General features: G+C 57.6%; 39 protein-coding genes and 1 pseudogene (1 of these 40 cut by a window edge). 14 read left to right on the forward strand and 26 right to left on the reverse strand.

All coding sequences use genetic code 11. The features are described 5' to 3' along the window. Together K2Q04_RS17560 and K2Q04_RS17565 are read right to left on the reverse strand one after the other, a co-directional pair. A protein-coding gene (locus K2Q04_RS17560; RefSeq protein ID WP_291166035.1) for a type I secretion system permease/ATPase crosses the window boundary here: on the reverse strand, window positions 1-224 show its beginning. 1915 nt of this gene lie to the left of the window's left edge; only the first 224 of its 2139 coding nucleotides appear in the window; its start codon is at window positions 222-224; its stop codon lies off the left edge, out of view. Between the two features lie 623 nt (window positions 225-847). Beyond that, window positions 848-1306, reverse strand: a complete 459-nt coding sequence (locus K2Q04_RS17565; protein WP_291165998.1) for a hypothetical protein — start codon at window positions 1304-1306, stop codon at window positions 848-850. A gap of 33 nt (window positions 1307-1339) precedes the next feature. Here K2Q04_RS17565 and K2Q04_RS17570 point away from each other — a divergent pair, with 33 nt between their 5' ends. After that, the gene (locus K2Q04_RS17570; protein ID WP_291165999.1) at window positions 1340-1765 is read left to right on the forward strand and encodes a hypothetical protein; all 426 of its coding nucleotides are present in this window, start codon (window positions 1340-1342) and stop codon (window positions 1763-1765) included. Between the two features lie 16 nt (window positions 1766-1781). Here the strand turns inward: K2Q04_RS17570 and K2Q04_RS17575 are convergent, their stop codons facing one another. The 11 genes from K2Q04_RS17575 to K2Q04_RS17625 all read right to left on the reverse strand — a co-directional run bounded on the left by K2Q04_RS17575 (window position 1782) and on the right by K2Q04_RS17625 (window position 14977). Next, complete coding sequence (locus K2Q04_RS17575; protein WP_291166000.1) at window positions 1782-2546, reverse strand: class I SAM-dependent methyltransferase; 765 nt, start codon at window positions 2544-2546, stop codon at window positions 1782-1784. A gap of 70 nt (window positions 2547-2616) precedes the next feature. Further along, the gene (locus K2Q04_RS17580; protein ID WP_291166001.1) at window positions 2617-3831 is read right to left on the reverse strand and encodes a cellulase family glycosylhydrolase; all 1215 of its coding nucleotides are present in this window, start codon (window positions 3829-3831) and stop codon (window positions 2617-2619) included. A 10-nt stretch (window positions 3832-3841) separates the two neighbouring features. Further along, window positions 3842-5146, reverse strand: coding sequence for a hypothetical protein (locus K2Q04_RS17585; protein ID WP_291166002.1), 1305 nt, complete (start codon window positions 5144-5146; stop codon window positions 3842-3844). Beyond that, entirely contained in the window at window positions 5143-6117 is a 975-nt protein-coding gene (locus K2Q04_RS17590; protein ID WP_291166003.1) for a glycosyltransferase family 2 protein, read from the reverse strand. Before K2Q04_RS17590 ends, K2Q04_RS17585 begins: the two co-directional genes overlap by 4 nt. Then, window positions 6104-7690: a hypothetical protein gene (locus K2Q04_RS17595; protein WP_291166004.1), complete on the reverse strand. Its 1587-nt coding sequence runs from the start codon at window positions 7688-7690 to the stop codon at window positions 6104-6106. Before K2Q04_RS17595 ends, K2Q04_RS17590 begins: the two co-directional genes overlap by 14 nt. After that, a complete protein-coding gene (locus K2Q04_RS17600) occupies window positions 7687-8925 on the reverse strand; it encodes a glycosyltransferase family 4 protein (protein ID WP_291166005.1) in 1239 nt (412 codons plus the stop codon). Before K2Q04_RS17600 ends, K2Q04_RS17595 begins: the two co-directional genes overlap by 4 nt. Beyond that, window positions 8925-9728, reverse strand: a complete 804-nt coding sequence (locus K2Q04_RS17605; protein ID WP_291166006.1) for a DUF1616 domain-containing protein — start codon at window positions 9726-9728, stop codon at window positions 8925-8927. The genes K2Q04_RS17600 and K2Q04_RS17605 overlap by 1 nt, the downstream gene beginning before the upstream one ends. Beyond that, complete coding sequence (locus K2Q04_RS17610) at window positions 9718-11655, reverse strand: hypothetical protein (RefSeq protein WP_291166007.1); 1938 nt, start codon at window positions 11653-11655, stop codon at window positions 9718-9720. Before K2Q04_RS17610 ends, K2Q04_RS17605 begins: the two co-directional genes overlap by 11 nt. Next, window positions 11652-12785 carry a glycosyltransferase family 4 protein gene (locus K2Q04_RS17615; RefSeq protein WP_291166008.1) on the reverse strand — a complete coding sequence of 378 codons (1134 nt, stop codon included), beginning with the start codon at window positions 12783-12785 and terminating at the stop codon, window positions 11652-11654. The genes K2Q04_RS17610 and K2Q04_RS17615 overlap by 4 nt, the downstream gene beginning before the upstream one ends. Window positions 12786-12812: 27 nt before the next feature. Then, complete coding sequence (locus K2Q04_RS17620) at window positions 12813-13613, reverse strand: glycosyltransferase family 2 protein (RefSeq protein ID WP_291166009.1); 801 nt, start codon at window positions 13611-13613, stop codon at window positions 12813-12815. A 50-nt stretch (window positions 13614-13663) separates the two neighbouring features. Next, window positions 13664-14977 (reverse strand): SLBB domain-containing protein, encoded by a 1314-nt coding sequence (locus K2Q04_RS17625; protein WP_291166010.1) that lies wholly within the window; start codon window positions 14975-14977, stop codon window positions 13664-13666. Window positions 14978-15863: 886 nt separating this feature from the next. Here K2Q04_RS17625 and cydD point away from each other — a divergent pair. From cydD to K2Q04_RS17655, 6 genes are all read left to right on the forward strand, one after another. After that, a complete protein-coding gene (cydD, locus tag K2Q04_RS17630) occupies window positions 15864-17528 on the forward strand; it encodes a thiol reductant ABC exporter subunit CydD (RefSeq protein WP_291166011.1) in 1665 nt (554 codons plus the stop codon). Then, the gene (gene cydC, locus K2Q04_RS17635; RefSeq protein ID WP_291166012.1) at window positions 17525-19213 is read left to right on the forward strand and encodes a thiol reductant ABC exporter subunit CydC; all 1689 of its coding nucleotides are present in this window, start codon (window positions 17525-17527) and stop codon (window positions 19211-19213) included. Before cydD ends, cydC begins: the two co-directional genes overlap by 4 nt. Window positions 19214-19290: 77 nt before the next feature. Further along, window positions 19291-20868, forward strand: coding sequence for a cytochrome ubiquinol oxidase subunit I (locus K2Q04_RS17640; protein WP_291166013.1), 1578 nt, complete (start codon window positions 19291-19293; stop codon window positions 20866-20868). Window positions 20869-20872: 4 nt separating this feature from the next. Beyond that, window positions 20873-22030 carry a cytochrome d ubiquinol oxidase subunit II gene (cydB, locus tag K2Q04_RS17645; RefSeq protein WP_291166014.1) on the forward strand — a complete coding sequence of 386 codons (1158 nt, stop codon included), beginning with the start codon at window positions 20873-20875 and terminating at the stop codon, window positions 22028-22030. A 24-nt stretch (window positions 22031-22054) separates the two neighbouring features. Continuing rightward, a complete protein-coding gene (gene cydX / locus K2Q04_RS17650) occupies window positions 22055-22198 on the forward strand; it encodes a cytochrome bd-I oxidase subunit CydX (RefSeq protein WP_291166015.1) in 144 nt (47 codons plus the stop codon). A gap of 253 nt (window positions 22199-22451) precedes the next feature. Further along, a complete protein-coding gene (locus K2Q04_RS17655; RefSeq protein ID WP_291166016.1) occupies window positions 22452-24950 on the forward strand; it encodes an EAL domain-containing protein in 2499 nt (832 codons plus the stop codon). Window positions 24951-25441: 491 nt separating this feature from the next. Here the strand turns inward: K2Q04_RS17655 and K2Q04_RS17660 are convergent, their stop codons facing one another. Then, window positions 25442-25918, reverse strand: a complete 477-nt coding sequence (locus tag K2Q04_RS17660) for a VOC family protein (RefSeq protein WP_291166017.1) — start codon at window positions 25916-25918, stop codon at window positions 25442-25444. A gap of 9 nt (window positions 25919-25927) precedes the next feature. Continuing rightward, a pseudogene (locus tag K2Q04_RS17665) lies at window positions 25928-26391 on the reverse strand (SRPBCC family protein). Between the two features lie 135 nt (window positions 26392-26526). On the opposite strand from K2Q04_RS17665, the gene K2Q04_RS17670 reads away from it, so the two are divergent. The 4 genes from K2Q04_RS17670 (at window position 26527) to K2Q04_RS17685 (ending at window position 29085) form a co-directional block, all read left to right on the forward strand. Next, window positions 26527-26916, forward strand: coding sequence for a YciI family protein (locus tag K2Q04_RS17670; protein WP_291166018.1), 390 nt, complete (start codon window positions 26527-26529; stop codon window positions 26914-26916). Window position 26917: 1 nt separating this feature from the next. Beyond that, the gene (locus K2Q04_RS17675) at window positions 26918-28171 is read left to right on the forward strand and encodes an RNA polymerase sigma factor (RefSeq protein ID WP_291166019.1); all 1254 of its coding nucleotides are present in this window, start codon (window positions 26918-26920) and stop codon (window positions 28169-28171) included. A gap of 70 nt (window positions 28172-28241) precedes the next feature. Next, window positions 28242-28652 carry a VOC family protein gene (locus K2Q04_RS17680; RefSeq protein ID WP_291166020.1) on the forward strand — a complete coding sequence of 137 codons (411 nt, stop codon included), beginning with the start codon at window positions 28242-28244 and terminating at the stop codon, window positions 28650-28652. Window positions 28653-28731: 79 nt separating this feature from the next. Continuing rightward, window positions 28732-29085, forward strand: a complete 354-nt coding sequence (locus K2Q04_RS17685; RefSeq protein ID WP_291166021.1) for a hypothetical protein — start codon at window positions 28732-28734, stop codon at window positions 29083-29085. Between the two features lie 41 nt (window positions 29086-29126). Here K2Q04_RS17685 and K2Q04_RS17690 read toward each other — a convergent pair whose 3' ends face one another. The 4 genes from K2Q04_RS17690 to K2Q04_RS17705 form a co-directional block, all read right to left on the reverse strand. Then, a complete protein-coding gene (locus K2Q04_RS17690) occupies window positions 29127-29453 on the reverse strand; it encodes a plastocyanin/azurin family copper-binding protein (RefSeq protein ID WP_291166022.1) in 327 nt (108 codons plus the stop codon). A gap of 12 nt (window positions 29454-29465) precedes the next feature. Beyond that, window positions 29466-29993, reverse strand: coding sequence for a DUF4142 domain-containing protein (locus tag K2Q04_RS17695; RefSeq protein WP_291166023.1), 528 nt, complete (start codon window positions 29991-29993; stop codon window positions 29466-29468). 85 nt (window positions 29994-30078) lie between these two features. Continuing rightward, window positions 30079-30771, reverse strand: coding sequence for an RNA polymerase sigma factor (locus K2Q04_RS17700; RefSeq protein WP_291166024.1), 693 nt, complete (start codon window positions 30769-30771; stop codon window positions 30079-30081). 119 nt (window positions 30772-30890) lie between these two features. Further along, a complete protein-coding gene (locus tag K2Q04_RS17705; protein ID WP_291166036.1) occupies window positions 30891-31283 on the reverse strand; it encodes a group III truncated hemoglobin in 393 nt (130 codons plus the stop codon). Between the two features lie 155 nt (window positions 31284-31438). On the opposite strand from K2Q04_RS17705, the gene K2Q04_RS17710 reads away from it, so the two are divergent. Genes K2Q04_RS17710 through K2Q04_RS17720 form a run of 3 tightly spaced genes read left to right on the forward strand, consistent with a single transcriptional unit; the run spans window position 31439 to window position 33351 of the window. Further along, window positions 31439-31885, forward strand: coding sequence for an Rrf2 family transcriptional regulator (locus K2Q04_RS17710; protein ID WP_291166025.1), 447 nt, complete (start codon window positions 31439-31441; stop codon window positions 31883-31885). Window positions 31886-31896: 11 nt separating this feature from the next. Further along, window positions 31897-32877, forward strand: coding sequence for a nitronate monooxygenase (locus K2Q04_RS17715; protein WP_291166026.1), 981 nt, complete (start codon window positions 31897-31899; stop codon window positions 32875-32877). 57 nt (window positions 32878-32934) lie between these two features. Beyond that, the gene (locus K2Q04_RS17720; protein ID WP_291166027.1) at window positions 32935-33351 is read left to right on the forward strand and encodes a group II truncated hemoglobin; all 417 of its coding nucleotides are present in this window, start codon (window positions 32935-32937) and stop codon (window positions 33349-33351) included. Between the two features lie 98 nt (window positions 33352-33449). On the opposite strand, the gene K2Q04_RS17725 is transcribed toward K2Q04_RS17720, so the two are convergent. The 7 genes from K2Q04_RS17725 to folD all read right to left on the reverse strand — a co-directional run bounded on the left by K2Q04_RS17725 (window position 33450) and on the right by folD (window position 40584). Further along, on the reverse strand, window positions 33450-34076 hold the full coding sequence (locus K2Q04_RS17725; protein ID WP_291166028.1) for a HupE/UreJ family protein: 627 nt from the start codon (window positions 34074-34076) through the stop codon (window positions 33450-33452). Window positions 34077-34084: 8 nt separating this feature from the next. Beyond that, window positions 34085-35314 carry an agmatinase family protein gene (locus tag K2Q04_RS17730; protein WP_366935766.1) on the reverse strand — a complete coding sequence of 410 codons (1230 nt, stop codon included), beginning with the start codon at window positions 35312-35314 and terminating at the stop codon, window positions 34085-34087. 62 nt (window positions 35315-35376) lie between these two features. After that, window positions 35377-36522, reverse strand: coding sequence for an ABC transporter substrate-binding protein (locus K2Q04_RS17735; protein ID WP_291166029.1), 1146 nt, complete (start codon window positions 36520-36522; stop codon window positions 35377-35379). Between the two features lie 59 nt (window positions 36523-36581). After that, complete coding sequence (locus K2Q04_RS17740) at window positions 36582-37388, reverse strand: ABC transporter ATP-binding protein (RefSeq protein WP_291166030.1); 807 nt, start codon at window positions 37386-37388, stop codon at window positions 36582-36584. Window position 37389: 1 nt separating this feature from the next. Further along, window positions 37390-38133, reverse strand: a complete 744-nt coding sequence (locus K2Q04_RS17745; protein WP_291166031.1) for an ABC transporter permease — start codon at window positions 38131-38133, stop codon at window positions 37390-37392. Window positions 38134-38502: 369 nt separating this feature from the next. Continuing rightward, complete coding sequence (locus K2Q04_RS17750; RefSeq protein WP_291166032.1) at window positions 38503-39471, reverse strand: LysR family transcriptional regulator; 969 nt, start codon at window positions 39469-39471, stop codon at window positions 38503-38505. Window positions 39472-39672: 201 nt separating this feature from the next. Next, window positions 39673-40584, reverse strand: coding sequence for a bifunctional methylenetetrahydrofolate dehydrogenase/methenyltetrahydrofolate cyclohydrolase FolD (gene folD / locus K2Q04_RS17755; RefSeq protein WP_291166033.1), 912 nt, complete (start codon window positions 40582-40584; stop codon window positions 39673-39675). Between the last annotated feature and the right edge of the window lie 171 nt (window positions 40585-40755).

A 40755-nucleotide genomic window follows, 5' to 3' on the forward strand; every position in this document is an offset into this window, starting at 1 on the left:
ACCGCCGGCAGCGGCACAGCATTCAGGCGGTCGATATTCTGATGCTTCAAAACTTTCGACTTCAAACCTATTTTTTGAGCGCCGCGAACAATATCCTCGCTACTGCAATGCTTCCCGTAAATGCCAAGCGAATGAGCTATTTGCTCGGGCTGAGCTGAAATTCTGTAATGCGCCGCTATCGCAGCCAGCGCCCAAAAGCCGCTCGCCGATGAGGTCGGCGTCATTGAATTTGCGGCATTGGCTCCTGCTTCATCGCGGTTGAGGTAGGCAACATTGTCGAGAGTCTTCGTATGGGCGCTCGTCTTCGGTGCAGCGTCCTTCCCCGTATCGACTTCCCCTGAGAGGCCAACAGCCCCCGCCGAAACACTCACCATGGAATGCCCCCTTGAATTGGAGAAAAAATCAGTTTTTTTCCAGCGTGGGCCTCAAAGGCGGATGCCCCGGACGCCTCTAGATTTTCTAATGAATGCAACAAAAATCATACGTTCGCGTCGAACATTGCCGCCGCGCAGAAGTAATGATGGACAGATCTACGAATTCGAGAACAGCAGCTTGGCGGGCTGCGAAATCAAGAAATCAACTGGCAATTATCTCTGCGAGAATATGAGAACTAAAATCTGCGCTGCTGTGAATTCAAACAACCGCGAAAGGCGGCTTACACTCATCGATAATTTTTCGACACATTAAATTGCGACGATTGTTTTTATCCGGCGGGGGTGAAAGAAGGATTAATGTTGATTCAATATTCCAACATTCTTCGGGGAGCCGCATTCGGCCGCACGGACAAAAATCCAGTTAGCGTATTTGAGAATTCGGCGAATGCAGCGGCCACCGGCCGACGCCATTTTTATTCGGCGCGGAATCCGCTGACATAATCGCCGAAGAAGGCCAGTTCACTATAGGCCAAGTCGCCAAGTCGGGGGGCCCTCTGCCCTTTGAAGAATTTCGGCTTATTATCCATGAAATGCCCGACCAATCCCTTGATGGGGCCATTGCAATCAATCGCCAGAAGCGGGATTCCGCGCGTAAGAAGATGCCGGCCGATAGGCCCCGCGTATTTGATGATGTCGGATGGTTGTCGGCAGTAGATCAACTGCGCATAGGAAACATATTGCCTGCGCCTCAGGAATACGAACGGAAGTGCCTTATCGGGCGTCTCGCACACCAGACTGATGCAGCCGTAATTTCTGTGATCGGCCAACAACGCAGCATCTGAGGGCGAAAGCTTTGAACCCTCTGAGTTGTAAGCGGCATAATCCCAGATCCGCGCTGGCCCGCGAGTAGGACTGGCAGCTGCTACTGTCAAAAAATGTCCTCTGCAATAAGGCGCGAACCCAAGATGATCGAGGACCGGACGCGTGCCGGCGCCAGGTGTTGGATTGAAATAAATGACGTCGTTGAATTTGGCTGCTTGCCGCGCCAAGCGGAAGCCTTGGCCACGAAACTCCGACTCGACATACCAACTGGACGTACTGCAACGAATCTCAACCCGCCGCTCGACGGGAACCGCGGTGAAAATTGTGAAGATGCTGCCGACGACACGGCCTTTGCTTTCCAACATCCATCCAAATCTTGGAAAGCCGCCGGGCCAGGGCCGATCGGCCAAACGCCGACAGAAACCTTTCCAAACTGCACGATCGTAACTTGGGAAACCTCTCGCAAGAAGATCTGCAACCCCGTCGAGATCTGCTTCTTCGATTTCCCGGCAAATGGCTCTGGTCAATGGCGCATTGCCGTTCATGGAAGGTCCCCTGTTTCAAATTAAAAAACAAAATTGCAAGTTACAACGGCTTTCGAAATGCGAACTGCCAAGCCCACGGAAGTATCCCAAGGCGCGAATGAATGGCCGCGAGCCAGTGCACCGATTTTGGTATCGCGCGTACCGAGTAGTTGAAATTTCGGACAGCAATAACCTCAAAACCGCAAGCCTGCGCTCTACGTTTGAGATCGTTCATCGAGACGCTGAAAAAATGCGCCTTGTCGAAATCCCACCCGGTGGGCGTCAGCCGCCAATACACGCGCTGAAACGGTCGAGGCAACACACCTAGGAACGGCAGGCGACTGTGCGACTCGATAGGAAAGTACGGGTTGGGCAATTGTCCGACTAGAATGCCCCCTGGCGTCAAACAGCGGTAGATCTCCGCTAAAGTCGCGGCGCGCAGTGCAGGCGGCACATGTTCGTATACATTCGCGAAGGTGACGCAGTCGAAGTGGTCATTGGGAAAAGCCAGCTGGTGGCCAAATCCGGGATAGAGACGCGCGCCATTGCGTGAAATTTTGCTTTCAGGAATATCCGGATCGATGCCTGACCAGCTGAGATTCAAGCCTTCGCCATATCGATCTGTCAGCTCGCCCGACATACAGCCGACATCCAGGGCATTGTCGGTCCTGGCGAGGCGGTACCTCCGAATGAGCTGGTTCAACGAAGCTGACAGCTCGTCGTTGCGAGCTTCCCATTCATCTCTGGACTGTAGAAGACCTGTGCCTCTTAAGGCATCGATCTCTTGGCGCGTGCCACGTGGATTGGCGTTTGCAGTATGTTCCATCGTCATAAGATACTCGCAGTATTACTGTTCAGAATGATTCAAAAAATTCGCCGCGACAAACGTCGTTAGTCTATTTGGTTGATGGATATTGAATTGAAAAAGAAAGAGTGGGCTTTGAAATTTGCCGCACGGCTGCTGACTGCATAAGGCGCCACAGCGGACTATCATCGTTGTGAATATCGAAGCCGTCGACAGAATCATCCGGATACTTCCCGCTGTCCTGCCGCGAAACAAGACGCCAGACCATCCAGCCGGAGCAGTCTTGGTTCTGATAGATGGTATTCAGCCAGTTTTGGTAGACCTCGATCTGGTTTTCGTGAACCCTGGACCAACCGAACTCCTCAAGCAGCACAGGCTTGTTATACGTCGCGCCCACAGCGCAGAACGCGTTGATGCGCTCGTTCATTTCAGCCGGAGTAATAGCGTTGAAACGCGGGTAGCCATGCCAAGTACCAAAATCAATGCCATCGGTTTGGAGATCAAAGAAATCGCCGTTTGAATTGCCGTGACCGCTCGCGAGCAAGTGATTGCTATCCTGCGATTTCACGAATTGAGCCATCTCCGCGAGCCACGATCGCAGAAGTGGAACCGGATGGATGTCCGGTTCGTTCATCAGTTCCCACGCAAAGATGGTCGGATCGTCGGCATAGCGTTTGCCATTGATACTATTGACCCGCGTGATGACTGCCTGCACCCAGTTCTTGTAGTCGGCAGTTGTGCGCGGGTCCTTCGCAAAAAACGTGTAGGTGTCGTCACTGCCGTACCAAGCGCGCATCTGTTGGGCGCCGCCCGTGTATGACCAGAAATCGAGAAATGCCAAAATAACCTTTAGGTTGCGCTTGCGAGCTTCCTCGAGAAGAAAGTCGATGCGGCGCATGCCGTCCACGCCGTCGTTGATCGCCATCCGGGATTGTGTTGCGTCCCAATAGAGCATGTAGACGCCGTGCACGCCGAGATTGCTCGTCTCAGCCGTGCTTTTCCAATCCCAAATGGCAGGCACATTATTGTCGAGCGATCCTATGACCGGCTGAATGAATGTCCGTATGACATTGGCGTGCATCGCAACGGCGTCATCAAGAACGTCGGTTACCTCCTGCAGCGATCCGTAGGGAAGATAGTGATTGTTGACGCCGGCGACGTAGAAAGGAATCCCATCGACAGCAAAATGAGTTCCACTCCGAGTTACAAACGGCGATCGATCCACACCGTAAGAAAGGTGAGCCGGCATCAGCAAAAGCGATAAAATGACCAGCGACACCAGAACAAAAATTGAGCGCCTTTGCATGCCCCACTCCTCAACTCTGCGCCACTGGCGGGCCGAACCGTAGGGTCCAGCCTGCAGCGTTGATGATCGCGGGAAGTTGCATGAGTGACTGCAGCGTTACGGCCACCAACCAAAGAGCCGTGAGACCGAACAGGCCGCCGCTCAGGCCGCCAACAACGACGGCAACGATTTCGATGAGAGCCCCGGCGAACATCATGAGCGCGGCGGTTGTCATTCGACGCTGCAAACGCATGACCGCGATATAGTGATACTTGATCATGATCGGCAGCAAGCTGAAGCCCAGCCAATCCAAGCCAGCGCCAGCAATTTCAGGATACCGCGGATTGAAAAAACCTAGAATTGGCTTCAGGAACAAATAACAGGCCAGGCCGCCAAAGATGCCAAAAGCCGCCGACAATCCCAATGAAAACCGCAAACGCTGTGCTGCTGTATCGGGATCGGAGGAAGAGGTTGCGAAGAGCGCGGTGCCAACCGCCGCGGGCACGAGCATCGCAGCCTGCAGCAACATCCATGCCGCATAAAAGACCGCGTTGACTGTCGGCGATAAAACCACTGTCACAAGAAACGGCAATGCGATCGATGGTCCGAGTGCGCCAAGATTTAGAATGTGATGGCCGAGGATGTCTGCGGCATAGGTTCTAAGCCCGGCAAAGTCTGGCCAGGCGAGCAGTTCTCTATGATAGACGGCATAAACAAGGGTGCAGCCAAGCGAGGCGACCAGCGCCGCAATCCAGACAGATACAATTGCTGATGCTTGAGGTGCCAAGGAATATGAAAGCACGAAAAACAGCAGCAGCAAGCGCAACAACGAAAAGACGATTTCGCGCACCATACGGGCCCAGCTCGCAAGCAACCCGATGGCGCCTCCATCGGCCGTAATTGCGATCGCTGTTGCGACCACTCCCGTAAGAAACACGATGCTGTAGCTGCTAAGCACGGATTGAAGTTGCGGAGACAGCCAACTGCTACAACCAATAAAGATGCAACCTACCGCTAGGCTCGTCAGCGCGCCACACAGTATGGCTGCGGTTATTAATCCGTACACACCTCTCCCGGAGTCCGGCCGCCCCATTAAAAGTGTGCCAAGACTAAATTCGCCACAGAACGCAATAAGGTTCATCGCCGAAATCGTCGCGGCAGCAAGTCCCTGCCGTTCCGGAGAAAGGATACGCGCCGTCCAGACCCAAAACAGAAAACCCATCAGGGCGCTCGCCGCAGCCGCAGCCGTCAGAAAGCCGGCATTGGTCAAGAGCGTCTGGTTCACGATCAGATCGCTTTTCAGACGTGGCATCCAGAAGCGGAGCAGCCTTTTCATCGCGGCTCTCCCGACCCGTGCAGAACAAGCGGGTGCGCGAAACGACCAGCCTTGCAAAATCCTATGCCGCTCACATAGCCAACGAACGTCGCGATGAAGCCGCAGATGATTGCGCTGGCCCGGCCGAGACCTCCTATGTCACCGTGAAAGCATGCAGACATTCCACGTAGAACCCCGCGTGGAAGCACACTCGCAACATACCGTCGTTCGGTTGAAAGCGCCGCCGACGGCAGTGCGACGTCCGCAAGTGCAGCCTTTGATTTGCCTTCCGCAAAGCACCTGCGAATGAAATAGCCGAATGTCAGGCGTTCATCGCCGACGAGGTGGAAAGCACAAGGTTTTGCATCGAAGACAAACGCGCTTCCTGGAAATGCTGCCCCTGCGCGGATGCAGAGCTCCGTTTCTTCACAGCCCATCGGCAGCCGGCCGCTGCTCCTGCCAAGATGATTGTTAAAACCGCCTACGCTACCGAACACATCGCGCCGGACGCACATGGCGGCACCGATGAGATTCCTTACAGCTCCGGGCCGCATGCCTTCATAGGTGCAGCCCACGACCCAAAGAAACTCCTCGGGGAACCAAAATGGTCTGATGCCTTGCCATCGCGGTACGATGCGGCTCGTAACGCCCAAAGTCCTGCCGCTGTCGAAATGCTTCGCAGTTTCGCGAACCCAATCGGGTTCGAGAGCCGCATCATCGTCGAGGAAAAGCAGGAAGTCGCCCTTCGCAAGAGCGACTCCGGTGTTGCGGGCGCCGGATAACCCCCGATCCTGGCTATTGGGAACGACAGTGACACCCTGAAACGATTCTTCGAGGCGCCTTTCCAGTTCGGCGTTGTGATCGACGATGATCAGAATTTCCAGGACGGGACGGCTCTGAGACCGGACCGACTCGACCGCCCCGAAAATGGCATCCCAACGCTTGAAGGAGTGGACGCAAATGATCACGGAAACGCTATCATACGCTGGCATTCGCGGACTCCTGACTGGCTCGAAGCGCTGAGGCCTGGTCGCAGACAGAATTTGATTTCACCTTCGCAACCGGCAGAAATGTCAAATCGATCGCGTCGTCTGAAGGAGCGCCGTAGACGTCGATCGCCTCAAAGCTGCCGCTGCGGTTATAGGTGTGAGCGCCGCGGAATGAGCGCGCATCTCTAGGCGACAACGTCGCAATTTCGACTTGCTGGAACGGCCTCTCGAGCGGCAGGGAGAATTGGCACCAAACGATGCCGCCACCGTACAACCTCGAACAATCTTGCGTCGGTCGGTAGAGAGCGCCACCGACGCTGAGGATGTGGCCCGCCGGGCGAGAAGTGCGCGCATCGATGGCGAGTGGCTGCTGTCCACATGGCCGCCAAGGCCCATGCAGCGTTGGAGCGTGATAAACACAGAGACGATCGGATGGCGACCCCGCCCCTTCGCACGACGTAAAGATCAGCCAATAACCTGTCTGGTCACGGTAAAGCGTTGGGTCGGACGCAGCGACATCGATAAGCGTCGCTTCATATGTCCACTTCAAGGGGAACTCTTCGCAACGATAAAGCACGATCCGGTTGCTGGCACCTGACTCCGGAATCATCCACCATCGGCCGCCATCGGCGAACACCATCGGATACGAGAGATGATGCGACGCTTCGATGATGGGGCGCGCCACACCAGCAGGATCGTCGAGATCGATGACTGATATAATTCCGCGTCCAGTTGCGTAAGGATACTCCTCGCAAAATAGCCACGAGCGACCGCCGGCAAAGACTGGAAATGGATCCGCGAGAAATCGCTGCCCGTCATCACGAACCCGGCGATAACTCAGCGACGCTCTGCCCCCGTCAATCTCCAGCGGCCTATTGCCCGCGTGTCGCCAACCGATCATCCACCGGTCGCCGCCGCGGGCAAACATATCGAGCCGCCGTAAAAGACGCTTCGTCAGCGTCGCTGCCGCATGCGGAATGAGCAGTGGCGAGTTGCTCATTCGGCAAAGTTCGATGCTCTTCGAGCCGACTGGTAGGCTGCGGTTGGACGTGCAGTGCCAAGCTAATAGATCAATCATACGAGCACACGCGTTGTCGAGTGTCTTGCCTATGATCGTCGGAAGTTCAGTTTCGATGGAGTACCCATTCGCATGCGAACTTTCACCAGAGCTCTGCACGCCAATCATGACGTCGTGGCCGTCTAGGATGGCGTGAACGGCTCCAACTTCGCTTTGAATGCCGTTGAACACTGGATGAAAAGATCTTGCGCCACCGGGCGCCGAAGATACGTCTCCGTCGAGACGCAAGACGATATCGAAGCTTTCGTTGACATCGTCAGTACGCCGGATCCCCTCGAATGAGTTATCGACGAGGATCCCGGTCAGCAACGACTTTGCGGAGATGCCGTAGACCAGACGCTCGAAAGCCAATGTCGTCGCGAGAAGTGACGGAAGAGCTGGACCTCCTTCGTTAACAAAAATAGCGACCTCGTGCTGATCGTGAATCAACCGCCTCGCAAGCAGGCTGTGCCACTCGCGCGCGCAAGGCCGGCCGATGACGACACAGATTCTCATCATCGCGCCTCCGCTGACTGCGAGAATTCCGAGCTCTCGTAGATACGTTCGATGCGCGGAATGATGGCATCCGGCATGTAGCCCTCGGAGTGCGCCAGGCTCGCTGCACCCATCCGCTTGCGAAGATCGACGTTCTGCAGCATGGTGAGCAAGGCCCCATGCAGGGCATCGACGTCACCCGGCCGAATTAGAATGCCGGTCTTGCCATCGATCACAGTCTCCGACAGACCACCGGTGCGGCTAGCAACGACCGGCTTCCCGAAAGCGTTGGCCTCCATAACTACGGTTCCGCAAGTTTCGAGACCCTCCGACGGCACGATCCCAAATAGGCATCGGCTCCAGGCATGCATCACGGCAGCATGCGGCCAGCTCTCAAGAAGCGTGACGTTACCGGGCAGCTCTGTCGGCGTATCCTTGCAGCGTCTTCCGATCAGCACGAGCGGAGGTGCCCCTTGCATTCGTCCATACGCTGCAAGCAATGTGTGAATGCCCTTCAGCCGGGTCAGATCACCGACGAAGAGTAGAAAGTCTGATTTCGGCAGCTTGGCCAGATGCGCATCTTGCCCATCACGAAGCTTCGTTACGTCCCTCGAGATGAAGGTGGGAATGACTTGATATTGGTCACGCTTGCCATCCAGTCCACACCGCAAAGCGACGGCATGACTGACCGGAATGAAGGCGTCGACTTCGCGAAGGCCGAACTTGCCGAGCGAGGAATTCGTCAGCCACGTCACGGCGCCTTTGAGATTGCCATAGTGCTCGCCGGCGCAAGGCAGACATTTGAATGTCGAGGGCCCACCACAAGGGACGCCCGCGTGGATCATATTCTTCTTGGCGCAAACACTGCTGTAATCGTGAAGCGTCACGACCAACCGCTTCTTGTAAATTCTTTGCAGCGGCAGATAGGAATGGAGCAGCCAATTATGCGCGTGCACGACATCCGGATTTTCCGCCCGCACAACGCGATTGAGACGAAACGTCAATTCGGGATCGGGAAAGGGTGGAGCATGCCGCCGTTGACCTTCCGTGAAAAGGACGGCGTTTCGCTGGAGCATACCCTCCAAGCGGTAGATCTTGACGCCGGAGATGATATCGAAGTCAGGCTGGTCGCCATGCTTGATCGTGGCGACGCTCACGTCGTGTCCTCGTTGAACGAGAGCTTCGCTCAGGACTTTAACGTGCCGCTCCTCGCCTCCAATGATCGGCGGAAAAAACTGGCTGAGCATGAGAACCCGCATCAGTGCGTTCCCTCGATGTCGGGCCGTTCGTCAGCGGCATCTATGTCGCCCACTTGCACAAGCTTCGCCGCAGCGGTAGCGGGAATTGACGCCCACACATGCTGCATGGACGCCGACGGATCGCCATGTCTGTAAAGACGCGCCGTGAAACGCTGTTCGACGGCCTCATTCCGCTTAATCGGCAACTGAATATCACGCTGCCAAGTCGCTCCGGCGGCGAGCGGGATATCATTCCAAGACGCAATAACGGCGTTAGACGAGACGACTTCCAAGTCGTAACGCATCGCGCTCTGCTCTTGGTTTGTGATGCCGAGACGATAGGTCGGCGCGGTTTGCGTCGGCACCATCCACAATTCGGTAAAATGAAACTCTCTGAGCTGGCTATACCCAATGCCTGACAGCAGCACCGCCGACACGGCGAGCAAAGATCCAAAGGTCAAGGAGAGCTTTTGCCTGCCGCTCAACACCGGCAACGGCGCCGGCTCGGGTGCGCCCCATTTCGCAAACGGTAGCATGAAGAGTGTCAATCCGCCGAGCCCAACAGACCAACCGGCAACGTTCATCATGTGAACCACATTCAAGAACAGGCCGATGAGCACGGTGAAAGCGAGGCTCACACCAACGGCGAAACACAGCCGCTCCAAATCCAAAGGCTCTCTCGGAAACGCGACTTTCGTGGCCACATAGCCTGGGACCAGAAGCACCATCGGAACTGCGACGAGCACCCGGACGGCTTCGGGTAGAAACGACGACACGAGGAGCAGAACGGCGAGCATCACACATAGAGCCGCTTTAGTGGGCATCGGCGCTATCCCGGGCTTGAGCAACGTTGATGATCGACTGGTAGCCGTTGTCGAAAACGCGGCTAATTCCGGCGACATTATTAAACTTGAAGAGCGCCTGTGGGTCCGGCGGCTCCCGGTAAACCGGTCCGGGATCGAAATAGAATCCCATCAACGGCAGCTGTTCGGTCAACCTGAAGTCGAGAAGAAAATAATCGACAGAGGCTTCACGAATCGCCTCACGCTCGAGCGGCCCAAACTTTGGCGAAAATTCCACGTCGCCGAGATCTCGCTTGTCGTACAGCAACGTAATCACCTGCTGTCCGCCATAAGCCGCCAGCAGCAATCGGTTCGTGCGATCGGCAAAAAAGCGATTGCGGGTTCCGAGCCGCTGGCGCGTCCATGTTGCAGCGCTAATCGCCATCGGCTCGACCGATGCGGAATCGGCCGAAACGCGATAGCGGGGGCTACCGAGGATATAATTGCCGCTGCCGCTGAAGATGCCGCCGATCACGATGATCGTCATGGCGGTGCCGATGAGGCCGGACCGCAAGCGGCTTGTCGAAGCTTTCTGCCAGAACGTCACGATGCCGATGGCGACGACAATTCCAACGCCGAGGAATGCAAATGGGCCGATGCGATTGCCGATTTCCCAACCCGCACGCGTCATCCGCAGCAGGATGCTGATCGGATACGCAAACGTCACCAGCGTCAGGATGACGAGGCTGCTGCTGTCCCATTTGAGAAAGCCTCGCCAGCCCATCGGAAATTTGTCCCACAAGACCGGCACGCCGGCACGAGCCAAAGCGCGAAAGAAGCTCGACGCTAATCCAGCGCATAGCATAACCACCGAAAGAACCGTCGTTACCCGCAGCCAAAGAGGAGCCGTCGTTCCATCTTCGGCGACGAACGGAATTCGTCCGCCCTCGAAAGATAGAAAGCGCGAGGCTTCCGATATGGCTTGGCCGAAAACGGGCCCAAGATAGTCTTCGCTCGGATTTCCAGTCCAAACGCTCCAGCCGAACGAAAAAATAAGGGCCGCGGCCGGCACGGCAATCACGTAACCGAAAGACTGCGTCCGCTTGCGCCCTGCGACCTCGAAAGCCGCCATTCCAGTCAACAGGGATGCCGTAATGAACGCGGTGAGATGGTGCGTAACAGCGAGCGCACCAAGCACGGGGATGGCGACAATAAAGAAGCACCGCCAACTGGCCGCCCTTCCCATGCGATCATCAATCAGCAGCGCGATGACCATGAAAAACAGCGCGAGGCTACCGTAGGAAAACGTCGTGTCGAAAAAGGCGAAGCTTGATGCTCCCATGTAAACCAACACGCCCAGCGACCCGACCCGCGACGAACCGGAGAGCCGTTCGTAGAAAAGAAATAGGGAGATGACGAAAATCATCCGACAAACAAACATCAACAGCTGCCCGCAGACGAAAATCGAGAGGGTCGTCAACTCCGACAACGCCGTCGCGACGATCTCGAGGCCTGGATAGACCGGCGAAATGGGCAATAGCGGGTTCGGCGTGAAGAGCTTCCCCGTCCTCATAATGTCGTTAGCCGTGGCCCAATGAAGAAACGCATCGTGATCCACGAACGATATCGGTTCGTGGATGAGGCGAAGGCAGAACAGTCCGATAGCAGCGAGCAAATTGGTCGCTATTCGTTCGGTCCGCGAAACGCCAGGCCAGACCATCCGGCTTGCAATAGGAAAGATGAGGGCCGCGATTGACGCGTAAAATAACGCTGATGCGAACGAAAATTCCCGCCGATTGGCTTCAGCCGCTACGGCCGCTACCGCAATCGCCATGCCTGAACATAGGGCCAGAACGGGGAACCAACCCCAATCGCTCTGCGCCTCGCCGGCAAATTCATCCGGGTAATCCACTTCCGCGGAAAACAGCGGTCGCGCCAAGCGGAACATGGATTGCAGCCGACCCGTCATCTCGCCTCGCATGGCGTTGGAAGGCTGGACGCTTCAAATCGCTCCGCAAGAAGATCGTTATAGACGCTCTCGAGGGTTGTCGTGCATTCATCCCAAGTCGAAAGCGCGAACGATCTGGGCTTCGGCTTGACATCCATCGCATTCGACATTGCCGCAGCGATGATCTCGGCTCTCGCGTCAAGAGGAACGGCGTACGCGAGAGACCGGTCGGCAAGCTCGCGCAATCCCGAAGTCGCTGTCACGACAACAGTCTTGTTCAGAGAGAGCGCTTCGAGGACAGCAACCGGATGGGCTTCGTAATCGCTGAAAAGAACAGCCAAGCGCGCCTGGGCCAACAGGGTTGCCATGGCGCCACGGTCCGATGCTGGGATAGAACCGATAGTGACATGGTCATCGAGGCCAAGCCGATGGATGCGCTGTCGCAATGTGCGTTCATACGGCCCCGTGCCGACGATCTGCAGTCGCGCGTTAGGGCGCGCGCGCAGGAGAAACGGCATCGCGTCAATGGCGCGGTGGTGACCTTTGTAACGTTCCAGCCTGCCGGTCGAAAGGATCAGATTCTCGTCTTCCGGAACGTCGGGCTTAGGTAGCGACGCGTTGAGATTGGCCCCATTCGGCACCACCAGAAACTTGTCGGGTGGAAGCGACATCGCTTCGGCGAAATGTTCAACTTCGAACTCCGAAACGGCAATATATCGACGGGCCGGTCGTGCCAAAGGCTCAATCATCCGCGCTTGGATATGGCGCAAGCGGTTGCGGAACGGTGATGAATGCCCGCCGCTATGGAACGATAAGACAAACGGAATCGCATGACGCCCCGCGGCCCACATCGCTAAGGGTGCGAAGAATGTATGATAGCCTTGAACGTGCATGACATCGCATCCCGATTGTCCGATGACGCGAGCGAGACCCGGCGCAAATTGCCAATCGCGGGATTTCGGCCAGCTGCGGACTCGTACGATGTGAATACCAGAAACAATTTCGTGCTCGGGTAGCGCACCACCAGGGTTGGCGGTCACCACCGAGACCGCGTGCCCACGCCCGACGAGGCGCGTAGCGACTTCGTGGACGTGCATTTCTGTGCCGCCCGCAAATGGGAAGTAACGAGCTGCGACCATCAGAATACGCATCACCGGCCCCGCACTCTGCCTACGCGATCAGGATTTAAAAAAGCCATTTACGGTCGACGAGGCGTTCAGCTGAGTTGGCGAAGCTTGCCGGCGGAACATCTCTTTCATAATTGTCCAGAGCACCCGGAAGCCGTCGGTAAATGCATTGAGATTGCTTTGCCCGTGCACCCGGTTCTTTTCGAAAGAGGGAATTTCGACAATCTTCACGCCCGATCTGAGCGCACTGAGATTCAAAGCGGTCTCAATCTCGAAGCCGTCGCAGGCGATATTCAACAGCGGCAAATGCTTCTTCCAGAAGGCATTGTAACCGTAGCAAAGATCAGAAAAGCCGGAGCCATATAATACGCGAACAATATGCGTGAGCGCCCAATTGCCCAGCATGCGAAAGATCGACATGTCCTCAGTGCCGCCGCCCTGGATAAAACGTGACCCCTTCACGAAGTCGGCGCCCGACATCAAAGCGGCAACGAACAAAATCAATTCGTCGGCGCTCATCGAGCCATCGGCGTCGATGGACACGATTATATCGCCGGTAGCCGCGCCAAAGCCCGCTCTGAGCGCCGCACCCTTCCCTTTTTTCGGCTCTTCGAGAATGCGAACCGCATGATGCAATGAGAGCGCAACCTCGCGCGTGTTGTCGGTTGATCGGCCATCGACGATGATGATTTCGTGTATCCATGCAGGCATTTTGGCGAAGACAATCGGAAGATTGTTGGCCTCGTTCAGCGTCGGCATGACGACGCTGACCTTGGGAATGTCGAGCTTGCCTCCGGGAAACCTAAGCGGAGCGTCGGTGACAGCCTGAGAATGAATGGTGGCGATACTCAAGGACCTGACTCCAGGAACGCGGAAGGAATACGGAAAATTAGGTAGAGCCTTTACATCGGGGATTTGCTGACCGGCGGATTGACCAGCACGCGGACGAGATCCCCGGGATTGACGGACTCCATCCCTGTCGCATTGATGACTTGCCGGTTTGTCCTCGGACCCCGAACGATCTGGAACATCGTTGCACCGTCGGTGCCATCGTCATTGATTGCCAACGCCGTCCGCATCGCATCGAGCGCACCGCTACTCGCAGACGTCGTGCTGGAGGCCTCGGCGATCTGAGACTGCAGATCCACGATCTGCTGCTGCAGATCGATTTTTGTCTGGTTCTCGAATGTCAGCTTGTCTTTTTCCAGTTGCGAAACCTTCGCCTCTGCCGCGTGAAGAGCGACTGCCGTTTCCTGGGCACGCGCCTTTGTATCGCCGAGCTCCGCCGCAACTTGCGAACGCAATGGCCGGCCGATCTTGTCGCCCAGACTGTCTATATCGGCGAGCCTTTGTGTTCTGACGGAAATGCCGGATTCGACCTGATCCCGAAGTCTTTGATGACTTGCCAATTCGTCACGCGCTGACTGAAGAGACGCGGCAAGGTTAGCGGCCTGAGCTTGGCTATTGCGCAGCGCCAATTGACGGACAGAGTTCTCTGAAGCGATGAGACCGAAAGCCTCGCTGTCGCTGCACAATCGCAGAAGATTTCGAGACGGAGCAGCCGTTGTCCCATCGCGCTCGGCTTCGAGAACATTCAACTTAGCCCACAGCCTCTTCAGGCGGTCGCCTGTCTTCTGCTTCGTCTCGACTTCACGGATCGCCTGCAGCATGTGGTCGAGATCGACCGATGTCCGTTCAAAGCCGCCAGCCAACGCCACGACGTGAAATACCGTCAGACCTTCCGTGAATTTATAATAGCCCGGCTTTTTCACCGGCCCGACGACATAGACAGGCCGGCGATTGATCGTGACGCTCATGAATGCAAAACGGCCGACGAGTTGTTCGAAGGCTTTCTTCGCGTCTTCTTCGAATTGAGCGACCGTACGCTTGGCGACTGGGAAAGCGCCGAGAAGCGGAATAATGACAGTGCCATCTTCGTGGACTTCATACTCTCCCGACAACTCCGTCCGCTGCTGGAAGCTGATTGCAGGTCGTTTGGAAAAGCTTCTTGCCGACCATTTGTCTTCCTCATTGATCAGCCGCTCATAGAACGCGACCTGCAGCGTGTCGCCGATCGAAACCAAGGAATTGTCGCCGGGCCGAGTTACGGGTTGTGCCGGCGGTTCCCATCGATCGAGGAACTTTGGTGTTGTCACCGAAGCAATCTCCTCCTTGCCGCTGAGGCTCGGCGTCGTGCTGATGGCGGTCGACCGCATCAGGCTCGGCTCTAAAAATTTTGGATAGGCAATCCAGGCAAAAACCGTAAGGAAAACCAGAGGAAACATCAGATTGAATAATGAGGATGCACGACGCACAACGCTCAGCAGCATATTCAATACCTTTTCAGGCTTTGGACAGTGAACGAAAACGACGTCGCGACCGGCAGCACTGTGGGCGATCTCAAGAGACCGAAATGCTTCCACTAATTGCTTGACCTACTCGCCGTGTTAGCGCTGCTGTCGTTTCTGACAGGACCCGGCAGGCCAATTCCGGTGCGCTGAATAGAAAGTAAATTGCGGGCGCTAGAGATTGGGAGACACGGGCCGCGCAAACCCCAATTGCGAATTGACGACGATCGCGAATCGGCTGGTCTGATGCTGACGGTTATTTCGCCTCATGATTACGCCGTATATTTTTCAATACGGCGCTTTCAGCGACGTTCGAAGCAGCTTCAACAAACGCCGCCCATGTAGATGGATCTCTTCAGTAAATCGCCACTTACGGACTACTTATCAACGGCGCGAGAACTACAGCGATTGTGACAAGAGATTTTCAGGCCGAATATCTCCAGCACACCCCCCCAGAAAGGTAAGCAACACGCTTACCCGCGCGTCGGACTAATTTCTATCAGGACCGATAGAGATTGGCCGTTGGACTGGCCGCCGTATCGAGAGGCCCTCGCTTGAGATCGCTGAGGTGACCCCCGCGACGCGATCAGCCAAAGTATCGCAGTTATCCCTCATCAAACATGTTGCCGCGCGACGCGTGAACACCATTGATATTGGTCAATGCTCTGGACCGGGCTATGTAGAACTGATCCGGCTGGAAAGATTCGGGCAATGGCGCTGCTTGCCGCCGCGGCCCGTCGGGAGAAGACAAGAAGTGTCAGGTCCTTTGGACATCGCCACGAACAAAGCAAGCGCAGCACTTCAGATCGCAGCATCGTTACTGTGGTTGCCCCAGGCGGCGTTGATCGCCGTCGCGATCGGCGACATTGCAAATGCTGCTGATTCTGAGCGCATCGGCTGGCTTGCCCTTGGTGTTCTTGTAATCGGGATATTGAGGGCCTTTTTTGAAAGTACGGGCAGCCGTATGGCGTTCCGTACAGCGCGCGCGGCCGTGACCACATCCAGAAATGGAGTGGTCACCGCACTCGCGGCTCACTCCCCGCTCGACCAAGCGCGTCCGGCGTCTGGTCGCGCAGCGAGCGTGGTCGTCGAACAGGCCGAGATGATCGTGCCTTATCTCGCACGCTTCGAAATCGCGAGAATGCGGGCAGTTTTCGTACCGGTTGTTATCTTTGTATCTGTCCTGACGCTCTCTTGGGCAGCAGCTGTTGTGCTGCTCATCGCTGCGCCGCTCATTCCGATTTTCATGGCGCTGATTGGCTGGCGCGCTCAGCAAGCGAGCGAGGCACAGCTCATCGAAACGGGCGGCATGAACGCATTCCTTCTCGACCGGCTGCGCGGCATCGCGACCATCCGCTCCCTCGACGCTGTCGACGTGACGGCACGCAGGCTTCGCGCCGACGCTGAAAGTTTGCGCCAACGAACGATGGCCGTACTCAAAATCGCATTTCTGTCATCGGCCGTTCTCGAGCTTTTTTCGGCTCTCGGCGTTGCGATGGTCGCTGTCTACGTCGGATTTCATCTGCTCGGCCAATTGGGTTTTGGCACCTGGGGTGCCCCATTGAGTTTGAGCGAAGGACTTTTCATTCTCCTGCTTGCACCGGCCTTCTTCGAGCCTCTGCGTGAACTCTCGTCTGCCTGGCATGACCGCGCCGCCGGCCGCGCCGCCCGCGAGGAACTCACGCGCTTGGCGACGACGAATGGACCCAGAATGCTCGGCACCGGTTGTGACGTTCAACGGACCGCGCACGTTGAACGCCCCGCACCCGCCGTTTACATCAAGGACTTGAGCTTTCGATATCCGGCAAGCGAAACACCCGTATTCGATCACTTTGACCTATCCGTTGCACCCGGCGAACACGTGGCGCTGTTAGGTCCAAGCGGCTCAGGCAAGTCTACGCTTCTTGCGCTGTTGGCTGGCCTTACGACTTCGACATCCGGCGCTATCGCCATCGGCGGCTACCCGCTCACTGACGAATCCGCTGCAGCTTTACGGGAAAGCATCGCTTGGATCGGCCAGCGGCCGCACGTCTTTGCGGGAACACTTGCCAGCAATATTACCCTCGGACGGAGCAGCGATCCCGAGAACGTCGCGAGCGCGTTGCACTTTGCGAGACTCGATGAAATCGCCAAGGTGCGCGGCTTGACCACCGTCGGTGAAAACGGCATCGGACTTTCGGGCGGCGAAGCGCTACGTCTCGCGCTCGCGCGTATCGCGGCCAGCGCCAATGTCGCCCTTATCCTCGGCGATGAGCCGACCGCGCATCTCGATGCCGTTACGGCGCAAGAGATCACGGACAACCTGCTGACTCTCGCCCGCAACAAGACGCTCATCGTGGCGACCCACGACCTGAGGCTCGCGGCGCGCATGGATCGGATCGTCGACTTCCGCCACTTACGCCTGGAGAAGGCGGCATGAGCAGGACCTTTGATGACCTGAAACCCGTTCTCGAACTTTTTTGGCGCGGGCCGCGCCGGAAGCTTCTCCTTGGAATGCTGATCAGTGCCGCGACCATTCTGAGTGGCATCGCTTTGCTCGGACTCTCGGGTTGGTTCATCACAGCGACGGCAATCGCGGGTATGAGCGCAGCGACGGCGCTCGCATTCGATGTCTTTTCTCCCTCCGCTGGCATTCGGTTCTTTGCGCTTGCACGAACGGCGAGCCGATACGGCGAGCGCTTGATTACCCACGATGCCACGCTCGGCACTCTTGCCGAACTGCGCGAGCGCCTTTTCCGGGGGTCGTCCGAAAGGCGTGCCGCGGAAGAACTACGCATGCGTCCCGCGAAGCTTCTGTTTCGCATCACGCAGGATGTCGACGCGCTCGATTCTCTTTATTTGCGCGTACTGGTGCCGTTGGGCGCGGCGTTCGCCGCTGCTTTGGCCATCGGTATCGCCCTTGGACTTCTTCACCCCATCGTCGGCATCGCAGCCGGTGCTTTTCTCATCGCGACAGGCCTCGCGGTTCCCCTTTTAGCCGCACACGCTGCTGAACGCCCAGCCCGGCGCCGCGCTCATGCGCTCGAAGTGTTGCGCTCGCGCGTGATCGATCTTGTTTCCGGCCAAACGGAACTCGTCATGGCCGGACGGCTAACAGCTCAATGCCGAAAGATCGCCGACGCCGACAGAAAACTGGCTGACGCCGATGATCGGCTGAATCTCGTCGAAACAGGAGTTGCAGCCGCATTCGGAATAGCGAACGCCGTTCTGATCGCGGCGATGCTTCTCGTCGTTACAGCACTCGCAAAATCCGGCGACATCAGCGCTCCGGTTGCATCTTTTGCCGTGCTGATTGTCGTCGCCGCACTTGAGCCCTTCGCCGCTTTGCGTCGTGGTGCGATCGAACTCGGGCGGACGCGTCTCGCCGCGCGACGCATCGGCCCGCGTCTTTCGATAGAAACGTCCCCGCAGCGTTCCGATCCGCCGAACGGGATAGCCGTAAGCTTGGATCGTGTGTCTGTCCGGCATGAACACGCGCCTCAATCGCTGCTCCGCGGGCTTTCGCTGTCACTTCGGAGCGGCGAGCGGTTGGCTCTGATCGGAGAGAGCGGAGCCGGAAAGTCGACACTGTTGGGAGTAATTGCCGGCGAGATCCCGATTGAGAACGGCAGCATCAAGAGCGTTCCGGGAACTTTGCTGACGCAGCGGACCGAGCTCTTCGCGGATTCGCTGCGGGATAATCTACGCCTCGCTGATCCCAATGCCGATGACAGCGAGATTTCGCAAGCACTCACCGCGGCCGGATTGGGCGCCTATATCGCGGGACAGCCGAATGGCCTCGATACGCGGCTCGGCGAAGGTGGCCTCGGTCTTTCCGGTGGTGAAGCGCGCCGCCTCGCGCTTGCGCGCCTCTTTCTGCGCGACACACCTCTTTGGCTTTTGGATGAACCGACCGAAGGCCTTGATGGCGCAACCGCTCGCGACGTCATCGGGCGCCTCAAGGCCAACGCAAACGGTCGCACGCTCGTCATTGCGACTCACATACAGCGGGAAGCCGAAATCGCAGACCGGCTGCTGATCATGAAACGAGGGCACGTTGTTGCGAGCCCACGACGCGGCGAGGCGGCTTTCGAGACCGCGCTAGCGGCGTTGCGACAGGATTGAAAGAACAGAACCAACGGCGTCCGGTTTGACGCCGTCAATTCGAAAGGGGGCCGGCTGTAAGGCCGGACAAAAAGCAGATGGAACTCGACATCGTCGCGCTGTCGCGCCTGCAATTCGCGGTGACCGCACTTTATCATTTTCTATTCGTACCGTTGACGCTTGGTCTTTCCGTCCTCCTCGCCATCATGGAGACGGTCTACGTGATGACCGGCAGAACCATCTGGCGGCAGATGACGAAGTTCTGGGGCACGCTCTTCGGCATCAACTTCGTTCTCGGTGTCGCGACCGGCCTCGTCATGGAATTTCAGTTCGGCATGAACTGGAGCTACTATAGTCACTACGTCGGCGACATATTCGGCGCACCGCTCGCCATCGAGGGGCTGATGGCCTTCTTCCTCGAAGCGACGTTCGTCGGCCTTTTCTTTTTCGGCTGGGACAGGCTTTCGAAGGTCGGGCATCTGATGGCGACGTGGGCCGTTGCGATCGGCTCCAACTTGTCAGCGCTTTGGATTCTCATTGCGAACGGCTGGATGCAGAACCCGGTCGGCTCGGCATTCAACCCGCAAACGATGCGGATGGAAGTCACGGACTTTTTCGAGGTTTTGTTCAACCCGGTCGCCCAAGCGAAGTTCGTGCATACCGTTTCGGCGGGCTACGTCACCGCTTCCATATTCGTCCTCGGTGTTTCCGCCTGGTACTTATACAATCGGCGTTACGTCGATCTCGCCAAGCGCTCGATGACGGTCGCGGCATCGTTCGGGCTTGCGTCTGCCCTGTCCGTCGTCGTGCTCGGCGACGAAAGTGGCTACCTGTCGACGGAGCATCAGAAGATGAAGCTCGCCGCGATCGAGGCGATGTGGAAGACCGAACCCGCTCCGGCCGCGTTCACCCTCTTCGGATTCCCCGACCAGGAAACACGTGAAACTCACTTCGCCGTGCACATCCCTTGGGTTATGGGTTTGATCGGCACGCGCTCGTTGACGACCCAAATTCCCGGTATCGAAGATCTTGTCGAGCACGCAAAGGTTCGCATCCGGCAAGGCATTTCCGCCTACGACGCCGTCCAGCAGATCCGCGCGGCGAGCGATCAGTCGGCCGTTCCGCAAGCGGCACGCGACACGCTCGAGAAAAATGGCCGAGATCTCGGCTACGCTCTACTCTTGAAGCGCTATGTCGATGATCCGCGCAAAGCAACGGACGCCCAGATCGATAAAGCTGCGTGGGACACGGTGCCGAGCGTCCCTTCCCTCTTCTGGTCGTTCCGCATCATGGTGGGTCTCGGCTTCTTCTTCATCCTGCTGACGGGCACGTTCTTCTACCTGTCGGCGCGGCGCAGGCTCGACCATTACCCATGGCTTCTGCGACTAGCCGTATTTGCCATACCACTTCCGTGGATCGCAGCCGAACTCGGGTGGGTCGTAGCGGAATTCGGCCGGCAACCTTGGATCATCGAAGGGATTCTGCCGACCGCAGCAGCCGTTTCGAGCCTCGGCGCCATGACCGTTCTCCTGACGCTGCTCGGTTTCATCGTGATCTATACCGTTCTCTTCATCATCGAGATGGGCCTTATGTTGCGCGCCATTCAAAGCGGCCCCAAGCCTGATGATGAACCCGAAGCCGTTCTCGTTCCTCCTTCACTCATCGCTGCGGAGTAGACAAATGATCCTCCACCAACTCATCGATTACGAAACCCTCCGCATCATCTGGTGGCTTCTTCTCGGCGTGCTCCTGATCGCATTTGCGGTCACCGACGGCTTCGATCTCGGAACCGCAACCCTATTGCCGTTCGTTGGGAAAACCGACCTTGAACGCCGGGTCGTCATCAACAGCATCGGTCCGACGTGGGAGGGCAATCAGGTCTGGTTGATCCTCGCCGGCGGCGCGATCTTCGCGGCATGGCCGCCGCTCTACGCTGTTTCGTTCTCCGGCTTCTATCTTGCGATGTTCGCGATCCTCTTCGCCCTTATCCTGAGGCCGGTGGGGTTCAAGTACCGGTCAAAACGAGAAGACGCGACCTGGCGCACCGCCTGGGACTGGGCGCTGTTCGTGGGTGGCGCCGTACCGTCGCTGATTTTCGGCGTCGCGGTCGGCAACGTCCTCAAAGGCGTACCGTTTCACTTCAACGACGAATTGCGCATCTTCTACGAAGGGACGACCCTGTTCGAACTGCTCAATCCATTCGCCTTGCTCTGCGGAATTCTGTCAGTTGCAATGCTCGTTATGCACGGTTCGGCGTGGCTCACGTTGAAAACCAAAGGTGTCGTGGCGGATCGCGCCCGAGGTTATGGCAAAATCGCCGCCCTTGCGACCGCCGTCCTCTTCATCCTCGGCGGCGTTGCGCTTTGGGCTGGCATTGACGGCTATCACATCACGAGCACGGTGAACCCGCTCGGTCCCTCGAATCCGTTGGCAAAGACAGTCGCGAAGGTGCCCGGAGCATGGTTTGATAACTACGGTTCGCATCCCTGGATGATGCTTGCTCCATTGCTCGGCATAGCCGGCGCGGCTGCAGCGTTTGTCTTCATGGGTGCGCGCCGCGAGATCGCTGCGATCCTTGCAACCTCGCTTTCGATCTTCGGCATCATCGCGACGGTCGGGCTCTCGATGTTTCCGTTCATCCTGCCGTCGTCCATCGATCCGCGATCGAGCCTGACTGTCTGGGATTCCTCATCGAGCCACATGACGCTTTTCATCATGCTGGTGGTGGCGGTGATCTTCGTGCCGACCGTCATCGCATATACGACCTGGGTCTATCACGTGATGTGGGGCAAGGTTGACGAAAAGGCGATCCGCGACGATCGCGGCCACGCGTACTGAGACCAACGAAAGGAGAGATTGATCATGTGGTATTTCGCTTGGCTGCTCGGTCTGCCGCTCGCCGCCGCCTTCGCCGTGCTCAATGCAATGTGGTACGAGCTGATGGAGGACGCCGCAGCGGCCCGCACCCGCCCAGCGCCAACTGCTGGCAGCGGTAAAAGAAAGTAGAACGTCTCACGATTTCGGGGGCGCTGCCTTCACTGAGAAAACCTTCAGCGACTTTCACGGCTGAGCGAATGCATACGTCGCATTTGCTCAGCCCGCAGCTCGACTGAAACCAACCAGGCGCTTTTTCCTACGACGCAGCGGCCGTCATAAAACAGTCATACAAGAACAAAAATACCTCGCCCTTTCAATGCATTAGTAAATCCAAAACACTTTTTGCCTAATGGCGTACCGGGGCCACCGGTACATTCACGCCATGAAATTCACGACCACCTTTTCTTTCGGCATCGCTGCAAAAGCTGCATTGCTCATCGTCACCCTCGGCGCACTTTCTGCATTGGCCAATTGGTATGTCCTGCACAGCGCGCAAAGCCTCGATCACGTCAATCGGACGATGGTCGAACGTGTAGCGCCCGCCCGCCTCGCATTGGCCGAAGCCAAGGCCGCTTTGAACAATGTCGGCCTGGCAGCCTACAAAAGCATGGCCGCCTCAGAACCCGAGGCGGCACGCGCATCAAGCAATGAGATCGCAAATCAAATCGCCGCGGTGCGCCAGTGGCTGCACGCGGTTTCCGACTATTTCCCAGCGCGCACCCAAGATAGCGACGTTATTCGGGACAAGCTCCGGCACGTCGAAGCGACTGCACGTCAGATCCGTGACGCCATAGAGTCTGGCGACAAACAGCGTCGCATCGATGAGAAGCTTGATCTCCGCTTCGAGGCCGCACTCGACGACACGCTTGCACAGATGAACCGCCTCACGAACATTCTGGGCGGAGAATCCCGAGAAACGCTGGCTGAGGCACAGAACGAGCAGGCCCGCGAGTTGAGTATCATTATCGCGGCACTGGCAATGGGCACGATCCTCATCGTCATGCTGGCACTTGCGCTCGCACACTATTCCGTAGCTCGCCCGTTGCGGCGGCTTAGTGAAACGGCACTACGCATTCGCGAGGGCGGTGCACGTACTCTTCCACACGGAGATCGCACCCTCGTTCGCGCCGACGAGATCGGCACGCTCGCACGCTCCTTCCAATCGATGATCGCCAAACTCGCGGCTGCACAGGAAACCTTGGCCGTTCAATACGCGCGCGTCGACGCCGCGATCAACAACCTACCCCAGGGCCTCTGCATGTTCGATGCCGAGCAGAATCTGATCGTCTGCAACCGCCGTTATGCCGAGCTCTATGAATTAAAGCCCGAACACACCGTGACCGGCACGCCGCTTCGTACGATTCTTCAGGCTCGCCACGCAAACGGCCGCCTTCCCCAGGCCGAAGGCTTCTCCGCAGACGACCGCATAGCGGCGGTTCGGGAACGCAAGCCCATCTACACAGTCGATGAGCTTGCAGGCGGCCAGTTCATCGCGATCTCCCATCAACCCATGCTCGATGGCGGGTCGGTCGCTATTCACGAGGACATCACGGAACGCCGGGAGATCGACGCAAAGATCTCCCATATGGCCCATCATGATGCCCTGACCGATCTGCCCAACAGACTGCGCTTCCGCGAGGCGATGGAAGTCGCGCTGAAAGGCGTTGAGCACGGACGTAGCGTCTCAACTTTGTGTCTCGACCTTGATCACTTCAAAACCGTCAATGACACGCTAGGCCACCCCGTGGGCGATGCATTGCTCCAGGCGGTGGCAGACAGGTTGCGTGCATGCGTTAGGAAGCACGACCTCGTCGCGCGACTTGGAGGCGACGAATTCGCCATCGTGCAAGTCGACGCGGACCAACCTCACGGCGCCACGATCCTCGCTCAGCGCATCATTGCAGAATTGAGCGCGCCCTTTGAAGTGCTTGGCCACCAGGTTGTCGTCGGCGTGAGCATCGGCATCGCAATGGCGCCGGAAGATGGAGAAACCGCTGACCAGCTGATCAAAAATGCTGACATGGCCATGTACAAAGCGAAGGAGGCAGGCCGCGCCACCTATCACTTCTTCGAACCCGGGATGGATGCCAAGCTGCAAGAACGCCGTGCGCTCGAGGTCGATCTACGCAAGGCAATCGAAATGGACGAGCTCGAGCTTTATTATCAGCCTTTGATCCATCTCGAAACCAATGAAGTCAGCGGATTTGAAGCCCTCATCCGCTGGCAGCACCCGACTCGGGGAATGGTCTCTCCGGCCGATTTCATTCCGCTCGCTGAAGAGACCGGCCTGATCGGCGCCATCGGAAACTGGGTGTTGAACCGCGCCTGTGCCGATGCGACGGCATGGCCATCTCACATCAAGGTCGCCGTCAATCTCTCGCCTTTACAGTTCAAGAACAACGCGCTCGTGCTTCAGGTGGTCGCTGCATTGGGGAACTCCGGGCTCTCGGGCCAGCGCCTCGAACTCGAAATTACCGAAACGGTCATGCTGCATGATACCGATTCAACGATCGCAATGCTCAATGATCTGCGCGCACTGGGCGTTCGCATTTCGATGGATGACTTCGGCACCGGATATTCGAGCCTCGGCTACCTGCGCAAATTTCCATTCGACAAAATCAAGATAGACCGGTCGTTCATACAGGATCTCTCCGCCAACCCGGATTCGATCGCCATCGTGCGAGCGGTTGCAAACATCGGAAGCGCACTTGGCATGGCGACGACAGCCGAAGGCGTCGAAACCGAAGCGGAACTCGCGCAGCTTCGCCATGAAGGCTGCACCGAGGTTCAGGGCTATCTGTTCAGCAAGCCTCGGCCGGCGAGAGACATTCTTCCTCTCTTGGCGCGGCAGACATCCACGTTGGAGCAGGTGGCGGTTTGACTGAAATCAGCGCCGTAGACAATCTAGCGCCCGCGAGGCACCGTATGCCACCGAACGCATACGTCGCCATGCCACCGTCGGCATCTGCGTAGTTCACGTCGGACGTGGCGAAGGGTGGTCCGTGCGACGCAGACGCCATTAACGCGTACCCTGCCCGGGCCGCATCCTTCCCGTACTTGCAGGATCCCGCCGTCCGGCTGATGAAGCGGCGCGAGCGGAATCGCATGCGCAGATGTTGAGACGGCCAAAGCAAAAGCAACAGCGAACAACCTGATCATTTTCATTCTCCACGTCGCGCCGTTCTCGAACGCAATCGAGCCTTTGCTCGATTGGCTCAGCCACCTGTTGGCACAGCGCCAACAGGTGAGTGAAAACTCACGACACTCCTCAATCGTCAAAGCAATCAAGGGGAAGAACGGGCTATGGTGATTGCGTTGCTTGCGAAGCGGCTCAGCTTTGAGGCGATTGGACTTGTATTTTCTCACCGCCCGTTAAGTTTGCGACCCTGCGCCAGCGTCCTTGAGCGCTTGGATATCGACTTTGGTCATCCCCATTATCGCGGCCATCACCTTGCCGCCGTTCGCACCGCTGATGAGGTCGGGCAGACCCGCATAGTTGATCTGCCATGACAGGCCGAAGCGATCTTTGAGCCAGCCACAGACACTATAGCTGCCGCCTTCACCCAGCGCCGACCACAGACGGTCGATATCCTCCTGCTCGGTACAATCGACAAGCAAGGAAAAGGCTTCGTCGAGCCTGAAGTTCGGTCCACCGTTGAGCGCAACGAGGCGCTGGCCTGCAATTTCGAAACCCACGACCATGGCGCTGCCTTTTTGTGCCGGCCCTGCATCACCGTAACGCGAGACATTCATAATTTTCGCGTTGGGGAACAATGAGACATAGAAATTTGCGGCGTCTTCAGCCTCGGTGTTGAACCACAGGAACGGCGTGATGCTTCTGATCGTCATGGCGGCCTCCTAGAGCGTTCGCGCCAAAGCTTCGAGCTGATCGGTGCATTGGCCCAGCCCTTATGAAAACCCATTTCCTCATGCTTTTTCTTGTCGGCCTCGCTCCAATGGCGCACGGTCGCGACATAGCGAGTCTTGTCGCCTTCAGGCTCGAAGGTGATGACAGCCACCATGAAAGGCTGCCCGTCGCGCGGCTGCCAATTGCCGGTGAAGGCATCGGTGAAAACGAGCTTCCGGTTGGGGACGACTTCCAGATACTGGCCGGTATTGGGCATGTCCTGGCCTTCGGGGCTACGCATCGTGATGCTGCTGGCGCCGCCCGGCCGCACATCGAACCGGGCTTCCGGTGTCGTCCACGGTTTAGGCGCGAACCACTGCTGCAAGAGGTCGGCCTCCGTCCAGCAACGGAACAGTTTGTCCGGAGATGCGTCGAGCAACCGGGTAAGAACGAGGTCGTAGGTGCCTTGTGTCATGCTTTGTCTCCAGCTTTCCGCACTAGGACGCCGCCAAGTTGGGCTGCCCGACACCGCCATGAAGATTTATTTTTTCGCGCTCCTGTCGGGACAGGGCATAGTGAGCCGTCCTCGGGACGCTGCAAAGGAAACGCCATGCTCTACACCCTGCTTTGTTACAACAAGGAAGATGTCGTCTGGTCCTGGAGCAAGGAGGAAGACGATGCCGTCATGAACCGACTGAATGTGGTCCATGAAAGACTTGTGAAGGAGGGCAAGCTCGGCCCCGCCCTGCGCCTGTTGCCGACCACGGCCGCAACGACCCTCCGCGGGCCCGACATGGTCATCGATGGTCCCTTCGCCGAAACGAAAGAACAGCTGCTCGGCTTCTATGTGATCGACGTCCCGGACCTTGATGCGGCCCTCGCTGTCGCGCGTGAGCTTTCCGCCGCGAACCCCACGAGTGTGTACGAGATCCGCCCCGTCGCCTTGTATCTGCCGGAGGCCCGGCCCAACGCACCCAAGGATCGCATCAAGGCCTATTGAGATGAACGAGGTGATCCATGACCCCGCCTGGATTCATGGCGCGCTGACAGCCGCAAGGCCTCAGGCCGTCGCGGCGTTGCTACGCTATTTCCGCGACATGGACATAGCCGAAGAGGCTTATCAGGAAGCCTGCTTGCGCGCGCTGAAAAGCTGGCCTCAGAAAGGGCCGCCCCGCGATCCGACGGCTTGGTTGATTCTGGTCGGGCGCAACGCGGCGCTCGACGGCGCGCGCAAACGCAGCCGCGATGTCGAACTCCCCTCCCCCGATATCATCTCAGACCTCGAAGACGCCGAGGCGCCGCTGATCGATCGGCTGGATGGTTCGCACTATCGCGACGATGTACTCAGGCTGTTGTTTATCTGCTGTCATCCTGAGCTTCCGGCGACGCAGCAGATCGCATTGGCATTACGCATCGTCTCGGGCCTGACCGTGGCCCAAATCGCCCGCGCCTTCCTCGTGAGCGATGCAGCGATGGAACAGCGCATCACGCGCGCCAAAGCCCGCATCGCAAAAGCCGATGTGCCATTCGAGTCGCCCGGTCCCATCGAACGCTCAGAACGACTCGCGGCGGTCGCCGCCATGATCTACCTGCTGTTCAACGAAGGATATTCGTCGGGAAACGATCCAGACCGCGCGCCGCTTTGTGACGAGGCGATCCGGTTGGCGCGACTGCTCCTGCGCCTCTTCCAGACCGAACCGGAAATGATGGGGCTGATTGCGCTGATGCTCTTGCAGCAGTCTCGGTTGCCGGCGCGCTTTGATGAAGACGGCGAAGCCGTCCTCCTCGAAGATCAAGACCGCACGCGCTGGAACGCCAAGCTGATCAGCGAAGGATTGGCTCTGATCGACAAGGCGATGCGTCACAACCGTCCGGGTCCTTACCAGGTGCAGGCAGCCATTGCCGCAATACACGCCCGGGCAGCCACGGCCGCCGATACCGAATGGGCCGGAATAGATGCACTCTATGCGGCGCTCGAAAGGATGCAGCCCTCGCCCGTCATCACGTTGAACCGCGCCGTCGCGACAGCCAAGCTGCACGGCCCGGAAGCCGGCCTCACGATGATCGCACCCCTGGAAAAAGCATTATCCGGCTATTTTCATTATTTCGGCGCACGCGGCGCATTTCTGTTGCAGCTCGGACGTTCCACTGAAGCCCGCACCGATTTCGACCGCGCCATCGCACTCGCTGGAACGCCCGCGCAAGCCGCCCACATTCGCCGTCACATCGATCGGCTGATGCAAGAACCGAGATAAAATTTCGCGAGAAGGGTGTCGGATCGGCGCCTGCACGTCCGTCCTAGAGACGCAGCACAAGGAGGTTTTGATGTCCGACTATCCCCACCCGCAGGTTAAAGGTGGCGCCGTTTGCTATCTTTCCGTCGACGGCGCCATGAAAGCCGTTGAGTTCTACAAGAAGGCGTTCGCCGCCGAAGTTGCATGGGTTATGCCGCCTGATGAGAAGGGTCGCACGATGCACGCTCATCTCTACATCAACAACGCGTCCATAATGATGAGCGATTGCTATCCCGAGCACGGCCATCCTTGGGTCCCACCCGCGGGCTTCAGCGTCATGCTCAAGGTCGATGACGCCGATCGTTGGTATAATCGAGCCGTCGACGCCGGCTGCACCGCCATTATGCCTGTCGCCAACATGTTCTGGGGCGATCGCTACGGTCAGTTGAAAGATCCGTTCGGCGTCCTCTGGGCGGTCAACGGTCCTCTGACGAAGGAATAACAGAGAGCGACACCGGATGTTCGGCGGATCGATAGATGCCTGAACATCCGCACCGAAATCCAATCATTGGAGCATCGATATGAAAACCTATCTCGCCATATTCCTTGGCAGTGCGGAAGCGATGGATGCGTGGAAGAAACTACCCGAAGCCGAGCGCAATGAGCGAGGGCAGAAGGGCATCGCGGGGTGGCACAAATGGGTCTCAGACCACAAAGACTCCATCGCAGAAATGGGATCGCCTCTCGGCAAAACGAAGCGAACGGACAAGAATGGCGTTTCTGATACCCGCAACGACATGGGCGCATGGACGCTCGTGAAGGCGAATTCGCAGGACGAAGCCGCCAAATTGTTCCTCAACCATCCGCATTTCATGATTTTCCCGGGCGATCGGGTGGAAGTGATGGAGTGCTTGCCTATCCCCAGCGCGCAATGATCCAAGCTTAACGCGCTGACCAGAAATGCGGAACATCCACGTCACCGCTTGGCGCTGACGCGGATGGTTCCTGTCATCCCGGGATGCACACGACAGAAATATGTGATCGTCGCAGCGTGATCGAGCTGCACCTGTCCCGACTTGCCAGCCGGAACCATGACATCCCACTCTCCGCTCTTTGCGGTGGCGGTATGATCGATGAAATCCTCGTTCACCCATTCGACTGTATCGCCGACATTCACGGTTATTTCCGCGGGAACAAATGCGAGATCGCTAATTTTAACTTGTACAATCTCTCCCGCCGGCGCCGCTACGGCCAAAGCTTGCGCCAAGACAATCAAGGCCGCACGGCGCCCAACGAACAGCATAAGATGCTCCTATCAATGAAGCGCATTCGCAAGGTGCTCTGCATGCTCCAGGTGGCCGGTGAATATTTTGAGGCCGGTCTGTAGCAGGCTCTTGAGTTCGAGGTTGTCGGACGACGGAATGAGAGTGGATTGAAGAGCGCCGTCGACGGTCTTGTGATAGGCGACCTCGTTGTCGATGTAACTCTTGTCGAAGTCCGGACCCGACAGCTTCGCGAGCTCCGCCTGCTTTTCACTCGATTGTTTGACTAGACCTTTGCTGGTGTCATTGTCCTCGGGAGTAACGCCGAGCTTCTTCACAAGAGCCAACGCCTTATCGTTCACAGCCTGGTGATCCCGCACCATGTCGTTGGCAAACGCGAGAATCTCGGCATTTTTGGATTTCTTCAAAGCCAGCTGAGCTGCTTTGATATCAAGGTCGCCTGCCGTATACGCGACGTGCGCGATCTGTGCGTCTGATGGTTTATCGGCTGCATGAACCGGCGTCGTCACAGCCACCAATACGATAGCAGCAGCGACGCCGCTGATCTCAATCATTCGCATTTTTAAAACCTCCGGGATCGTCTTGCCGTGAGTGGCATGTCGACGTCACGAAGGATTGGATGCCATTGACTGACAAAGGTTCCCGCTATCGGGATCCTGGGATGAGTTGCTTTATGACGGCATTTGTCAGTCTCTCGCAGCGCTTGCCTTGGAACGGAAAAACATCGCCGAAGAGTGAGTCCATGTGCTCGGCAAGTGCAGCCTTCAGAAGACGGCGGGCGCGATGCAGCCGTGTTTTCACCGTTTCAGCGCGAAGCCCCAACAATTCCGCCGTCTCCTCTATGCTCATTTCCTCTATGGCGCGCGCGATGAGAACAGTGCGAAAGTCTTCAGGAAGTTCGTCGATCGCTCGTTCCAGTAGGCGACAAAGTTCGCGTTGAGCCATGGCGCGCTCGGGATCTATGGATGGATGACCGGATAGCGGGAACGGAATGACCTCGCCTTGAGCTTGGGGAGGATCGATCGCCGAGTCGGGAATTTCGGAGCGGCGGCGAAGATGCTGCAATGCCTGGTTTAGGACGATGCGAGTGAGCCAGGTCGAAAGAGACGATCCGCCCCGAAATGCAGGGAGGGCTGCAAATGCGCGAAGATAGCCCTCCTGCAGCACGTCCTCGGCAGCGCCATCGTCGCGCACGATACTCCGCGCGACGCGGTAGAGACGGCGGTTGTTCGCCTGGATGATCGCACGTATTGCAGACTCGTCTCGCGCCACGGCGCGGCGAATAAGATCGGCCTCCCGGTCGTTCCCTCTGCCGTTTTCGACATGCGATAGGACCATCAGCGACATCTCCGTACGTTTGGCAACTTATCAGAGATTAGATGGCGGAATTTCTCAAAGGTTCCCGGATCAAACGAAGAGCGTCACCTGAAGCGCAACGACGCAGCCCGGCTCTCGCCTCATTCTGACGTTTGTGCAGCGTGTTCTCGCGGCTTGTTGAGAACGGAATTGTCGCCCCGATGGAGGCTTATGCCCATCTGTAGCGACTCGGCGATCCGCGCCGCTCGATCGATGAAGAGAGATGCCGCAGCCGGCGGACAAACAGCCAACGCTGTCTTTCCGAAAAGATCGAGCCATCGCGCGAAATGCTCTTTGGAGATTTCCTCGATGGCAAGATGCACGGGCATCGGCCGGCCTTTATAGCTTCCAGTCATCAAAACGACCGACGACCAAAATGACCTCAGCTTCTTGAGATGATCGTCCCAATCTTGGATGCGCTTTTCGAATACCGGGCCAAGCACCTCGTCCCGGCGGACGGCCGCATAGAACCGATCGACGAGCATGCCGATCATCTCCTCGTCGACACCGGCATCGAGTCCCGGCGCTTTCGGATGTGGTGGTCTTTGCATAACAGATACCTTGCGCAATCTCCCCTATAAGATGTATGATGAATACATCTTTCGTCAAGCGAGCAATATCGACCCACTTTTGTTTGCGCGGAACCCCCATGCGCCTGACCGTTCTGGCCGACTATTCGTTACGCGTCCTCATGTACCTTGGGGCTCATCCGGACCGGCTTGCGACGATCGACGAGATCGCTGAAGCGTATGGGATTTCTGCAAATCATCTGATGAAGGTCGTGCATCGGCTCGGCCAGCTCGGCTTCGTTGAAACGCAGCGCGGTCGCGGAGGCGGACTTCGCCTCGGCAAATCGGCTGAAAAAGTGACGCTCGGTGAAGTTCTGCGTGCGGTCGAAGACGACTTTCAACTCGTCGAATGTTTCGGAACCGGGAACACCTGCCGCATCACCGATGTGTGTCGATTGAAGCGTGTCCTTCATCGTGCGCTCGAGGCCTATTTCGAGGTGTTGGACGATTGGACGCTGGCCGACATCATTGCCAACCGTAAGGCTCTCCTCGGCGTTCTCGACAACGCTGATCAAATCGGCCGATAGAGGATACGACAGTGCTCAAAACACGCCTGACCGAACAGCTGAGGTTGCGCCACCCAATTATCTCCGCACCAATGGCATTTGCAGCCGGCGGACGCCTCGCTGCGACTGTCTCCGCATCGGGCGGTCTCGGCCTCATCGGTGGCGGATATGGCGATGCGGACTGGATCAACGAGGAGTTCCGGGCCGCGGGAAATCAACGGGTCGGATGCGGCTTCATCACCTGGTCATTGCGCAAACAACCGGCGCTGCTCGATTTGGTCATCAGTAAAAATCCAACGGCGATCTTTCTGTCGTTCGACGATCCGGCGCCGCTCGCCAACCGCATCAAAGAACGCGGCATCACGTTGATCTGCCAAATCCAGACGCGCCGCGATGCTGAAAGGGCACTCGCGTGCGGCGCCGACGTCATCGTCGCGCAGGGTTCCGAAGCAGGCGGTCACGGGGAAAGACGCGGCACGTTCAGCCTTGTTCCTGAAGTCGCGGATTTGATTGCAAAGGAAAAGCCGGACACGCCTCTATGCGCGGCTGGTGGCATTGGAGATGGACGAGGGCTGGCGGCGGCTCTCATGTTGGGCGCCGACGGCGTTCTGATCGGCTCGCGACTTTGGGCTTCTAAAGAAGCCAATGTCGGCCAACGCATGCATGACGCCGCTCGGGCGGCAACAGGCGATGACACCATTCGCTCGCAAGTCATGGATCTGGCGCGCAAACTGGATTGGCCCTCGCGTTATACCGCCCGGGTGCTCAAAAACCGGTTTATCGAACGTTGGCACGGCCGTGAGCAGGAACTGCTAAGGGTTGCCGACCAAGAGGCTGCCAAATATCGCAAAGCCTGGGCCGATGGCGATCCCGAGGAGAGCAACACCTTCGTGGGCGAAGTCGTCGGTTTGATCCATGACATTGAGCCGGCGTCAAATATCATCGAACGTATCGTGCGTGAGGCGGAGGAGCTTCTGCAGTCGAAATCAAAGCAACTGGAGCAAACCCAGTGAGAACTTGCTCTATGTCTTACTGCCTAAAATGAAATCACCACGTCTCCGGAAAGAGGGATGAGATCGATGGTTGTATCGCTGTACGAACGGATGGGAGGCGCAAGCCGGGTACAAAAGCTCGTCGACGTTTTCTACGACATTGTGGAAACGGAACCGGAAGGTGAAATTTTACACCTGCTGCATCTCAGAGGACACGGCGTTGCACATTCGCGAATTGAGCAGTTCAATTTCCTTTCTGGATTCTTGGGCGGACCAAAACTCTATGTCGAAAAATACGGCCACTCAGATGTTCGCGAAATGCACCGCCATGTCGAAATCGGAACGGCGGAAAAGGACGCCTGGCTTCTCTGCATGTCGAAAGCGATTGATCGGGTTGGAATCGCACCCGACATCGGAGCCACGTTGATGAAACACTTTCGCGCCGTGGCGAACGCTCTCGAAATCCAGCACTCAACCATGACGCAAATGCGTTGAGGCCGGTCCTCAAAAAATGAAAGGCCGCCGAAGCGGCCGTTATCCTATTGAAAGCGGGGCAAGCCTTCATTGAGACTTGCCCCACCTTGAATGCTATCTCAGGTCATCAACCCTAGAAGCAGCGACGCTCCCGCCATAGCCCCGATAGCGCCCGTTGCCCTCTTGAGCGTCAGCGCCAGCGACGGTTTCAGCTGATCGAGGCAGAGGCTCGAGACCATTCCCGAAAGGTGCAAAAGCGCCGTCGCGACAACGAATCCGGCAGCATAGGGAAGGAAGGCGAAGCCGAGCCCAGCGCCCTCGTTACCATGGGCGTGACCATGGAAAACAGCGAAAAGCCCAACAGCCGCCATCGCGATGACGGTCGGCGGCCGAACGCCGACGGCCACCGCCACACTCAAGGCAACGACGGACAAGCCGATACCTTGTTCGACCATTGGCAGCGGCCAACCCTCATAGCCGAGCCAGCCGCCAAACATCATCGCCGCGACGAATGCCGCGGGCACGAGCCAACGTCCTGCCCCTCCGACGTTCATAGCAAAGAACCCGACCGCCAGCATCGCGATCATGTGGTCGATGCCGTTCATGGGATGCAGGAAGCCCTGACTGAACGTGTGAACTGCGCCGAGCCCGACATGTGCCGACGCTGGCGCAACCGCAGCCACCATCAGGATCGAGCCTGCGCCGAAGGCTTTTAGAATGTGCTGCACGCGTGAATGTCTCATCATACGCCCTCCTATTTCATGACTTTGTTGCGATGGCCGAGCTTTCCATTCGCCACCAGAGTTCCAAGTACATCGAGCACGACTCGGCAGGCGAGTTGCGCCGTGTTGTCGTTGACGTCGTATGGCGGCGACACTTCGACGACTTCCATGCCGCACAGGCCTTCCGCCGCAATCGTATGGATCATCTCGAAGGCTTCACGCGGTAGCAGCCCGCCGGGCTCCGGCGAACCGGTGCCGGGAGCAAAGCCCGGATCGATCGAGTCGATGTCGAACGACAGGTAGACGGCCTTGCAGCCTTCCCACGCCATCTCGAGCGCGATTTCCGCGGCCTTCTTCGGACCGTGGTGCTGCACATCGTGCATCGTCAGCACGCTCGTGCCGCGCTGCTTGGCAACCGCCGTGCCCGGACGGTTGCCGTACCAGCCGCCGATCCCGATCTGCACGAGATTCTTCGGATGGCAGTTGGGCAAGCCGACATCGTGCATGTGGCTGTGGTCGCGATGCGACGCGTGCGTTCCTTCGTTCGTCGTCCAGAACCACGGCGTCGTATGCATGCGCTCATCCATATCCTTTTCCTGAATATCGATGTGGCGGTCGATGTGAATAATGCCAACGTTGCCGTCGATGTGCGGAGCAATGCCTCGCACGTTGGGAAAGCCCAAGCTGTGATCGCCGCCGCAAATGATCGGGAAAACGCCCGAAGTGTAGATGTGCGACACGGCCTTCGTCACCTGGTCGAACGTCTTCTCGATGTTCCCCGGAATGACGAAGATGTCGCCGGCGTCGCAAAGATCGAGTTCCTCATAGATATCGACACCGCCGTCGAACCAATAGCCGTCGTAGAGCGCCGAGATCCGGCGGACCGCCTGCGGCCCAAAGCGTGTGCCGGGCCGATAGGTCGTCGCCGAGTCGAAGGGCGCACCAACGAAGGCCGCCTCGAAGTTGCCGATCTTGCGAATGTCTTCGCAGTAGGGCGCCTTCATGAAGGTATTGATGCCGGCGAACGCCGGCTGATGGCCACGGCTGAACAACGAGATGTTGCGATCGATGACGGAATCGGCCGCCTCGAGCCCGTACTGCAGCGACCGAGCCGTTTCCTCGTCCTGCTTGGTCTGCGAGATGCGAGACAACGTCTCCATGCTCTTCGCGCCATGCGTGTCTTCGCGCCGGACGCCATGCGAATGGCCGTGCCGATGCGTATGAGGATGGTCGTGACCGTGATCTTTAGGACTGCGCGCCATTTCAGAATGACCTTTACTGTTTAGATATGCAGACAATTGCGGAGTTGATGAGCCCTGCCCCCCTACTGCGGGCCAAGCCGGCCTATCCATTTGTTCGATGGGTACTTGGCCGCAAAGCCATCGGCCGCGAGCCCCTTGAGAAGCGACATGTCGAACGCCTCGCTCGACTTGACCTTCTTCTGAGAAACGCCGGCGGCAAGATACGTTTCACTGAACAGATCCCAGGTCTGCTCCGCATAACCGGCGGTGCAATCCGGCCCGTTAAACAGCGAGCCCCAGCCTTTGCCATCGGGAGCACGAGGAGCTTCCTCAGGCAGGCTTTCGCAGAGAGGCTTGCCGCCCTCCAAACCAAGCGCGCCCATGTTCTGGTTGATGTTGAGCATGATCGCGCCGTACTGATTAAGCTTCACGTCGGCGATGGGCCATGAAAGACCTGCAGCGACGATCGCATCGCCTTCCTCCGGATTCTCTTTCCACCAGTTGACGGCCTCGAACCAAGCACGCAGCAGCTCTTTGGCGACCGCTGGCTTTGCCGCGAGCCAGGATTCGTTGCAGGCGATAGCATCGGAAATGAGCCCGCGTTCCCATGTCCGGTCCGTGAGGCTCGACTTGAATACCTTGGCGCCATCCCGCTTTAGGGATTGAGAAGCGAAGGGGTCGTAGTTGACGTCGATGTCGATGCCGCCACTCGCGAATGCCGCTGCGCTCTCCTGCGGAAGCATGACCGCGTGCTGCAGTTCCTTCATGTCGATGCCTGCCCGCTTCATCGTGAGCAGCATCCACATATGGTTGAGGAAGCCGTAGTCGGCGCCGAACTTCTTGCCCTTGAAATCTTCGACGGTATTGATGTCCTTCGTCACCACCATCTTGTCGAGGCCGTAGGACATATCCGAAAACGCGACGACCTTGACGGGAAGGTCGCCTGCACGCGCCAGCACCATGCTGTCCATGGTGTTGTTCATGCATTGGACCTGACCCGACGTGATCGCCGCGTTCTTTTCCGTGATGCCTTCGATGATCTTGACGTCGAGATCGATATCCTTCGCGAGGCCCTTCGCCTTGACGATGTACCAGGGCGCATAGGGCGAGAATGAAATGATCGCGACACTGACCTTTTCGGCAGCACTGGCCAATGGTGCCGCAACCGGTGCAACCGCTGCCGCCAAGCCGAGAGCGAGCAACGTGTTCGTGAACGACTTCGTTTTCATTTTTTGTCGTCTCCCTGAACGATCTTCGATCCCTGGAATTTCTCGTCAAAGCAATTTGGCTATTTAATTTCCTCGCGCATCATCGCGAACAGCTGCCGCTCGAGTTCCGCATATCCCGGCATTTCGAGAAGCTCTTCCTTTTGCTTGATGCGCCGTCCGCCTTTGAAGGTGAGCGGGATGTCCGCTTTGATGCGGCCGGGCTGACGGCTGAAGAAAATGATGCGATCGGCCAGATAAATCGCTTCCTCGATATCGTGCGTGATTGCGACGACCGTCTTTTTCTCACGCTCGATCAACTCGATCATGAGCTCCTGCATTTCCCATCGAACCTGTGCGTCCAACGCACCGAACGGCTCGTCCATCAGGATGATCGCCGGATTCTGCGCCAACGTTCGAGCGAGCGCGACGCGTTGCTTCATGCCGCCGGATAGACTGCGCGGATAGGTGTCGGCGAACTTCTCGAGATGCACGAGCTTGAGAAAATTCATCGTGCGTTCCCGCCGTTCAGCGGCTGGAACTTTCAGAATCTTCATGCCGTATTCGACGTTCTGCATGGCGGTCAGCCAAGGGAACGACGTGTAGGCTTGGAAGATCATGCCGCGGTCGGGACCAGGCCCCTGCACGTTCTTGCCGAAAACTTCCAGCCGTCCGCGTGTGGGATATTCGAGACCCGCGATGATCCGCAGCATTGTCGTCTTTCCGCATCCTGACGGGCCGACGAACGCTGTGATTTGGTTCTCTTGCAGCTCGAACGAAACGTCGTCGAGCGCTTTGAACGTTCCGCCCAGATACTCCTTGCTGATGCGGGACGCCTTGAGGGGTGGAACGGTTGTCACCGGCGTAAAATCCTTTGCGACGATGTTCATGTTACGACCTCCGCTCGACGTTCCACGGGAACAGCGCGCGGCAAATGCCCCGGAAAATGAGATCTGTGAGCAGACCCAATGCACCGATAGTGACGATGCCCGCCATGATCACGTCGACGTTGAGAAAACGTCCGGCACGCATCATCACGGCGCCAATGCCGTCCTGCGCGCCGACGATTTCGGCGATGACGAGATAGGTCCAGCTCACCGCGATCATGTTGCGCATGGAGTCGAAGATCGCCGGAAGTGCAGCCGGCACCACGATGCCTGTGAGAATGGTGCTGCGTGACGCACCCATCGTGAGGCCCGCTTCCACAAACTCCTTCTGGATGGCGGTGGTGTTATCCAGCACCAGCGAGATCAGGAAGAAGATGACACCGATGAAGAGCAGCGCAATCTTTGCCTGGTCGGTCGGTCCAAACCAAACGAGCAGCAGCGGAATGAAGGAAGCGGCCGGCAGATACCGCCAAGCCGTCAGCGTTGGATTGAAGAGCGCGCGAATGTTGCCGAAGCTTCCCATCAGAATGCCGATCGGCACAGCAATCGCGGAAGCCGCCATGAAACTGATGAAAATCCGCCAACAGCTCACCGAGACGTCCTGCAGGAAGTTGCGCTCGGCGAACAAGACGTAAAGGGCGGAGCCCACCTCACCGATGGACGGAAAGAACTTCCGGGCCGATGCCGGCGTCAGATAGTGGCCAGCCTCCCACAGACCTAGAAACATCAACGCACCAGCGAACGCCAACACCGAAGCCCGCTGTGCACTCGGCTGCCTTCGAAACTCTAGGAATCTTTCTTTCGGTGGAATATAAATTGGCGCGGCTTCGATGTTCTCACTCGGCAAATTTTGTTGCGAGAAAGACGAGGCGTCGCGCGATTTCGATATCGCACTTTCCAAGGCTCTACCTCCCGACAAAGACTGCAAAATCTACGTTTTGCTCGATCTAAGTTGTCGCGAGGAAGGTAGCGGCGCGGAGGCGCTGATTAAAACGCCCAAAATTCAAATGGAAAGCATTGACAGTACCTATGCTGCAGCGCGAACGCTTTCTTGCAAGCGACCGCACTCTGACGCGCGTGCCTTCTAGAATTCAGCGTAGAAAGACCTGGAATTTAGCTAGTCAGTCGGATCGTCAGCGCCAACGAGTGAGCGAACTCGCTTTGCTTCGCAGATAATCGCTTTCAACTCTTCGATGAATAAGATGTGCGCCATGTGCCAGGGCCGGTCTGGATTCGAGATGATGAAAATCTCCATGGCCGGCGCGTTGCGCTTACCAAGCAGCGGCCACAGTCGGCCCGAGGAAACATCGGGTGCTGCATAACCATCGGGGAGGAAGCAAAGCCCAACTCCCAGGATTGCCAATCGGCGCGCCTCTTCAAGATGCTGAGAAATTCCGGAAACCTTTTGCCCAATTCCGTATCTCAGCCGGAAATCTGAGAGCTGGTCGGGCTCATCGGCCCCCGTCAGGATGAAAGATTCTTGCGCCAGTGCTTTGGGATCGAGAATTTTCTGACCATAGAGGCGATGGCCGCGCCCACAATAGGGACGATGCGTCTCGCGAAACAACGGATGATAGATCAGATCGGCGCGCTTGCTGCGCGATGGCGCGACGCCGATGTCGATCTCCTTCCGAAGCAGCGCATTGATGACATCCGACCAGCTGGCCACATCGACGATCAGTTCGACATTCGGACACTTCCTGTGAAACGACATGATGACGTCGTCTAAAATTTCGCTGACGACATTGCTGATCATTTTGATGCGCACTGGGCCGCTGACAGTGTTTAGCGTGTCGGCCATCGCATCCGGAATGCCGCGAACCAGGGCCTTCAGCTTCATGCACGTGTTGGCGAGCGCCCGGCCCTCATCAGTCAGCTCGAAACCGCTCGGACCTCTTTCGCAGAGACGCACATTGAGATGACCTTCGAGACGCTGCAGTGCGAGACTTATTGAGGGTTGCTTGCGACGCAAAAGCTCCGCCGCCGCTGTGACGCCCCCGGTTTCAGCAATGATGCAGAAGATCTTGAATAGGTTCCAATCGAGATTCCGGAAAAAATCATCGTGCCGAGTGTTGTTCGAGGACATATTGCACCGCGGTAAGAACACCCAAAAGATCGCGCGCGGAAAGATAGCCTTCCCCACGAGAACTTTAAGTGACTTCGACGGCGAGTTGCAAGCTTAGGCTGAAGACGAAAGTTCGTGCAGACAAGTGTGCCGGTCACCGAACACGAGTGACCGCATGCGTCCGTTCAGGACACACACGCGGTCATGCTTGGCGCATTCAGCTCAAATGCCCGGTGCAGCAGCATAAGTGGAACGGCCGAGCATTGGCTGATGACCGGCGGCATTCACAGAGCGTTCGGCCGAGTTGATCGTGTTGACGAGCAACATCGTCACCGTCATGGGGCCAACGCCGCCCGGAACGGGCGTGATCATCGACGCGCGTCGGCTCACACCTTCAAAATCACAGTCGCCCACCAGCTGACCATTGGCTAAGCGATTGATGCCGACATCGATAACGACGGCGCCCGACTTGACCATCGGCGCGGTGATCAGATTGGGATACCCCGCTGCCACGATCAGAATGTCAGCCAGAATGGTGAATTGCGCGAGATCCCGCGTCTTCGCGTGACAGACCGAGACTGTCGCCTCGCGCTGCATCAACATCAGCGCCATCGGCTTGCCGACGATGTTGCTGGCGCCGACGACGACCGCGTTGCGACCAGAAACCTCGACGCCCGCGCTATCGAGCATCAGCATAACGCCGTAAGGCGTACAGGGCGGAAACACCGTCTCACCGATGACCAATCCGCCGACGTTGTAGAGATGAAACCCGTCGACGTCCTTCTCCTGATCGATGGCGCCGAGCACCGCTTTGACGTCGAAATGTTTCGGCAGCGGCAACTGCACCAGGATGCCGTGGATCGACGGACTGGCGCTGAGCTCTGTAATTTTGTCGATGACGGCCGATTGTTCTACGTCGGCTGGAAACAGAAACTTGCGAGAATCGATGCCGACGTCGGCGCAGGCCTGTATTTTCTTTCGCACATACACGGCCGATGCCGGGTCTTCTCCGACCATGATGACCGCAAGGCCAGGCGACACACCAAATTTCTTTTTGAGAACGTCAACCCGCTGGCGGCACTCTTGACGAACACCAGCTGCCACGGCCTTACCGTCGATAATTTTGGCTGTCATTGTGTTGCTCGCTGAAGTGTTTTTGCACTCTCAGAAGGACCCTGGAGAGCGTTGGCAGAAGCTTGATCGAGACATTTCGAGCGCGTCTGGCGCATCATTTTTTGGTTGGCGCCGGCGACTCCCCTTCCGGGGAGCCGGCCGCCGGCGCCTGCTGTTAGAACAGTCCCTGAA

It is taken from the genome of Hyphomicrobium sp. (assembly GCF_019753045.1).
In the GTDB taxonomy this organism is placed as follows: Bacteria; Pseudomonadota; Alphaproteobacteria; order Rhizobiales; family Hyphomicrobiaceae; genus Hyphomicrobium_B.

Bases quoted from the DNA above. Each gene is read 5' to 3' on its own strand.
- K2Q04_RS17570 (WP_291165999.1), top strand. From the start codon at position 1,340: ATGATCGAGGACCGGACGCGTGCCGGCGCCAGGTGTTGGATTGAAATA.
- K2Q04_RS17575 (WP_291166000.1), bottom strand. From the start codon at position 2,546: ATGGAACATACTGCAAACGCCAATCCACGTGGCACGCGCCAAGAGATC.
- K2Q04_RS17580 (WP_291166001.1), bottom strand. From the start codon at position 3,831: ATGCAAAGGCGCTCAATTTTTGTTCTGGTGTCGCTGGTCATTTTATCG.
- K2Q04_RS17585 (WP_291166002.1), bottom strand. From the start codon at position 5,146: ATGAAAAGGCTGCTCCGCTTCTGGATGCCACGTCTGAAAAGCGATCTG.
- K2Q04_RS17590 (WP_291166003.1), bottom strand. From the start codon at position 6,117: ATGCCAGCGTATGATAGCGTTTCCGTGATCATTTGCGTCCACTCCTTC.
- K2Q04_RS17595 (WP_291166004.1), bottom strand. From the start codon at position 7,690: ATGATGAGAATCTGTGTCGTCATCGGCCGGCCTTGCGCGCGCGAGTGG.
- K2Q04_RS17600 (WP_291166005.1), bottom strand. From the start codon at position 8,925: ATGCGGGTTCTCATGCTCAGCCAGTTTTTTCCGCCGATCATTGGAGGC.
- K2Q04_RS17605 (WP_291166006.1), bottom strand. From the start codon at position 9,728: ATGCCCACTAAAGCGGCTCTATGTGTGATGCTCGCCGTTCTGCTCCTC.
- K2Q04_RS17610 (WP_291166007.1), bottom strand. From the start codon at position 11,655: ATGACGGGTCGGCTGCAATCCATGTTCCGCTTGGCGCGACCGCTGTTT.
- K2Q04_RS17615 (WP_291166008.1), bottom strand. From the start codon at position 12,785: ATGCGTATTCTGATGGTCGCAGCTCGTTACTTCCCATTTGCGGGCGGC.
- K2Q04_RS17625 (WP_291166010.1), bottom strand. From the start codon at position 14,977: ATGCGGTCGACCGCCATCAGCACGACGCCGAGCCTCAGCGGCAAGGAG.
- cydC (WP_291166012.1), top strand. From the start codon at position 17,525: ATGAGCAGGACCTTTGATGACCTGAAACCCGTTCTCGAACTTTTTTGG.
- K2Q04_RS17640 (WP_291166013.1), top strand. From the start codon at position 19,291: ATGGAACTCGACATCGTCGCGCTGTCGCGCCTGCAATTCGCGGTGACC.
- cydB (WP_291166014.1), top strand. From the start codon at position 20,873: ATGATCCTCCACCAACTCATCGATTACGAAACCCTCCGCATCATCTGG.
- cydX (WP_291166015.1), top strand. From the start codon at position 22,055: ATGTGGTATTTCGCTTGGCTGCTCGGTCTGCCGCTCGCCGCCGCCTTC.
- K2Q04_RS17655 (WP_291166016.1), top strand. From the start codon at position 22,452: ATGAAATTCACGACCACCTTTTCTTTCGGCATCGCTGCAAAAGCTGCA.
- K2Q04_RS17660 (WP_291166017.1), bottom strand. From the start codon at position 25,918: ATGACGATCAGAAGCATCACGCCGTTCCTGTGGTTCAACACCGAGGCT.
- K2Q04_RS17670 (WP_291166018.1), top strand. From the start codon at position 26,527: ATGCTCTACACCCTGCTTTGTTACAACAAGGAAGATGTCGTCTGGTCC.
- K2Q04_RS17675 (WP_291166019.1), top strand. From the start codon at position 26,918: ATGAACGAGGTGATCCATGACCCCGCCTGGATTCATGGCGCGCTGACA.
- K2Q04_RS17680 (WP_291166020.1), top strand. From the start codon at position 28,242: ATGTCCGACTATCCCCACCCGCAGGTTAAAGGTGGCGCCGTTTGCTAT.
- K2Q04_RS17685 (WP_291166021.1), top strand. From the start codon at position 28,732: ATGAAAACCTATCTCGCCATATTCCTTGGCAGTGCGGAAGCGATGGAT.
- K2Q04_RS17690 (WP_291166022.1), bottom strand. From the start codon at position 29,453: ATGCTGTTCGTTGGGCGCCGTGCGGCCTTGATTGTCTTGGCGCAAGCT.
- K2Q04_RS17695 (WP_291166023.1), bottom strand. From the start codon at position 29,993: ATGCGAATGATTGAGATCAGCGGCGTCGCTGCTGCTATCGTATTGGTG.
- K2Q04_RS17700 (WP_291166024.1), bottom strand. From the start codon at position 30,771: ATGGTCCTATCGCATGTCGAAAACGGCAGAGGGAACGACCGGGAGGCC.
- K2Q04_RS17705 (WP_291166036.1), bottom strand. From the start codon at position 31,283: ATGATCGGCATGCTCGTCGATCGGTTCTATGCGGCCGTCCGCCGGGAC.
- K2Q04_RS17710 (WP_291166025.1), top strand. From the start codon at position 31,439: ATGCGCCTGACCGTTCTGGCCGACTATTCGTTACGCGTCCTCATGTAC.
- K2Q04_RS17720 (WP_291166027.1), top strand. From the start codon at position 32,935: ATGAGATCGATGGTTGTATCGCTGTACGAACGGATGGGAGGCGCAAGC.
- K2Q04_RS17725 (WP_291166028.1), bottom strand. From the start codon at position 34,076: ATGATGAGACATTCACGCGTGCAGCACATTCTAAAAGCCTTCGGCGCA.
- K2Q04_RS17730 (WP_366935766.1), bottom strand. From the start codon at position 35,314: ATGGCGCGCAGTCCTAAAGATCACGGTCACGACCATCCTCATACGCAT.
- K2Q04_RS17735 (WP_291166029.1), bottom strand. From the start codon at position 36,522: ATGAAAACGAAGTCGTTCACGAACACGTTGCTCGCTCTCGGCTTGGCG.
- K2Q04_RS17740 (WP_291166030.1), bottom strand. From the start codon at position 37,388: ATGAACATCGTCGCAAAGGATTTTACGCCGGTGACAACCGTTCCACCC.
- K2Q04_RS17750 (WP_291166032.1), bottom strand. From the start codon at position 39,471: ATGTCCTCGAACAACACTCGGCACGATGATTTTTTCCGGAATCTCGAT.
- folD (WP_291166033.1), bottom strand. From the start codon at position 40,584: ATGACAGCCAAAATTATCGACGGTAAGGCCGTGGCAGCTGGTGTTCGT.